Consider the following 57671-nt stretch of genomic DNA (forward strand, 5'->3'; position numbering starts at 1 on the left):
CTTGCGCCCGCTGATTTAAGAAAAGAAGGATCAGCATACGATCTACCTATTGCGTTATGTGTGTTAAAAGCATCCGGGCAAATTGTAACAGAGAAGCTCGAGCAATACATGGTAATGGGTGAGTTGGCTTTAGATGGTACCCTTCGCCCAATCAAAGGCGTTTTGCCCATTGCTATACAAGCCAGAAAAGAAGGCTTCAAAGGAATTATGCTGCCTAAAGACAATGCACGCGAAGCAGCCATTGTTAATAGTATTGATGTACTACCAGTTTCAACATTAGAAGAGGCGATCGATTTTTTTGAGGATCGCGTACAAATTACACCACTTGTAGTTGATACACGCGAAATATTTAACGCTGAACTCAACAACTACAATGCTGACTTTAAAGATGTGCAAGGTCAGGAAAATATAAAACGTGCCATGGAGATTGCTGCGGCTGGTGGGCATAACGTGATTATGATTGGCCCGCCCGGTGCAGGTAAAACCATGTTAGCAAAACGCATCTCAAGTATTTTACCACCGCTTTCTTTACATGAAGCACTCGAAACAACTAAAATACATTCTGTTGCTGGCCGTCTCGGTCGGGATGCATCCTTAATGACCACAAGACCTTTCAGGAGTCCGCACCACACTATTTCTGATGTGGCGCTTGTTGGGGGCGGAGGCAATCCGCAGCCTGGTGAAATATCTTTGGCACATAATGGTGTTTTGTTTTTAGACGAGTTGCCTGAGTTTAAGCGCACGGTGTTAGAAGTAATGCGTCAACCGATGGAGGAAAGACGCGTTACCATTTCGCGTGCTAAAATATCCCTCGATTATCCTGCTAACTTCATGTTAGTCGCTAGTATGAATCCTTGTCCGTGTGGCTACTACAACCATCCTGAAAAAGAATGTGTGTGTGGCCCCGGCATTGTGCAGCGTTACTTAAGTAAAATCAGTGGACCTTTGCTAGATCGAATTGATTTGCATGTAGAAGTAGTGCCAGTTGGTTTTGATGAAATGACAGCGCGCAGAAAAGCGGAAAGCAGCAGTGAAATTCGTGAACGTGTAATTAAAGCACGCGAAATACAAAGTAAACGTTTTGAAAAACAGACAGACGTATATTCCAATGCCATGATGCATTCTAACATGGTAAAAGAAGTTTGCGAGATTAATGAAGCAGGCCGCACATTACTGAAGACAGCCATGGAGCGTTTAGGATTAAGTGCACGCGCTTACGATCGCATTTTAAAAGTATCGCGCACCATTGCAGATCTTGCAGGCGCTGAAAATATTAAGACAGAACATTTGGCAGAAGCCATTCAGTACAGAAGTTTGGATAGAGAAGGTTGGGCGGGTTAAGTTGACAATTATGTAATTGACAATTGACAATGCTAGTATGCGTATACACCAAGTCAAGCTGCTAAACTATTAAGAATTATGCTTTAGTCTATTCGTTTCTCCTCAGTGTCTCTCTTGCATTGGCGAGTGCAAGGCAGAGGACGCTGAGGTTATCTGATTACCCTTATACCTTGAGAATACTACGCAAAGACAAACGATCACTTTCGCGAGAATATTTTTTTTACACCACTAATGACTCCAACCGTGATGAGTCCTACTACTAAACCTATTATAAATTCTTTAAGCATCAACGGCACCTGTGGGAAACTGTGATGTAAATAAACAAAGCTATGAACGAAAATTCCACCGGAAACAAGCAGTAGCGCAATAGTGCCCACAACGTTAAGCGATTTGATTACCCACGGCAGTGACTTCACTAACACATTGCCGAACATGAAAAATACGCCCTTGCCTTCCGATCGCTTAATGAGCCTGAAGCCCATGTCGTCCATCCTTATGATCAGCGCGACTAAACCATAGACACCAACGGTTGCGAGAATGGCCACTACAGAAACCGTGATAATTTGAATGACAAGTTTTTCTTCGAGCACTGTGCCCAGCGCGATGATTACTATTTCTACGGAAAGAATGAAGTCGGTGGTGATGGCAGATTTTACTTTAGCTTTCTCTGCATCACGGTTGTCATCTTTTGCCCGCTCAACTACCTGATGACCTTTTTTGGAGCGATGAAAAAGAAATTCTATAATCTTCTCGACTCCCTCAAACGCGAGATAGAGCCCGCCTAATACCAAAATGATTTTTATGACTACAGGAAAGAATGCCGTCAGAAGCAAGGCAACGGGAACAATGATGAGCTTGTTAATAAATGATCCTTTGGTAATCGCCCAAAGCACAGGCAACTCTCGCTTAGCTAGAAAGCCTGTAGCTTTTTCTGCGTTAACAGCCAGATCGTCACCCAAAATGCCGGCCGTTTTGCGCGTGGCAATTTTACTGGCAACAGCTACATCATCCATTAAAGCAGCTACGTCATCTAAAATTGCAAAAATACCAGAGGCCATATTTATTACTTAAAACAAAATCCGGGCAAAAATAGGTTAAAAGTTAAATAGATAAACGCTTTGGAAGAGTACAGGCATGCATCTTACAGAATTTATGAACTCAATAAAGACGATTGGGGATTTGGCACCGAGCGAAAGGAGCAGCTGCTAAAATGAATCAGTGCGAACACGACTAAAGGTAAAGCGCAGATATTTAGTTTTCTTGAAATATTCTTTTCGATAAATCTATCGCTTTTGTCAAATTCGATGTTCGTTCAATTCCCTCAAGAAGATAACTCCTAAAATCTTCAAGGTTAGGGTGTAATTTGTATAGTGTAAAATAGTAGAACAGAAAGATCCTTTCATCAGGATTGAGCTGCGAAAATGCAAACTGAAGATATTTTTTTCTACCTTCGTTTCTTTTCTCTTCACAAATCCACTTAATGAATTGAAACATGCTCGATGCAAAGGGGTCGGCACTGCTCCTTTTTCCTGAACTAAGTTTTGAGTACTCGTTTTCCAACGTAGTGGAACTATCTCGATTTAAAATCTCCACACATCCATTAATCAAGTATTGTGTTGTTGTAGGTTTAATTTCTGCGGCAATTTCCAAATTCAAATTTAGTAAGTTGAAAAAGGTATTGTCAAATCTCTGATATTTTAAAGTTTTATTCTGGAGCTTGAATTCATTCCTAGTTAGCTTTAGCTCCTCTTCCTGTTTTGTTAAGGCCATCCTAGCTATTCTAATATCTTCTCGCTGTTGTATGATTGTATAGACAAGACCAATTATTGTTATTCCAGAGAATAATGATGTAACAAATCCATACATATCACCAAATTGGCCCCGATCAGCTCCAATATCTTTGGAGTTTGAAAGAATTTGGTTAAGAATGAAAGGTGTTAGCAACCATAATCCCACGACTATGATTATTGTTAGAATTACTGCTTTTTTAGTTGACATATTCTGCACCGAGTTTTTTTTCTTTACGAATTTATACTTTTTTATGAATGCTTCGATCGTTAATCATTAAATAGCTATCTGTAACTTGCTCATATTTATGAAACGCACCATCCTTCTCTACAGCCTAGCCTTGGCCATTTTAATTCCTGTTGCAGTGGCTGCAGTTTAGTTTTATGGTTAAAGACTTAACCACTTAGTTTTACCTGGGGTGGTGGCCGTTATTTTTACTGCAGTGTATCTGGACGGGGTTCTAGACTTATTCCGATACAAATAGAGCTTTAAAACACAACAATTAAGCGAAGCAAATACCACCTTGTCAATCAATTTAAATTTTAAATCGGCATGAGAAACCAATTTCTTCTTTTTGTTTTACTGATTTTATTTCTTTCAAATTGTGACGAGCGTGTTGAAAAGAATGAAATCGATACAGATAAGAATATATTCACAAAATCAGTTGGCGGATTAATTTCTCCTGAAGTAGCTGAGCGCTGGGTTGAGCGGAAGAGGAGTCACACATCCGGTCGTGAGCAAAATTTCAATGTAACTGCAGATAAATTGAACGCTCTGCTTGATCAGGTGGATAACAAACTCGGAGTTATTCTTCATCATGCTCAAGGTCCAAATGGAGAACATCACTTGTTCATTACACCTGTCAAATCTGATTTACAATCCTGGACCAATGGTTCAGTGCTGGATGCAGCTACAAACGAATTCACTGATGCATCGCAGGCAAAGAATTGGGTTTTGGATTACAAAGAACAGCACCCCGGTGGCCCGTGGTCACATTTTTATGGAATTGATTTGTTTGATGAGATCAGGGCGATAGATGGCCTGAGCAGAGTTGATATAGTGCCCGGTGAAACTGAAGAAGGACAGTTGCCAATGCTATTATATGTATGGAAAGAAAGTTCAACATCAAACGGAAAACTCCAACAAGAAGCAAGTGTATTTGATCGCGGATATGTTTGTCCTACTGTATGCCCGCCAGCCGAAGAATAATTAATCAAACGTATGAGCGCTCAATTATTCGATAATATCTTTATACTGTCTGTGGTTTCAACGCTTGTTCCGCTGGTGGTTTTCTTTCTGCGTTGGAATCGTCAGTCAATACATTACAGGATAATAGTTGCGCTATTGGCCTTCTCGTTCATTTCAGATTTAACGATACGGTTCTGGTCTATCAATGATGTGCCTTCAAGTGTTCTGACAAATCTCTACACTGTCGTGGAGTTTATATTGATAAGCGTATTCTGCTATAAAATCCTTTTTCAAAACAAGGCAAGATTATTTCTATACTTTGGAAGTGTTATCTTCTTGGTCTCTTTAGTTGTACTTGGAGTTGTGAAGGGATTTCTGTTTCCGAATAACTACCTATGGTCGATCTCTTCATTTATACTAGGGACGTATTCAATTTTATATTTTTGTTTTATTCCGTTCATGATAATCGAGCGTTACTTCGACAAACATTTATTTAGCAACATTATCCTGACATCTTCTCTCTGTTTGTACTGCTTCGTGAGTATGATACTTTTTATTTTCATGGATTTCGTTTTCGCAAATCTCACTGCCGATCAGGCGAAAGGCTTTTGGAGTATTTATAACATCATTAACGTTTTAAAGAACGTGGGAATTACACTAGCATTTTTTCTGAGTGGCAAGCGGAATGTTTACATGACTTTTTCACAACTGGAGAAAATAGGCAGAGACCAAGACAAATAAAGAGAACTGACGAATCGATAGAAGCATCGCGACTTCTTAGCAAGCATCTTGGTGGATAAACGGGTGGCCATTGTGCCACCCATTTCGGCTCATATTGTGCCACGTGTCTCGGTGATATAGTGCCATAAAGAATACCAAGCAATAGCCAATCGCCTCATAAACTTTCTAATTTAGATGCTTGCTTCCTTCTAAGTCCCTCGTAATTTTAGTGCTTAATGAAACGCACCATCCTTCTCTACAGCCTGGCCCTGGCCATTCTACTTTTTCTGTTGCAGTGGCTGCAGTTTAGTTTCATGGTGAAGGACTTAACCATCGAGTTTTACCTGGGGGTAGTGGCGACTATTTTTACTGCAGTCGGCATCTGGACTGGGCTAAAATTAACGCGAACAAAAACGAAGGTGGTTGTTCAAACGGAATTCACCTTTAATGAAATAGAACTTAACCGACTGGGCATCAGCAAAAGAGAGCTTGAAGTATTAACACTGATGGCCCAGGGTTTATCGAACCAGGAAATAGCCGATAAACTATTTGTATCGCTGAATACCATTAAAACACATTCTTCTAATTTATTCCTCAAACTTGAAGTCAATCGCAGAACCCAGGCAATACAAAAGGCGAAAGCATTAAGCCTTATCCGATAATTTCAAATTTGAAATTTCAAATTTTGAATTGCCCTCCTCCAACTTTCAGGTGATTTCAGTAAGTTTATAGACAATCACCCTTTCGGGTGAAGGATAAAACAGCCTTTGTCGCTTTGTTTGAGGCATAAAACAAAATTTATGAAAAAGATAATTTTAATCAACGGACTCATTGCAGGCGCTCTGGTCTCTCTTATGTTGCTAATAACCCAATACATTTTCAGAGCCAACGACACCACCCTGGATTATGGCATGCTGATCGGCTTCAGCACCATGATCATTTCCTTATCCCTAATTTTTGTGGCTGTTAAAACTTACCGCGATCGTCATCAAAACGGTGTTATTACTTTCGGTAAGGCTTTTCAAATTGGAATTCTGCTAGCCGTAATAGCCTCATTTATGTACGCCACCACCTGGGAAATCTATTTTAACACAGCTGGTTCTGATTTTGTAGCATGGTATACTAAAGCGCAGATGGATAAACTGGTGCAGGAAGGCGCCAGCGAAGCAGAGCTGACCGAAATGAAAACCAGTCTGGACAGCATGGCTACAATTTATCAAAACCCGTTGATGCGATTTAGCATGACCTTAATGGAGATTTTTCCGGTAGGTTTGATTATTACCTTGATAAGTGCAGGCTTGCTCAGAAAAAAAGAAGTATTACCCGCATAATTGTTAAGCCATGCAATCAAAAGCTGCTACTGTTGATGAATACATCGTAAGTCTTCCTGACGATAGACGAAAAGCCATTGAAGCGTTGCGAAAAAAAATAAGAAAAAATTTACCAAAAGGTTTTGAGGAGGTGATGAGCTACGGTATGATCGGCTATGTGGTGCCGCATAAACTTTATCCATCAGGCTATCATTGCGATCCTAAACTGCCTTTACCTTTCATTAACATAGCTTCTCAGAAAAATTACATTTCCTTCTACCACATGGGCTTATACGAAGGGGAGTTGTTAGATTGGTTCAGAGATGAATGGAAAGAAGTCTCCATAAAGAAATTAGATATGGGTAAGTGTTGTATACGTTTTAAAAAGCCTGAAGATATTCCTGTGGACTTGCTTGGAGAGTTAGTTTCGAAAGTAACCCCAAAGCAATGGATTGAATATTATGAAAGACAGGTAAAAAGATAGTATGGAAAATGAAGTCACAGCTTTTTTAAAACCCCTGAAACATCCCTTGATAAAGGAGATAGAGGTTTTAAGAAAAATTATACTGAGCACAGATGCCGATATGGGCGAGAATATTAAATGGAACGGTCCTAATTTTCATCATAAAAGTGAGGATAGAATTTCTATACGCATTCATCCTGCTACACAGCTTCAGCTGATTCTGCACCGGGGTGCTAAGGTGTTAGCACAACCTAAGGGAAAATTGATAGAAGATAATTCTGGTATGCTGGTGTGGAAGGGGAACGATCGTGCTGTAATCACCTTTAAAGACATGAAAGAAATTAAGGCAAAGGAAATTGAGTTAAAAGCAATTGTTACTAAATGGTTGGCAGCTTCAGCTGCTGGCAAATAATAAATTACCAATGGAAACTAAAAAACATGTTCTCGGCATTGGCGGATTATTTTTCCGTTCTAAAGATCCTAAAGCCTTAAGTGAATGGTACCGTATTCACTTTGGTATTAATGATGCAACTAGCAATAGTCTATGGATAACGGAAGAGGGGCCAACAGTTTTTTCTCCCTTTAAGCAAGACACCGACTATTTTGGTAGTAAAGAACAAATGTTTATGATCAACTTTCGTGTGCAGGATTTAGATGGCTTGATGGAAAAGCTTGCTGAGGCCGGAGTTCGCATTGATGATAAGCGCATGAACGAAGCATATGGAAAATTTGCCTGGGTGTACGACTCTGAAGGAAACAAGTTAGAGTTATGGGAAGCCGTTTGATGATGTGCAGATTCGTTGATGTACTGATTGATAATTGAAGATTTACTAATTTAAAGATTAATCATCAGCACATCAACTCATTAATCATCAGCAAATTTAAAAACCTCTTTGTCTTCTGGCTTCAAACACAACCACCGCGGCAGCAGTCGATACATTCATTGAATCAATTTTGCCCAACATAGGAATGATAATGTTAGCATTAGCTTGCTTTACCCAGACATCAGTAAGGCCGGTAGCTTCAGTGCCCATCACTATGGCTGAAGGTTTTTGGTAATCAACGGTATGGTAAGGCTGGGAGGCTTGCAAGTAAGTGCAATAGATTTCAATGTTGTTTTTTCTAAGCCAGGCAATGGTTTCTTCAGAAGTGGCAGCTGCCACTTGTTTTGTAAACACACACCCTAAACTAGAGCGAATTACATTTGGGTTATAAAAATCAGTTTGTGTATCGCAAATGATAACGGCATCAACATTAGCAGCATCGGCAGTGCGAAGTATTGCCCCAAGGTTGCCTGGCTTTTCAACACCTTCTAAAATCAGTATCAAGGGATTTTTGCTGAGTTCAATCTGATCCAGTGCATGTACACGCATTTCGGCAACGGCAATCATACCGCCAGTACCCTCACGCACGGCAATTTTATCAAACACCTCTTTAGATACAGGAATCAGTAATTTTTCATCCTTTAATTGAGCAGGAATATCAGCGACATCAACAATCTCATCACAAAAAAACAAGTTGCCAATTTTATAACCGGCTTCTATTGCCATGCTGATTTCCTTTTTGCCCTCAATGATAAAAAGCTGCTGCTTTCTTCGCTCACGCGGTTTCTCCAGGGCAAGCAGGCTTTTGATTTTAGGGTTTTGAGTACTCGTTATCTTGAAATGCATGACTGGTTTAAAATTCAAAATTCAAAATTTAAAGTTAGAATGAACACTTATTCGTACTTTTATTTTGAATTTTAAATTTTGAATTTGAAACTGTTACACCCCGCTTCCTGGCAAGATTACCAACTCATTGATTCCGGAGAAGGAGAAAAGTTAGAGCGCTTTGGTAAATACACACTCATTCGCCCTGAACCACAGGCTATTTGGAAAAAAGTATTGAGCGATGATGAATGGCAGAAACTGGCACATGCACGTTTTGATCGCGAACAAAAGGATAAATTCCGTTTTAGCGATGACGTGAAAGGTGGTTGGCAACGAGGCAAGGACATGCCTGAAAGTTGGAATGTTTCCTATCCTCTGCCAGACAGAAGCATTACCCTCCGGTTAGCACTTACCAGTTTTGGTCACGTTGGCATTTTTCCTGAACAAGGAGAAAACTGGAACTTCATTTATAATACAGTAAAGTCCTGGAACACAGCTAACCCTCGCATATTAAACCTTTTTGCCTATACAGGCGCAGCCAGTGTAATGGCTAAAGCAGCAGGTGCCGATGTTACGCATGTAGATGCATCAAGGCCTGGTATAAATTGGGCTAATCAAAATATGCAATTGAACGATCTTGCAGACATTCGTTGGGTATATGAAGATGCACTCAAGTTTGTAAAGAGAGAAGTGAAACGCGGCAATAAATATAATGGAATCATTATGGATCCGCCTCCTTATGGACGCGGGCCCGATGGAGAAAAGTGGACTTTGCAAGAGAAGTTAGACGAGCTTGTGCAACAAGCCAGCGAACTACTTGAAAAGAAAAATGCTTTTTTCATCCTTAGTACTTATGCTGTTGGGCTTTCATCATTAGTGAGTGTAAATGTGGTAAAATCACATTTTAATGTAACACCAGAATTTGGCGAGTTCTTTTTAAAATCAAAGAACAACCGCGATTTACCAATGGGTACTTTTTTGAGATTTAATGTGTAGTTAAGCATCCACTATCTTGACTATTAATGATACAATATTATTTACAGTCATTACGTGTTTAATAGCTTAGATTCAAAGTTTAAGATTATGAATATGAAATACGAGAAAATCATCTATGGTCTAGGTACGTGCCTGATAGTAGGGGGTGCCATTCTTAAAGTGATGCATATACCATATGGAAATGCATTGCTTATGATGGGTTTTATAGGTACATCACTTTTTCAATCCTGGTTAATTACTCAGTTGAAGAATAAGGTTAATGAACTTGAACAAAAGCAGGAAAGTAGGGGATAATGCGCGACACAGCCAATACGCTTTTTACCCTAGCTGCGGATTTTATTCAGCACACCTCACGCTCTGTTTTTTTAACAGGTAAGGCAGGTACTGGTAAGACTACCTTTCTTCGCCATATTGCTTCTACCACTAAAAAGAGTTTGGCCATTGCCGCACCAACAGGAGTGGCCGCGATTAATGCTGGTGGCATGACACTCCACTCATTATTTCAATTGCCCTTTGGTGTTTACCTGCCGGGCTATCATACTGCCAATACTTCCGTTCAGATTACCAATAGAAATAATCTCTTCAAAAACCTTCACCTCAGCAAAACAAAAAGAGAAGTATTGCAGGAGATGGAACTACTGATCATTGATGAGATCAGCATGGTGCGTTGCGATATGCTGGATGCAGTAGACACTATTTTGAAAGTGGTAAGAAGAAGTCAGCAACCTTTTGGCGGTGTGCAATTATTATTTATCGGTGATTTGTATCAGCTCTCGCCCGTTGCCAAGCCTGATGAATGGGCCATTCTACAAGAGCATTACGAAAGCCCCTTCTTCTTTCATGCCAAGGTAATGGAGGAGGCAAAACCCCTCAACATAGAGTTAACAAAAATCTACCGACAAAACGAGCAGACCTTTATAGACCTGCTCAATAATATCAGGCAGGGTAAAGTGACCAATGATGATCTCAGCTTATTGGATTCACGCTTACAAAATCAAAAAATTGAAGGTGCCATCACACTAACAACACACAATCAAAAAGCAGATAGCATTAATGAATATGAATTAAGTAATCTTGAGGCCCAGGCCTATCGGTTTAAGGCAATAATAACCGGAGAGTTTTCCGACAGGAGCTATCCAACGGATGAGGTATTGGTATTGAAGAAGGGTGCACGTATCATGTTCATAAAAAATGATTCTGGAGAAGAGCGCAGGTACTACAATGGTAAAATGGCTACCATTACTTTTGTTGATGAAGACGCTGTTGAGGTGCAGTTTGATGATGGATTTACTTTTGACCTGACCAAAGAAACGTGGCGCAACATTCGTTATAAATACCAGGCAGAAGCCGATGAAATTGATGAAGAGGAGTTAGGCACATTTACACAATACCCAATACGATTAGCCTGGGCCATTACCATACATAAAAGTCAGGGGTTAACTTTTGAAAAAGCAATGATAGACGCGGGTAACTCATTTGCCCCCGGTCAGGTCTATGTTGCCTTAAGTCGTTGTACTTCTCTCGATGGTTTAATTTTACAAACACCCATTGCTTCAAAGCAGATCATGACTGATCCGCAGGTAATTCGCTACTCAAACAATTTAAAAACAGTTACTGAGCTAAACGAATTACTTGAAACGGAAAAAGCCATTCACACCAAATTGCAGATTGCACGCTCTTTTACTTTTTCAAAAATAAAAGATGCTATTTCGGAATGGGCTGCGGCAGTTGGAGAGCAAAAATCTCCTGACATCAATGCTATCGACCTAAGTGGAAAACTAATGGCCAAAGCCATCAACTTAGATGAACTCGCACTAAAAACAAGGGCTTGGTTAGAACGCAAGAGCGAAAATGTATCAAGTGTTGAGGCTGAGCAAGTCTTTGAACAGGGTCTTAAGAAATCGATTGAGCATTTTTACGAATTACTGCACAACGATTTTTATCTTCCTTTACTTTCACACGAAGAAAGTTTCAGGGCCAAGAAGAAAGTAAAGCAGAAGGTACAGGAAGTACAGCAGCTCCTCTCCATTGTGCGTTCTCATGCCCAACGTTTGTGTGGCATCTTTTTAGAAGATGAGATCATGTTTAACGGCAAACCAGATTATTACAAAACAGTAGCGCCATTGAAACCCTTGGCTAAAGGTGGTAGTGCTATTGAATCACGGATATTATTCGATAAAGGTATGTCGCTAGAAGAAATTGCAGAATCCAGGGGCTTAGTTTTGTCTACCATTCAAGGGCATATTGCGCAATACGTTAAGACAGGAGCTATAGCCATTGATAGACTGGTTAGCGCTGAAAAACTTGCTGTAATTGAAAAGACCTTTAAAGAAACAGACGAACCAACCTTTTCCAGTATAAAGGAAAAATTGGGTGATGACTACACTTACGGAGAGATTAGGATGGTTTTTAACCATTTGGAGTACTTAAACAAGGCTTAAGCGTATCCAGACAAATTTTCTTCGGAGGCTATTTTGATTTTATCGTTTCATTAGATTTTCAAAATCGCTCAGGCAAATCCATAACTTTCAGCTATCTTTGCGCCCTTAAATTCAAGCAAAGACCGTCCAAACTGGGGCGGAAGCAAACAATATGGAAGTAAATAAAATCAGGAACATTGCGATTATCGCACACGTTGACCACGGTAAAACTACCCTTGTTGACAAACTTCTCATGGCCGGTAAACTTTTTAAAGACCACGAGACCCCTGGCGAGCTAATCATGGACAGCAATGACCTGGAACGCGAGCGTGGTATTACAATTTTGGCGAAAAACGTTTCTGTTCGCTATAAAGATTATAAAATCAATGTAATTGATACACCGGGTCACTCTGACTTTGGTGGTGAAGTAGAGCGCGTATTGAACATGGCCGATGGTTGCTTACTATTGGTTGATGCTTTCGAAGGTCCAATGCCTCAAACACGTTTCGTATTGCAAAAGGCGCTTCAGATGGGTTTAAAGCCCATTGTTGTTGTTAATAAGGTTGATAAGAAAAACTGTACACCTGACGAAGTACATGAGCAGGTTTTCGAATTAATGTTCTCTTTAGATGCTACAGAAGAACAGTTAAACTTCCCTACTTTCTATGGTTCTGCCAAGAATGGTTGGATGAGTACAGACTGGAGAAAACCTACAGAAGATATTTCTCCTCTTATCGAAGGTGTTATCGAACACATTCCTGCACCTAAAGTTGATGAAGGTCTAACACAGTTAATGATCACTTCGCTTGAGTACTCGGCCTACATTGGTCGTGTAGCCATCGGACGTGTACAACGCGGTAGCATTAAGGCTGGTCAACCGATTGCCTTGGTGAAACGCGATGGTAAAATTGTGAAAACACGCGTAAAAGAAGTTTACGTATTCGAAGGTTTTGGTAAAGAAAAAGTAGAGCAGGTATCTGCCGGTGAAATTTGTGCGTTGGTTGGTATAGAAGGTTTTGAAATTGGTGATACGGTAACAGATGTTGAAAAACCTGAAGCTTTAAAAGCGATTTCTATTGATGAGCCTACTATGAGTATGCTCTTCACCATTAACAACTCACCTTTCTATGCTAAAGAAGGTAAGTTTGTTACATCACGCCACATTCGTGAGCGTTTGGAAAAAGAATTAGAGAAAAACCTGGCGCTTCGCTTAGGCGATACAGGTTCAGCAGATAGTTTCATGGTATTCGGACGAGGTGTACTACACTTGTCTGTATTGATTGAAACCATGCGCAGAGAGGGTTATGAATTACAGATCGGTCAGCCACAGGTTATCTTCCGTGAAATTGACGGTATGAAATGTGAGCCGGTTGAAGAATTAACTATCGACTTACCAGAAACAGTTGCAGGTAAGGCTATTGAAACAGTATCGCAGCGTAAAGGTGAAATGTTAAACATGGAACCAAAAGCGGATCGTATGATTTTAAAGTTCTTGATTCCTTCACGCGGTATCATGGGCTTGAGAAACTATTTGTTAAACGTAACAGCAGGTGAAGCGATTGTAACACACCGCTTTAAAGAATACCAACCTTACAAAGGTGAAATTCCTGGCCGTATCAATGGTTCATTAATTGTAATGGAACAAGGTGAGGCTATCGCATACAGCTTGCACAACCTACAGGATCGTGGTAAGTTCTTTATCAATGATGGTGAAGAAGTTTACGAAGGTCAGGTGATTGGTGAACACAGCCGTGCGGGTGACTTGGTAATTAACGTTACCAAAACCAAGAAACTTACTAACATGCGTGCTTCTGGTTCGGATGAGAAGATGAAAATAGCTCCTCCTTTGAAGCACACATTGGAAGAAGCTTTGGAATATATTCAAGGTGACGAATACGTAGAGGTAACACCTAAGTCAATCCGTATCCGTAAAATCTATTTAACTGAAAACGAGCGTAAGCGTTATAGCAAAGGTTAAAACTGTAGGATACACTACAGATAAAGCCTGAATTAATTAACGGCACTTAGAATTTTCAGAGCCTTATCATTTTTCAGTTTACTGACTGTAGAATGATTTGAGAGCACTGAGGATTCTAAGTGTTTTTAAATTCCCCTAATGTTAGAAAAGTAAACCCCTTCTCTTTACACCACGCAAGCCATTGGTCAAAAGAGTAAACCATAGCACGCCCTGTCTTTTTTCTGACAAAGCCGGGTAACCCAAAACGCGATTGATTCAGATCTGTGAATTCCCAGGGGTGGAAATATAAATTGAGGTAACGATCACTCCAGAGCACAATACAGCAAAACCATTTATAAATCATTAAAGGTAAGTTGTGGAATGACAACCAAAATAAAGGAAACCGAAGTGTTGGAGTCGCAGAAGCAGGAATCTCTAATAAACCATTGTGCATAAAAGCAGTACGCGGTTTAAAATAATTATTGTAGCGTCCTGGTAGATAAACCGGATTCAGGGATGAGTCATATCGATAGCCTGCAGCCACAATGGCGGCATCGCTTACAGGTTTCATGCGCGCCATTCTGAACCCGGAAATAGTTTGCCCGGAAATTTTCTCAAGCTCTTTTTTAGAGGAGACTAAATGCTCTTCCTTGAAATCTGAATGATAAAATCCGTGTGAAGCCAGCTCATGTCCTTCTTTATTAATTCTGTCGATGATTTCTGGAGCATTAGATGCAAATACAACTGTGCTGAAAAAGGTAGCATGTATTTGGTGCTTTTTTAATAAATCCAGGATAACGTGGCAGCCAACCCTGGAAATACTGATTTGATCGGAGAAAGGAATTGATTTTCCATACTCAAGGGGCATATCAAACTCTTCAATATCAAAGGAGAGAAAAACAGTCTTACCTTGTCTTGGTTTCATTAACAGTATTGCGAAGGTTAGGATGGTTCGATTCACGAATCAGGTAGAGTGGACGTTGCTTTACTTGTAATACCAATTTTCCGAGATATAACCCAATAATACCTAACATCAGAAGTTGCAATCCACCAAAGAAGATTATCGTCATAATAAGTGAGGTCCATCCATTTACTGCATTGCCTGTGAAATAACTAATAAGTGCGTAAGGCAAATAGGAAAGTGAAATGATAAAAAAAGCAATACCAAGATAAGCTGTAAGTAACAAAGGTTTTGTGCTGAATGAAGTAATTCCTCTGTAAGCAAATGAGATCATCTTGCCGAGACTGTATTTGCTTTCTCCAGCATGGCGCATCCCCGGAGAGTATTCGATAGAAGTTTGTCTGAAGCCCATCCATTTTACTAAACCGCGAATAAACAGATCTGTTTCACCAAATCGGTTAATAGCATCAACGGCTCTTCGATCCATCAATCTGAAATCTGCTGTGCCCTTCTCTAATTCAAGGTCAGAAAGAACTCTCATTAGCGAATAAAAAAAGGAAGAGCTTTTTCTCTTAAAGGAGGATGTGTTTTTATCATCCTTCCGGATAGTATAAACAATGTCGAATCCATTTTGCCACTTCTCAATTAACGTGGGAATTAATCCAGGAGGGTGCTGCAAATCAGCATCCATTGAAATAACGCAATCACCCTGAGCCATGTCTATCCCTGCCTTAAGTGCAAACTGATGGCCAAAATTTCTTGACAACTCTATGTAAAAAACGTCTGGATCGGCCTTAGCTATTCTTTGAATTTCAGAGAGTGATTGGTCGTTACTGCCATCATCCACAAAAATAATCTCATAGTTGAATCGTGCATTTATCAGAATATCATGAATGCGATTATAAAGTGGTTGAATATTCCTCCCCTCATTATATACAGGTATTACAATTGAAATTCTTCGAGTCATTTTTTAATTATTGATGACTTGTATTAGATAACGGGCTGTTTTCTTTAAAAGTAATTAGTTCCCACATTAGATATAACCAAACCAATATACAGGGTAGGGCTTTGAGTGCATATTGTAGAACAAAATCTCTTGCATATCTGGGAAACAAATCTGTGGGAGATAAACTCGTTAAAATAAATGTAAAAATAAAAAGACTCAGTACAATACTGTTAATTGGTTTTTTATGCAGTAGAAACCAAATGCATGCACCCGTAAATGCAATTATATAGGTTGAAGATTCTGTTCCTGTGCTAAATAAACAGACAAACAACATTACAGAGCTTAATAACAGTAATTGAAAATTTTGATTGGTGAATTGTTTGATCTTAAGGTAGGGTATTGCGAATAAACTTAGTCCCGGAATAAGAAAATACAAGGTGGGAATATCGAGAAAACCGGTAACTCTTCTTACAAACCCCATTATTGAAATATCTTGCCTTAAAGAGTAAATATTTAATTCATTTTTGGTAGTAAGTGAATTAAACCAGTCTTGATAAGATTGAATGATAAAGTCGGGACTTGCTAAAAACATTGGGGCTATTAAGCAAATCAATGCCCAAAAGACAGAAGATAACAAAAGCCTGCTTTTGTTTTTTGAGAAGAAGAAAAAAGCAAATCCTACTACGCTGTATAGCTTAATAAATGTGCCAGCCATAATTACTAAAGCGGCCCAGAATTCCTTCCCCTGGCTTATCCACACGTAGGCTAAAATAATGGTGGCTGCTATAACTGGATTAAACTGCGTATTTACATAGGATGTAAAAAGTTCGTTAGATATCAAAAGCAGCAAAATTACTTGTTGTGATTCCTTTAATGGAAGTTGTCTGATTGCGTAGTATAAAGTCAACCCTGTGAATGAGATCCATAAGATTACGCCTATAAGATCAGGCAGCATGGCAAAAGGAGCTATAATTATACTAAAGAAGGGGCCATAATGGTTAGAATCAAAATATAGGTTGGGGTATTCTAAATAGAGATTTTGCTCCGCCAGCGTATTCCAAAAAACATTCTTAAAGATTAAATAATTATTGTAGCCACCTCTTAAATGCTGTTTAACACCAGCGATAAAGGCAAGACAAAGCCATATAACTAATATTGATCTTGGCTTTCCTATTATTGATTTGAGCATAAGTAACCGAAAAATACTAAATAACCTTATGAGGCTGAAATTTTGTGTTTTCTCACTTCAATTAAAGGTTGAAAGTTATAAGAGTCTGATCGATTTAAACTAAGGATTAACTAGTTTAGTGTACTATTATTAATATTGAGTTAAACTATGTTAAGATAGTTTACAGCACATTCTCATTTTTAAGCATGGAGCGCATTAGAGTAATCAATATACAAGGCCATTCCATTATTGTGGTGGATTATGCTGGCTGCAAAGAAGATGAAATGTTAGCCCTGGCCGCCTTGGCGAAAGAGGCTGTTAAAGCTGATGGTACTCTAAAGCTGGTGATTTCGCGCTACAGTAATATGTATATCACGCCACGCTTTGTTCGTTTTTTTGAAAATGAAACCAACGAAGTAAAACCATTTTTAAAAAAGAATGCACTTATCGGTTTAAATGAACCCAAGAAAATAATAGTAAAAGCATTTAACTTCTTCATGGGCACCGATTTCAGGGCTTTCGATAGTGAAAAAGAGGCTCTTGAGTTTTTGGTCGATGCACCGATTGAGGAGGAGGCTAAAAGTATCTTTGATTAATAACAAGATCGATGCATTGATCATAGTCACTACAGAATACCTTGCTTGAGGTTTCTCGGTTAAGCTCGAAAATAACCCTTTCTTTTGCCTAAAATTTCGGATTGCGCTCCGGAAATACTGCTTATTTTTGCGGATGGCACAACAGATTCTCATTCTTGATTTTGGTTCACAATACACCCAGCTGATTGCCCGCAGGGTTCGCGAGCTTAATGTTTATTGTGAAATCCACCCATTTAATAAGGTTCCAGCCTTAACTCCTGATATTAAAGGTGTTATTTTGTCTGGCAGCCCCTGCTCAGTACGTCAGGAGAATGCGCCAACAGTTGATCTCAGCCTTTTCAGGGGCAAAGTACCCGTTCTAGGTGTTTGTTACGGTGCCCAACTGATGGCTCAGCAATTGGGTGGCAGCGTTACCCCTTCTAAAATCAGAGAATATGGTCGCGCTAAACTGAGCACTGTTGATCATCATAATGATTTATTAAAAGAAATCTCTCTTGATAGCCAGGTGTGGATGTCGCATGGCGACACAATAGAAGCAGTGCCTGATAATTTTGAGCTAATCGCCAGCACCTCATCTGTACGGGTAGCGGCTTTTCAGATAAAAAATGAAAAAACTTTCGGTATACAATTCCACCCTGAAGTAACACACTCAACCGAAGGCAAAAACTTACTAAGAAATTTCGTTGTTCATATCTGCAATAGTGCACAAGATTGGACACCAGATCAATTTATTGAAACTACCATAACTGATTTAAAACAAAAGTTGGGTAATGATCAGGTAGTAATGGCTCTCTCGGGCGGTGTAGACTCTACAGTTGCAGCTATTTTAGTGCATAAAGCAATTGGAAAAAATCTGCATTGCATTTTTGTGGATAATGGTTTGCTACGTAAAGATGAATTTACGCAGGTATTGGAATCATATAAAGGCATGGGGCTTAACATAAAAGGTGTTGATGCTAAAGATAAATTTTATACTGCCCTGAATGGCCTTACAGAGCCTGAGAGCAAACGCAAGGCTATCGGTAAAACCTTTATCGATGTATTTGATGAGGAATCTCATCAGATTAAAGATGTAAAATGGTTGGGACAAGGCACTATCTATCCTGATGTGATTGAATCTGCACCGGTAATGGGGCCATCACAAACGATTAAGTCACACCACAATGTGGGTGGCTTACCTGAAAAGATGAAACTTAAAATCGTTGAGCCACTGAATACTTTGTTTAAAGATGAAGTGCGACTTGTGGGTAAAACGTTAGGTATTGATCCAACTATTTTAGGGAGACATCCTTTCCCAGGACCAGGTTTGGGCATTCGTATATTAGGAGATATCAACGCGGAAAAAGTAAGTGTATTACAGGAAGTAGATGCTATCTTTATTGGCGGCTTGCGCAAACATGGTCTGTACGATAAAGTTTGGCAAGCTGGTGCAATGTTGCTGCCAATACAATCTGTAGGTGTAATGGGCGATGAAAGAACGTATGAACGTGTGGTGGCTTTACGCGCAGTGAGTTCCATTGACGGTATGACTGCCGATTGGGTTCATTTGCCTTACGAGTTCCTCGCAGAGATATCAAATGAAATTATTAATAAAGTAAAAGGGGTGAATCGTGTAGTATATGACATTAGCTCAAAACCACCGGCTACTATAGAGTGGGAATAAATCAATTGACAATGGATAATTAACAATGTACAATTGCTTATGACGAAAAGAGATTTGAGACTTTCAATTTTAGTGCTTTTTATAATTGTCAATTGTCAACTGTCAATTGACAATTCTGCATTTGCACAAGTGCAAGTGAACTACGAGCAAGACTATAAAAATGCCAAGCTCCTTTTTCAGGAAGGCAAGTACAATCTGGCTATGGAAAACTTCAAAAAAGTTATTCCCTACGACAAGGCCAACGATTATTCACAGTATGCATCATTTTATTATGCAGTAGCCGCTTTCAAACAACGATACTACAGTGTATCAAAAGATATGCTGAATCAGATAAAAATGTTGTATCCCAATTGGGAGAAAACAGAAGAGGTTAATTATTGGCTTGCACTAAACCTGCTTGAAACAGGTGACATTTTTCAAGGTGTAAAAATAATTAATGCATTAAAAGATAAAAAACTTCAGACTGAAGCAAATCGCGCCAAAGAAAATTATATCAACAAAATCACCGATGCAGAAACACTTAGGATGCTCGCGGAAGAACATCCCAAAGATCAGGTAATTGCTACATCGTTAGCATCAGTCTTATCTAAAAATATTGCCTCGTTAGCTGATCGCGAGGAACTTGAAAAGTTAATAGATGATTTTAACCTTGACCGTAATGCTTTTATTACAGAGGCGCCAAAATCATTCTTTAAAGATATCTACTCAGTGGCGCTTGTTTTTCCTTTTGTGGTTAACAGACTTGATCCAAGTCCTGCCAAAAAGCCAAATCAGTTTGTGCTGGATATGTATCAGGGTATTCTACTAGCGAAAGACACATTAGAAAAACAAGGAATAAAAATCAGCTTACGAGCATACGATACAGAACGCAGTCAGGAGAAATTGAAATTTATTTTGGAGAAAGATGAATTAAAAAATGCTGATTTAGTAATTGGGCCACTCTTGCGTGAAGACAATGCATTGATGCAGGAATTTTCAGCAACCAATAAAGTCAATACCTTTAATCCTTTGTCGAATGACTTCGATATGGTGAAGGGCAATCCCTTTGGATTTCTCTTTCAACCTTCTTACGAAGTGATAGGGCATAAAGCAGCAAAGTATTTAAGTACTGATGTAGAGCGCAGTAAAAAGAAGTGCCTGGTTTTTTACGGCTCCAATATGCGGGACTCAGTCTTGGCGTGGAACTTTATTGCGAAAGCTGAAGAAGCTGGTATTAAGATAATCTTAAAACAGGAAGTGTATAAAGAAGAATCAAACAAAATTACTGATGTACTCGCCACAGCTACAGAGTTTGACGAATGGAAAGCGCCCTCGCAATTTACTATTCCAAAAGATAGTATAGGAGCAATTTTTGTCGCTTCAGATGATCCTGTTATTTATACTAAAGTAGTGAGTGCTGTTGAAACGCGTAAAGACAATACTTTGATTATTGGAAGTGAAGTGTGGTTGGAAAATGGCTCCATAGCTTTGGCTAAATTTCAACGTATGAATATTGTTTTGCACGCACCAAACTATGTTTCGGCAAACAGTAAAGAATACGCTGACTTTAACCGTCAGTTTATCAAACGATTTGGTCGTACGCCATCAAGCCTTTCGCTTAACTACGCAAGAACTGGTTACGAAATGATGCTTATTCTCGGTCGCGGCCTTCATAAATATGGTGTTTACTTGCAGGATGGATTTAATAAGGAAGTACAAGAACCTTATATGATGACAGGCTTTGATTTCCGTTTCAGTAACTTTAATCAAACAGTTCCGTTTGTTAAATTTCAATACGGATCACTCGAAGTAATTGCTACATATTAATTGAGTATTCACAGGAAGTAAGCGTTACCTTTTTTTTAAGCAGCATGAATCGCGATACAAGTAAATCACTTTTTGATAGAGCAAAACAAGTTATACCCGGTGGTGTAAATTCACCTGTCCGGGCTTTTCGTGCAGTTGGTGGCAATCCGCTTTTTATGCAGCGAGCAAAAGGCGCTTATCTTTTTGATGAAGATGGAAACCGATTTATTGACATGATCAATTCATGGGGTCCAATGATTTTAGGGCATGCGAATGAAGTGGTTGAAGAGGCTGTAAAAAAAGCGTTAGAAGGATCACCTTCCTTTGGCGCACCAACAAGACGTGAAGTGGAAATGGCTGAGTTAGTCTGCTCATTAGTTCCTTCAATCGAACAGGTGCGCATGGTCAATTCCGGAACAGAGGCAACCATGGCCGCTATACGTGTTGCGCGAGGTTATACCGGTCGCGATAAAATCATTAAGATGGAAGGCTGCTACCATGGCCATGCAGATTCATTTCTAATTGCTGCTGGGAGTGGCGCAATGACTTTCGGTGTGCCTGATAGTCCGGGGGTAACAAAAGGTGTTGCTAACGATACACTTACGGCTCCTTTCAATAACCTTGCTGCTGTTGAAAAAATTTTAGATGAAAATAAAGATAATGTTGCTGCTCTTATTTTAGAGCCAGTAGTAGGTAACATGGGTTGTGTACTTCCTAATGAAAATTATTTACAAGGCTTGCGTAAACTTTGCACACAACATGGCGTTGTGTTAATTTTCGATGAAGTAATGACTGGTTTCCGTTTATCAATAGGTGGTGCTCAACAATTATTTGGTGTCGAGCCCGACATGACTACCCTTGGTAAAATTGTTGGAGGAGGTTTACCAGTTGGTGCCTATGGTGGAAGAAAAGAAATTATGAACTGTGTTTCACCTGCCGGGCCTGTATATCAGGCCGGAACTTTGTCAGGTAATCCTTTGGCAATGGCGGCTGGGAAAGCATTGCTTACTTATTTAAAGGAAAACCCTTCGGTATACATCAATATAAATCAGGCAGGAACAAGTTTGGCCGAGGGATTACGCGCTCAGATAAAAGAATTTGGCATTAAAGCATCTGTTAACCAGATTGGTTCAATGTTTACTTTATTCTTTACAGATGAGCATGTAGCAGATTATGATTCAGCTAAGAAAGCTGACACAACAGTGTTTGGAATTTATTTTCAGCATATGCTTGAGCAAGGTGTATACATGGCTCCTTCGCAATTCGAGGCTATGTTCATTTCGAATTGTATAGATAAAAACATAACGGGTGATATATTATCAGCTAGTTATAATGCTTTAAAAAGTATTTCTAAGTAGTATCAACTCAATATAAAAAGGTGAGCCAGCTTCGAGAAATATGGTCGTTTCGATTCCTCTCTGGAGTACTTGCTTTTTATTTATTGAATATTAGTATCGACCCACAGGATATTTCTGCTCCATGGCAAGAAGAAAATCTTTATGTTAATGAGATAGAATCTATTGTAGAGCTCATTGCAGAAGAGATTCTTAATTATAATGATGCTGTTCCGGAACATGAAGATGCTGATGGAGAAAAGAACGCTCATGTTAGTTTTTTTAAATTATTTTCTCCTTCAGTTTTTCTGTTTGCTATTTTTGAATTGAAAAACAAAATTAAATTACCTGATGTAAACTTCCCGAGCAGGTTAATTAAACAGAGCGCTGATGTTGCAGCGCCCCCACCACGAGCTTAGTTCTAACAAAGTATTGTCCTATGACCAATCGGTCACTATTACTTTATGTTATAACTATGAAATCGCCATTAAAATCCGTTACACCCAATGGTCTGATAATTCAGGTGATTCCATGTGTCCATGATTTAAGAAATGAATATTAACACATGAAAGCAAAATTTAGACGCAATCTTTTCTTTTTATTATTGTTAGCCCTACTCGCCATCTGGACTATCCTTCATGCGTGGTTGGCTGACTAACGAATATTTAAAGCATATGAAATATTTCTGCACACGCATATTCATGTGCGTATGCCTGTTTGTGTACGCATCAGATTTTTCAGACAGCACAAAAACATTAATAAACCAAAAGACAAAAATTGATCATGCCGAGCCTTTGTACATAGATTTGATTCGCGATCTCGGAGCCCGAAAAGGGGAACGTGAGTGGAATGTGGGCCTAGGAATGACAGATAAATTTGTTACGATAAATACATCGCACTGGTAGAGTATGAATGGGCAGTAGCTGACAGAATTGGACCTGAGATTGAGTTGCCATTTTTTATTTATTTACCAAATAAAACTGGAATGGAGTAAACCAGGCCTTCAGATCGGTTAGGGTCTATTAAAACTGCTGTGCAATGGACTTTTCTTGTCAAGCCAAAAGCAGGTTTATCCTTGGCGTTAGGAACTATTAATGAATTGCTTATTCAGGATTTTAATCGTTTAACAAAAGATCAACTCGTGGCAGGAAATGTCATTAATCCATTTTTGGTTGTAGCTAAACGCCTTGTCACAGATTGGCATTCACTTGTATATGCTGGGCCAAAGTTTTCTAATAATTTTAAAACACGTGATTGGCAAAATAGCATGGAGGTGAATACAAACTATCACTACGTGATACCAGACACAGAAAACTATGTAGGTATTGAGTTTAACAAAAGTTTCGGGAGGGGTGAGCTCGATATGGTGATAAGACCGCAAATGCGTCTTGTTATCCATGACTCATTAATGATTGGTATTGTTTCAGGTATACCTGTATCCAAAGAAAGCGAGAGATTGAGTTCGTTTTTAAGATTAATTTATGAACCCAGGCACAAAAAAATAATTAACCAACAAGATGAAGAGCCTGTACGCTCACTTGAATTATTTTAATTAAAGAGGGCGTACAGATTTGTTAATTAAATTCTGAAAGATAGACCAAGGTATATTCTTGTGGGGGATGGTTTGTTTAGCCCTAAATTAGTAGCCACATCAACTTTAACATTAGGGCTAATGTTGTAAATCAAACCACCATTTAATAAGTAGTTATTATCAGCAGATGTAAAGAAAGCAACGGTCTCTACATAAAAATCAAGTTCTCCAACCAAGGGCCCGCCTATCACTACAGTTTGAAAAAAACTAAGATCGTGACCGCCTGTGCCATCCGGAATAAAATCAATTTGCGGTTGTGCTCCAAGTCCTAACTTATCCGTTAATGTATAGGAGAAAGGAAATCCTACACCAAATTGAATGTTGTCATTAAATTCAAGGGCATTTCCAGGCTCAAAGGTTATATAAGGGATAGCACCGAAAGAAGTTTTCTTATCACCATCGTTGCCCCAGAAATTTCTCTTAAGCCTTACTGTTAATGCACCCGCGCCATCATCAATTTTTTTTCCTTCATTATCCTGATAAATATTAAAAAGTTCATAACCGAGATGTATATCCCAATTAGCAGTTAGGCCCATTTTATAAAGTCCGCTCCAAATATTAATTGTTCTGGGACTATTACCCTGAGTTTCTTTTACCCATTTTATAACATCTCCTTCAAATTGAAAATGACCTGCGTCAACTGTCTGTGCAGTTTCAGTAATATCAGGTCTGTCTAATGCAAAGTTTCGCATATTTTCGCGCGGCACGGGTTTAAATAAATTATACCCAGCTTGACTCTGTTGACTGTAAATCTGATGTGTAGAAAGGCATAGTATGATGATGGACAAAAGGTATTGTTTTTTCATGAATTAAAATTTTAGACAAATCTGAATTAATTTTTATATATAAATATTTGCTTGATTAATGATGTTTCAACAAAGATTGTTAATTGCAAATATAGGCTCGACTATTATTTAACCATCTATACCAAAAATCGCAACACACCAATTTAATAAAGTAAATTAGTGTATTAATTGATTATATCCGATAAAATAAATGACTAATTTAGATTCATCGTTGATTTGCAGCTTTGTACTTTTTTAAATTTCAATAATATGTTTGATCAATTTAAGTGAATTTTAAATGGATTTAATGTTTGTTTTTAGTTTAGTTCATATTGTATATCTTAACACTAACTAACCAACCCGCCCTCATATGAATTTTACGCAATCCCGAACCTTCAGGTATACTCTTACATTTGCCATTATTGGCATCGTTGTGTCGATACTAATTGCTTATGTACAACGAAATACCATTGCGGTATATGATCGCAACCTACCCTATATAAGTTTAGGCGATCACATTAAAAATAAGTCAACAAAGGCACATCTTTGGTTTGAGGAGTTAATGGCTGGCGATGAAACACTCGACTTTGAAAAAGATGTGCTATCGCTATTTAAATCTTCAAAGAAGATATTAGAAGGAGCTTATAATGCCGAGGAAACTGAGCTCGGTAAATTTGAAAGACTTGATGATGAGGAAACAGATGTGATATTAAAAGAAGCTATTGGTGATATTGAAAACTTGACTAACTCAGCCAAACAGCGTTATGATTTTAAAAAACAAGCACAGGCTAATGTTGAAACAGATAGTTTAGGGAATGTAATCGTGTCAGCGACAGGGGAGGCAGCAGGTGGTAAACTGGATCAGGAGTTCGATGCAGCATATGAAGAGTTTCAAGAAACGATGGATCGTTTAATCAATCATATTGGTCAACGTGTTGATAAAGATTCTGGGTTCCTTAACAGCTTGTCATGGATTACAATATTGTTCGTTATCGCAGCTTTTGTTTTTATCTGTACGCTTATTTATAGAATATGCTTTACAAACGAAAAGCTAATTGAGGAGAATAATACAAAACTATCGGAAGAAACTACACGAATGGAGGCAATAGCTGGCTTCATTGAAGGTGTGTCTTCAGGTAATTATAGTATTCAGTTAACAGGCATGAGTGAAACGGAAGGTCTTGGTGCCACGTTGGTTACCATGCGTAATAAGCTTAGTCAGAATGCAGAAACAGACAGAAGACGCAACTGGTCAACTACAGGTTTAGCGCAGGTTGGAGATATTTTGCGCGCTAGTAATACATCTACCGCAGAATTATATGATAATATCATTCGTTTTGTTGTAAAATATACTGATAGTAATCAGGGTGGATTATTCGTTTTTAATGAAGAAAACGAATCTGATCAATATTTGGAGTTGGTGGCTTGTTATGCTTTCGAGAGAAAGAAATACCTAACAAAAAAAGTAGGTATTGGCGAAGGTTTGGTAGGACAATGTTTTGTTGAAGGAGAAAGAATTTATTTGCTGGATGTGCCTGAAGAATACATTACTATAACCTCTGGTCTCGGTGGAGCAAATCCTTCTGCACTGTTATTAGTACCGATGAAAGTAAATGATAAACTTTACGGAGTCATTGAGATAGCTTCCTTTAAAAAATTTGAAGATTACGAAATTGAATTAGTGGAGAAATTGGCAGAGAGTATTGCTTCAACCATTGCCACTGTGCGCACCAATGAGAGCACAAGAGTACTGTTGGAGAAAACACAACAGCAAACAGAAGAAATGCGGGCACAAGAGGAGGAAATGCGTCAGAACATGGAAGAGCTTGAAGCTACGCAAGAAGAGATGCGCAGAAAGGAGAAACATTTACAAAATGTATTAGATGAAGAAAAAGCAAAAGCCAGTATTAGCGAGAAGAACAGAGAGGCCATCATGAATCTTACAAAAGATGAGGCGGTACAGTCTGGCAATTTTCGTAAAGCACTTGAAATCATAACTTCAACTATAACTAAAACAATAAGTGTTTCTCGATGCAGTATTTGGGCTTACCACAAATCAACACATTCTATTTTTAATGAAATGCTTCATAACACACAAACAGGGGAGTTTGAGTCGGGCTCGTCACTGAATGGAAAGGATTTCCCTGGATATTTTCGTGCTGTATTAAGTGAACAAATTATTGTGGCCAACAATGCTCATACTCATGAGGCTACGCGGGAATTCTCAGAGGTTTACCTGCGTCCACTGGGTATTGAATCTATGTTAGATGTTCCCTTTTTTGATGCAGGTAAAATTGCTGGGGTTATTTGCTGCGAGCATCAGTCTGAACAAAAACATTGGACTGAAGCCGACATCGAATTTTTAAAATCTTGCGCAGATATCGTGACAATTCTGTACAAGACTTATAAAACAAATGAATTGCTGCAACAAATAACCTCACAAGAAGAAGAACTTCGACAGAATACAGAGGAACTACAGGCGACACAAGAGCATATCGAGCAACAGCTTTCAGAAAGTAACCAACTGAAGGATCAACTCAAAACCAGGGAAAATGTATTTGCATTGACGACTATACTTTCTGAATCAGATCTTAAGGGAAGCATTACATATGCTAACAACAAGTTGTCGGAGGTGTCTAAATACACAAATGAGGAAATGATTGGCAAGGGGCACAATCTGTTTAGACATGAGGATATGCCTGCGGTACTCTTTAAATTGATGTGGGATACTATTAAAAGTGGCAAGACTTTCTCAGGTATTGTAAAAAATAAAGCAAAAGACGGTTCTCATTATTGGGTAGATGCCACCATTGTCCCAGTTAAAGATGAGAATGGAGTCACTTATAAATACATTGGTGCACGCTACCATATAACAGACGACTTTTTAGCAGAAAACCTGTATGAAAAGCAAGCAAAGCGCCTCAATTTACCAGCCCTCCCGAAAAAGGGCTGAAAACAGCGGTTACTTTATGGTGCATAGTCTGATTGTTAAACGGTAAATCACATATTCGTTTTCACCGATATTTCTTACCTTTACCATTCAAACTATGCGCACCATGAACAAAGCCATATGTACCGCAGTGCTTGCTTTACTTTTTGCAGCACCGGCTTTACTTTTTGCACAAGGCGAACGAAAGGATAAGCAGGCCGTAACCTTTGAAGAGATTTATGACGAGCCCTACTCTATCAACAAGCTTTTTGTTCATTTCCAACCCTTGTACGGAGAGCTATTCGCAACCAATGTAAATGCAGGTTATGGCATTGAAGCTTCTTATTATATGAAAGACAAGGCTGACTTTAAAGTAGCTTTGCGTAAAACGTATTCACAGCGTTTCTTCGATTTGTCAAGAGATTTGGCAGCCAATAACAGTAGTGTAGATAACGAAATTGAAGTATATAATTATTTCGAGTTTGGTGGCACCTACCACATCAAAGATTTCGAGAAAAGCTCTAAAACAAATATGACGCTCTACAAAAAGAGTTACGCTGGCAATAAGTGGGCTGCGCGTGTTCCCTTGCAGGCAGAAGTGCCCTGCAAAGTGCGCATTGTGTATGGGGCACGCCTAGGGGCTATCATATGGGATAGTTCGACAGACCTTGGCAGAGCATTAACCGCGCAAGACCTAACCAATGCAGATCTCACTAACATCAATACGGCAGATACGCAATATCCTACATTACCGTTAACCGAAACTGATCCTGAAACTAATCGTCAGCGAAATGTAAATCCCTTTACCAATATTGCATCTCAAGCCATTTACATTGGTGGTTCCTATACGTGGATTAGAAATATCGCAGTAAACTTCGACAAGTTTGAAGAAGGCATTGACGATTTAATATTAACTACCTACATCGATATCCTTTTCGCACCAGCTACAAGAGTAGACGATGTTATTTACACACACCGCGATATAAATGGAGCATTAATACCAGGCAGTACAAGTACATACTCTGTTAAAGCAGTAAGTACACAATCACTCGGTTTCAGAGCAGGGGTTGAAGGAAAATTCAATAGACAGCTAGGTTGGGCTTATGGTGGTGAAGTTGGTTACCGTCCAAGCTTGGTGGGCAGAGGCTTCTTTGCACTGTTAAAAATAAGCTTCCCGGTATTTGGAACGCAACTCGACTATAAAGTAGAGTCCTTCGGTAAATAATAACATGATCTGCGATTTATTACTCACCAATATTAAAGGTTTGGTGCAAGTACGCAATGCCGACTTTACCCGTGCATCAGGTAAAAGTATGGCGGAATTACCTGTACTTACTGATGCTTTTTTATCTATACATCAAAGCAAAATAATTTCTTTTGGATCAATGTCTTCAATGCCAGCCAACTTAAAAAGTTTGCAGACTATTGATTGTAACGGTCGTTTTGTATTTCCCTCTTTCGTTGATTCACACACACACTTGGTTTTTGCAGCAAGTCGCGAGGAAGAATTTGTGATGAAAATAAATGGCGCGACCTATCAAGATATTGCAGCAGCTGGTGGCGGTATTTTAAACTCAGCCAGGAAACTACAGACGCTTGCAGAAGATGAACTCCTCGAGCGGTCGTTACCAAGAGCTTGGGAAATTATACAATCAGGAACTGGTGCTGTTGAAATTAAAAGTGGGTATGGTCTTACTGTTAAAGATGAGATAAAAATGTTACGTGTGGCAAAACGTATAGCACAACACACTCCTTTAACAGTTAAAACAACTTTTTTGGGTGCGCATGCTGTGCCTGCAAACATCACAAAAGAGGCTTACATACAAACCATTATTCAAGAAATGATACCGGCTGTAGCCGAAGAAAAACTGGCCAACTACATCGATGTTTTTTGCGAACAAGGTTTTTTTACACCTGATGAAACAGAAAAAATTGTAGAGGCTGGAAAGGCTTTTGGTATGAAGCCTCGTCTACACGCCAATCAATTGTATAATTCAGGTGGCGTGCAAGTAGGTGTTAAAACAGGAGCCCTCAGTGTGGATCATTTAGAAAACATAGGTCCCGAAGAAATTGAAGCCTTGAAAAAAAGTGCTGTAATGCCTACTGCCTTGCCGGGGGCTGCTTTCTTTTTGAATCTTCCCTTTCCACTGGGCAGGGCTATGATTGAAGCAGGGCTGCCTTTAGCCATTGCATCGGACTACAACCCTGGTAGTGCCCCAAGTGGTAACATGTCCTTAATGATGGCCTTGGCTTGTATCAAAATGAAACTTACGCCTGAGGAGGCCATTAATGCAGCAACCATCAATACCGCAGATGCCTTAGAATTAAGTGCAACACATGGTAGCATTACAGCAGGAAAGCAAGCAAACATCTTTATTACCAAACCTATACCTTCCTATGCCTTTTTACCCTATGCATTTGGTAGCCAATTGGTAGATAAAGTAATTTTAAATGGAAAAGTGGTCTCTGAAATGTAATAAATCAAGGTCGTTTACTTAAGCTCCCCTGATCCTCTCCTAAGGAGAGGGAAGGGTGAGGCCAAATAAAAAGTAAGCTTAAGTAAACGGCATTGAGTATTTAATGGCCTTTTAGCATATTATTTCTCTATTTTTCCGCAAATATCTCATACATGTCAATTAGCGAAAAAGTAAAATCAGTTATTCGAGATGTGCCCGATTTTCCCAAACCAGGTATTTTGTTTAAAGACATCACTCCTGTTTTAGCCAACACAAGCCTCGTGCACGAAATAGTACAGGAATTGGTTAAAGATTTTAAATCTGGCGGCTATGATGCCATTATCGGGATAGAATCCAGAGGATTTATTTTCGGGTCATTATTGGCTTACGAACTTGAAATTCCCTTTATACCTGTACGTAAAGCAGGAAAATTGCCATTTCATACCATATCTGAGTCTTACAACCTTGAATACGGTAAAGCTACTATAGAAATACATCAGGATGCCCTTAAACCAGGTAGTCGCGTATTGATTCATGACGATTTATTAGCGACAGGGGGCACTGCAGCTGCAGCAGCTCGTTTGGTGCATAAGTTGGGTGCAGAGACAGCAGCTTTCTCTTTCTTGATTAATCTTTCTTTCTTAAAAGGCGATAATATCCTTTTTGATGAATTTGGCGTTAAACCGAATTATTTAATAAGTTATTAACCCTTCGGGGATTTCTTTGTTTAAGTATTAATGGAGCGTTCTGTTCATATACCCATATTCCCACTTCGTATTCTACCTCTCCCGGCAGAACTGGTTCCTTTGCACATTTTTGAGCCAAGGTATAAACAGCTTTTGCAGGATGTAGAGTCGCGCGATATACGCTTTGGCATTTATTTCGATCATCCGCTTAATGACCTTAGAATTGGTTCTTTAATGCGGCTGGAGACGGTCACCAAGCGTTATCCCAATGGAGAGCTTGATATCATTGTTAAGTGTGAAGATATTTTCTTTTTACACGAGCAAAAAAGAACCTATCCTGGAAAATTGTATCCTGGGGGAGAAGTGGAGCATTGGGAAGTTAACTTAAGCACCTTCCCTGATGAAGATTTGTACCTTCAATACAATACTTATCGAATGATGCGGGGAATTGCTAGTCAGATAAGAAGCTGCTCAATATTTGAAATAGCAAATGAACTCAGCCTGGACTTCGCAGATCGTTATAAATTCGTAACCCTGCAAGAAGACAAACAGCAAAGATTTTTAAAAAATAAAGTATCCTACCACTTGCAACTACTCGAACACGAAGAAAAGAGTAAGGATGTTTTTCATTTGAATTAGACCAGCCCAGCGCTGTTCAAAATTTCATTTAGCTCCTACAATAGATAGTTTTATTCAAGACTGATTTTTATCTTGATAAAGTAACTAAATCTCGTTAACTTTTTTACAAACATGTAAGTTTTGAATTTTCTTATTATTTTCAGGTGCAGGAGTCTAAAAATCAATTAAATATTGCGTTAAATACTTATTCATTAAAAGCAATCTTAACAATGAGATATTATTTCTATTTGATATTTATTTTAATGTCATGCTCAACATCAGGACAAGAAACAAACAAAATCAGTGAAAGCAGCCTTACTGATGACGAAATAACAAAAAGATATTTAGAAAAAGGTGCATGGACTTTAAGATATTTTTCACCAGAATATCAGTCATATCTTGATTCTGCAATACATGAAAATCCAAATATTGCATACTACTACCAACAAAAGGCTATGCCTTATTTCAAATTAGGAAAATATGAAGTGGGGCTTAAAATTCTAGAAAAAGCAGTTGAACTTGATCCTAAGAGTTATATTGATTACAAGGCGTTTATACAATGTATCTTTCAAAAAAATTATCAAAATGCTTTAGAGAGCTTTATCACCGCAAAGAAAATAAAGGGAGTCAATGGATACGTCATGGATCATTCTTATGATTTTTATATTGGTCTGTGCTACTTGCAGCTGAATGAATTTGAAAAGGCAGTTAAATATTTTGAAGCAAGTATTAGCGAAATGCTTAAATCTAATAGTGAGAGTTGGGTACATCACTTGGATCTACTTTATGCAGGTATCGCTTTTCAAGAATTAAATAATCATGAAATGGCGATTAAGTACTTTGATAGGGCATTAAAGAAATATCCCAATTTCTCAGATGTAAAATATTACAAGTCAATATCACTGTTTAGACTAGGCTTATTAGAGGTTGCGGATGAATTATTAAATTCATGTGAATTGGATTTTAAAAGGGGTTTCACTATAAATGAAGACAATGCCATTTACGAAAAGTATCCCTATCAAATAAAACAATTTTATATTGATATGCTTAGATTAACTAAAAGATAATATCAGTCCTTAGCTATCTTCTGATTTATTTAGATAATGTACTGAAAAATGGTAGGTGACTTTTTTTTAATCCCTTTGCTATAAGAAATCATTCTGGTCATTTATGACTTAAAAAACTCACAGTTAAGCGTTTATGATTTTTATATAGTATCGAATTCGAAGAATAAAAAAGTTTAGTGAAATACATTCCACTAAAATTCTTAAAATGTTATTCAACTAATTGATTTCCAAATACTTTTTCACTAACCCACCAACCATTTTTCAGTAATATGCCTTTATTTAAATTTAATACATCTAATCATCTGGATGATAGATTTTTCTTAAAGCTATAAAATATTCTTTCAGCTAGGGTCAAATCTTCTGTGATAATCTCAGCAGTTGCGAGCATCCCATCCTTTAAGGTAATGTCCTTAACCTTGCTATTTCTCAAATTTTCCCTCAATGATACCGTTGCATAGAAAAAATCTTTATTCGATTTACTGAATTCTGCAATGGAAGAAATTGAACCTTCCATTGTTCCGAATTCTTCATACGGATAACCATGCAGTTTAATTATTACTCTTTGTCCTATTTGTACTTTTCCAAAATTATTTTGAGGGATATTAATTTCACCGAAAAAAGAACTTGAAGAAGGACCTACATAAAATACCTCGGAATTGATAGTCAAGTATTGGCTTTCCTGAAGTATTCCTGAAAAGTGTATAATTCCATTTGACGGAGAGACTAACAAAAATTCTTTTCTCCATGCCACAATAGAACTCACTAAAGAATTCAGAGATTGTTTAAATTTTTCAGTGTCCTCAAAAAGATTTCTTTCTAAGTCTAATAACTCACCTTGTTTTTTAAGTATCAATGAATTGTTATTTATTATAAGCATTTCCAAATTTTTCAAAGGTATCTTTTTTGCTAATGACTTACTCTCTTCCCTATCAATATCCATAGATGTAATCACCTTCTCATTGTATAATTTTTGATTAATCAAAAATTCATTAGATGCGAGTTCAGAATCACGTTTGAATAGTTGCCCCTGTTCTTCAAGAGTTCGCTTCATTTTATTCAATTCATTTAAATCCGCTAACAAAATATTTCGTTGTGACTCATAAAACTTGTCACTATATAGAAGAATCACTTTGGTATAGTGTTGTTGAAATTCCTGATATAGCATTTGAATTTCACCCAATGATTTAAAATCAGCAAGTCTATTTTCACTGAATTTATTAAATTCATTTCTAAAAAATAACTCGCTAATAACACTCAATTCTTTCTCAAGATCCAAGATTTCTTGGTGATTAGCTGAACTCTCAACCCAGCCAAGTATTTGTCCTTTTAAAACGACTTCAGACTCCTTTACAAATAATTTTTCTAGTCTTCCGTTGGATCTAACAATTACGGGCTTGATACTAACTTTAGATGTAAGTCTAAAATCAGATTTTACAATTGTAGGATATTGTATTAGTATAGTTAGGGCTGAAATTAAAATAAATATTGCTGCAATAACATAAGTGCCAATGCGAATTATCACACGAGGCATTTTCTCTAGATAATCTCTTACTGCCTCACTTCTATTATCTGATTCAAACTCTTCCATTTAGTTTCCTAATTCTAATTGATTTTTCACTAAAGCGTAGTAATATCCTCTTTTTAAAACCAATTCTTCATGATTTCCTGTTTCAACTATTTCCCCTCTATTTAGAACAATTATCTTATCTGCTTTTTTTACAGTGCTCAATCTGTGTGCAATGACCACAACTGTTCTTTTTTGAAAATACGATTCTAGATTATTCATAATCACAGCTTCATTCGTAGCGTCAAGGGCACTAGTTGCTTCATCAAAAAGTAAAAAATCGGGATTTTTATAGACAGCGCGAGCTATTAAAATCCTCTGCTTCTGACCACCGCTTATCCCCACTCCACTAGAACCAATTCTCGTATTATAACCCATTGGAAGATTTTCTATAAAATCTCCCAAATTAGCAATTTGAATTGCTAATTTGAGCTTTTGATAATCTATAACTCCGTTTGAATCTGATTCACTAATATTTCTAGAAATAGAATCCGAGAAAATATAGCCATCTTGCATAACAACACCACAATTACTTCTCCAAAATTTTGAGCCAAAATTTTTCAAGTTATTACTTGAAATGAAAATATTGCCTAAAGTTGGTTCGTAAAATTTTAAAAGAAGTTTTAAGAGTGTGGTCTTACCGCTTCCACTAGAACCAACGATTGCCGTAACTTTGCTTGCTGGTATAGTGAAACTAATATTTTTCAACACTAATTCAGAGGCAGTGCTTCCGTATCGAAAACTAACGCTATCGAACTCAATTGATTTGTCATTAGGCAATTCGCTAATTGTTTCCTCATTGGGTTCCTCATTCTTTTTTTCATGTATTTCCTTTAGCCGCGCAATGCTCAGTCGGGCATCTTGATAACTGCGAACAAAAAAAATAAAATTGTTTATCGGGACATTCATTTGACCGATTATATATTGAACAGATAGCATTCCCCCAAATGTTAGTTGACCGTCAATCACACTTTTAGCAGCTATAAAACTTATAACAATGTTCTTTATTTCATTAATAAAACGACCACCCTCATTTTGTGATTGCGAGAGGGCTAAACTTTTAATGTTTAACTTAAAAAGTCTTGCTTGAATTGCTTCCCACTCCCATCGTCTCCTTTTTTCTGATCCATTCAATTTAATCTCCTGCATTCCGTTAATGAGTTGAATAGTGCTACTTTGATTCCCGGAAGCTTGGTCAAAATATCTATAGTCTATAAGCTCTCTTTTTTTCATGAATAATAATACCCATATAATATAAATTAATGACCCAATAAAAAATATTAAAAAAAGTGAAAGATTAAAGTACCATAGAATACCAGCAAAAATTATAAAAGGAAAAAGAGAAAAGATCGTATCTAAAGTAGCAGCAGATAAAAACGCTTGTATACGATTATGGTCCTGAATTCGCTGAAGGAGATCTCCATTATTTTTAGAATCGAAAAATGAAACTGGTAGATTCATTAATTTTATCAAGAAATCTGATAACATCCTTAAATTCATTCTGCTTGTGATGTGAAGCAACAGCCAGCTTCGAATCACGCTAATAGATGTTTGAGACAAAAACAATATCAGCTGTGCTATAAGCATCAAATAGATAAAATTTACATTTTTGGTATTAATGCCTGTATCTACTATTTGCTGAGTTATAAATGGAAACGTTAGTTGAAGTAAACTCCCAACCATTAACCCTATTACTATAGGGGTGCTATAATTTTTGAATGGCCGAAAATACTTTGTAATAAAATTAGGCAGTGCTCTATCTGTTTCTATCCTATCCTCTTGTTGATCGAAAAGTGGCGTGGTTTCTAATAATAGTAAAATACCCTCTGAATTTTCGTTTGGTTTTTTTTCTGGAATCCAACCTTGAATAAATTCACTTACCGAGTATGATATTAAGCCGTGGGCTGGATCAGCAATAAGGATTTTCTTTTCAGTCGCTTCATAAATAACTACAAAATGTCTTTGGCGCCAGTGTGCAATACATGGGAGCGGAATTTTTTCGACCAAATCATTATAAGTGGTATTTAAAGCTAAGGTGCTAAAACCGATTTTCTCAGCAGCATCTGACAATCCCCCAAGCGAACTTCCATCCCTAGCGAGATTACATATACTCCGCAGATAACCAATATCAAAATAGCGTCCATAATATTTACTAATCATTTGTAGACATGTTGGTCCACAGTCCATTTGATCCAATTGCCTAAAAAAAGGAAGCTTTTTTTTCATATTAAAATGGGAACTTACTTAATCAATGAATCCTTAAGGTCATTTAATAAACCAAAGTTTTTTTGTCCTTTAAGCGGCCAAGAAGTATAAATTTTATCAACCTTTAATTTTTCTTTTAGAATCAAATCATAAACAGACTTGCCTCGTTGACCAGAAAATGGAGTTTTTTGATTCATTGGGAAGGACATTAAATCACCAACAAAAAGAATTTTTTCGTTCGGGAAATAATAGACCAGATACTCCTTTGTGTGTTCTGTATCACCAACTTCATACACAATAGATTCATTAAATGAGTCGGAATATTTTCTATGACTCCCTTGTGGAATAATTTCATATTTTATATCTGGTTTGTTTGAAATGTATTCATAAGAATTTGATAAGGAATGGGTATTGCTAAAAATATTTGAAAAATAGTCTACATTTCCTGTTGTCGTGATTACATTAATTTCATTAAACCATCTTAGTCCTCCTGCATGATCGGGATGGTGATGACTGACAAAGATATTCTTTAGCTTTTTATTAGGATTTATATCTTGTAGTTCAGAAATTATTGCTTGATGAGTTTCAAATCCTTTTGGTAATTCATAAATGTCAAAATGGAGCTTATTCTCAGCTATAATTACCTTATTGTTTAGAGTATTAAGTTTAAGTAGGTACAGATTTTTCCCAATCTTTTCTCTTGAAACACCTGATGGTTTATGCTGTACTAATGTATCCAACCTAAACTCAGAATCTAATTCGCTGATTAGATTATTTTTTGCAGGATAAACTTTAAAATCAGAAATTGATAATCTTTTTTCGATTTGCCCATACTCTTTATCAATTCTTTCAGATGGCACCCATAAATTTTCAAGTTGATGATATCCATGGAATTCAGTGGTAACAATATAATCTCCATATAAGTCGCTATATTTTAGTTCATCAATCTTAGTAAGCAGGAATTTTGAGTCAAGAGAAATTTTAAAATGATTGCCACTTTTGTCGTTAAATGAAACAACTTTTAATGTATCTGAACTAAAGCATAATGACAACGTATTCCTATGCTCATAAGCAAATTTTAGAAATTTTGAAGGTAAAGATTTTTGAACTTGATTAATCAATTGATCTCTACTCTGTTTACCCAATTTTTGTTTGTCGGCCTGAAAATAATCTTTAACGATAACACTATCACTTTTGTAAAAAGTCAAATTTCGATAAGTGTTTCCATACATGACAATTTCTTTGCTTGAAAAAACACACTGTTCATTTTCATAAAAGAAATTAGCTTCGTTAATACCAAACTCCCGTCTCTCATAAGGAATTGTATAATGGCCTAGATTAAACATTATACCATTGGCCTTAAATGAAACAGGAACACTTATAGATTTGTGCCCCCCATAGGTATCAATTGACTTCATCAAAATGCCCAAGGCGTCTTGATAGTTTCCATAATGATCAAACCCATTTTGGCATTTTACTGAAGACGGTATAACAAAAAAAAGTATACCTATCACTACTAATTGTATATTTTTCATTTTAAATAGTTTCAAATTTACTAATAGGATTAAGCTGATTAAAGAAATCATAACTAAACACATATGGAGATCCTTCAAAATTCATAAGAATCAGTTTGTCATTATATTTATCATTAATATAGTCGTATCCATCTTTAAATTTTTTAATAAATTTCAACCCCTCACTCGTAAATATTTGATCATTGTCCAGTGATTTGAGATCACTGCCGAATTTTTTTGTGTAGAATCCTATTCTACCAATAATCTCGTGTCTTTGCTTAACATCGAATTGGAAGCCGCTTAATGCTTTGTCTAAAAAGAATAGAATCGTTGTATAAGTAAATAGACCGTGAAAAGCCCCATAAATTGTTCGGCCTTCTCTTTTTTCCGAAATAAATTCTCTGAGAAATGTTTCTTTTGGAACTTTTAAATATTCCGTAGTCTGTAATGTAAGTGCATTGAATACAACATGGCCACATTGGTGGGCGAGGTCGTCAATAAAAAAGACTTCATCATGTGCCAGGCCCTCTGTATTTATGAATGCTGTACCATGGTAGGAAATCGCAGCCATAGAATAAATATTTGGGCTGCTCATAATTGAAATTTCACGGACTGTATTGATTAGTAGTTCGGTAAACTCAGGGGATATTTTTTTCATCATCACGAACGCATTCTCAATGTGATTAAGGTGGCGTGTTAGAGTGTGGTCAGCAGATTCATTAAATCTTACCATTTCACCATCTAATGATAACTGTGAAATTAGAAATGAGTGATGCTTACAAAGGCGTATTGAAGTTCCATTTATAAATGAATCTGTAGTCAATTTTGAAATCTGATCTTTTATTCTTAATTCTTTGCTATTAAAATCCCACACTATCTTCACTTGTTGAGAAGGCTCACTATGCAAGTAGCCAATATTCGGTAAATTAATAAACCCAAATTGATCAGAGCGTGCTTCAAACTCCTTTGGTCTTAAAGATGGCTCTATGTAACCAAAAACGGATTGTTCCAATGTTGATGTTGTAAGATTTTTACTTTCTGCTAAAAAAAAATAGAATAGGGTTGGCTCAAGAAATGCTAAATCATTGTCATAGGCTAATTTATCAAACAATAGAGGATTTTGCTTATAGAAAAGTACCCTAATAGTATCTGCAAGTTCAGCTTGATTATTAAAAACCAAATTTTTATCTATTTCAAAGTTCAGAAGTTTCATTTTGTTTTAAATCGAAGTTGATGTGTATATGGATGAGGCTTTATGCGTTATTGAATTTATATTTCTGATGGCCTCTAAGATTTGGCACATTTTGATAAAAAAAGGGCTGCCATTTGTTGACAGCCCAATGGACTTATTCAAAGTATGAATTAAATCCCTTTGATTAATGAGGGTGACAGGTTGTTGGAGTAGTTGGAGTTGTTATGATAACCGTTCCTTTTGGTAAAAGCTGATGACAATCAGCTAGTTCGCCTCCTTTAATGGCTTCGATGTTTGCGACAAAATTCGAAGAATCAACTTTTGCCTTTAAGTCTGCAAGACTCATTTTTTTGTTTTCCATAACTGCACTTGAGTTAATTTTTAAAAATTGATGATACCCAAGAACCATTGTTAGATTACTTATCGTCATCAAAGTAAACTTCTAAAAAAAAGTTTGCTTCACAAAATTTTTGTGGGAAAACTATTTACTTTTACCGTTAACCAAATATAAATTGTTTAAACTGAACGAAAATTAAAAGAACTTCTCATTTGATTTATTGAACCTATGCACCCTATCCTTAAAGACCCTGCCGATGTAATTTTTAATACAACAGTTTTAACTGTGGAACACCTAATTGAGAAATTGGATGTTAAAGTTACCAAAATGACTATAAGGAATGAATTATTTGATTGTGCAAGCTATCCTGTCATACCATTGGATTATTTATGCAAAATGCTTGAAGGATGGGGGATTTCAAGCATTGTTCTAAAAGCTAACATAGAAATTTTGAAATCTGTAAATCTGCCAGCAATAGCTTATTTACCAGGTAATCTTGAAGGTTTAGGAGTATTTATTGTAGTTGTCGGAATAAGTGATGACTTTGTATCATATTATTTAGCTGGTTCTGGAGTTCAAACTGAGTCATTAAAAGAGTTTGAAGAGCGCTGGACAGAGGGGGTTTTAGTTCCTTTAGAGGTTTCTTTAAATCAATCTGGTGAGGAGTTGTACCTTGAGAATAAAGAAATCGAAAATAGTCTAAAAAATATCTATAAAGGCTCAGTAAGAATTATTGACAATTTTATATCAAATGAAGATTGTGATTTTATAATTGACTATTGTGATTCGAACGAATTATTTGCTAGGAGTAAAGTTGACATAGCAAATGGACAAGATGATATTGTACATCCAGTAAGAACTAGTTATAGTGCATTAATTGAAGATAGAAATATCTCAGCACTAAATAATTTGTATTCTAAGGTTTCTCAATTTACTGGGTCATTAGTAAATAATATTGAGAATATTCAATGCGTTAGATATGGCCCTGGTGAACAATTTGGAGTTCACTTTGATAGTGATATAACAAACAGAAGATTATATACACTTTTAATTTACCTTAATGACAACTACCAAGCGGGAGAAACATATTTTCCTGAAATAGATCTTAAGATTACCCCAAAAAAAGGTCGTTGCTTGATGTTTAGAAATGTTGATGAAAGCTATAATAAAATATTACATTCAGTTCACTCTGGTCTCCCAACAACAAGCGGGGTGAAGTATGCCTGCAATATCTGGGTCAGATACCCTAAACCTTAGGATTACCATATTTTTTTCATTCAAAGTTTTGGATGTGTAATTTTATTAGTATACCGATCAATATTAACAAACAAAAGCCACGAGCAGTTTTAACTACCCGTGGCTTTTAAAATTGTTACTAACTTTTATTTACCTTCTGCCTTCGCTTTTGCTTTAGCAAAATCACCCGCCTTAATAATGTTAATCATTTCAGGCTTTAAGTGTTTCTTCATGGCAGCATTAATCTGCTCAGGTGTTAAGTCTGCTACTTTCTTTTCGTAGGCTTCATCCCATGCCATGTTACGACCAATGAATAAGTAGTTGTTTAATGTTCCGGCTAAACCACCATCTTGCGAGCGCGATACTGTTCTGGATTGTAACCAACCAGATTTAGCAGCAGCGATCTCCTCAGCAGTAAAACCTTCAGTAATTACTTTCTGAATTTCTTCTTTGAAAGCCGCTTCAAGCTTCTCTACATTTTCAGGAGCATAAATAGCATACGCAAAGAAGCTGCCTACCGGATCTAAAGAACCTGCACTAAATTGTGAACCTACGCCATAGCTAAGTCCGTCTTTTTGACGAATGCGTGTAGCTAATCTTGAATTTAAGAAACCACCACCTAACATATAATTACCTAACACTAAAGCAGGGTAGTCTGCATTGTCATCGCGCATCTCAAAGCTGTAGTTGGCTACAAAAAATGCATTCGCTTTGTCGGGTGCTTCTATAGATTCATTGATAGTCTTTACAGGCATCGCTTTATTTGTAATGCGAGTATACGGCATGCTGCTTTTCCAATCACCAAATAGTGTTGTAGAAAGTGCCTTGATTTCATTTGCATCAAAATCACCAACTATAGACATGGTGGCATTGTTAGCCCCAAAGAAATCTTTATAAAACTTCTTTACTTCATCAAGCTTTAGTGCTTTAAGTGAAGCAATAGACTCATCAAAGCTTTCTGTATATCGTGTGTCCCCCTTAGGGTACGGGGAAGTGTGTTGTTGAATTCTGTTAAAAGCAATGGCTTGCGGTTCGCTTCGTTGCGACTCAATACCAGCAATCTCTTCACTAATAGATTTCTCAAACTCATCCGCTGGGAAAGCAGGATCACGTAAAACTTCTCTTACAAGTTTTAATGTTTCTACTAGGTTAGGACGCGTTGTGGTGATAATCACAAAAGCCTGTGAAGCACCACCACCAATAAACACATTGGCTTTCAACCTGTCAAACTCATCTTTAATTTGTTGGCGACTTAATTTGGATGTTCCCTTGTTCAACATACTGGCTGCATAGCGGCCGGCAGTAGATTTGTTTTGCAATGATTTCTCATCACCAAAACGAAGCGTCATTCTTACTTCAACAGCCTCACCTCTTGTTTTTTTACTAAGCATGGCAAGCTTCATCCCGTTAGCCAGATCAGCACGTGCTGTTCTTGATTCAATATTAGCTGGAGACGGATCAAAGGCTTCGCCAGCGGCTACAGCCTGATTACCTTTATAATCTTTCACCATTGCTTCAACATCAGGTATACCTGGTATTTCAGCACGCTCAGGTTTTTCTGTAGGCACAAATACACCAACTGTGCGGTTATCAGGCTTAAGGTATTGCTGTGCCACACGCTGAACATCTTCTGGTGTAACTGCTTTAATGCGATCACGGTTTATAAACAGCAAACGCCAATCACCCATACCAATATAGGTACTCAATTGTAAGCAGATTGATTGAGAAGAATTAAATGATAGTTCTATTTGCTTCAACACTTCGTTCTTTGCTCTTTCAATATCTTCTTTGGTGGGAGCCGTTTTGGTGAAGTTATCCATTACACCTAGCATGGTGTTTTTAGCATCATCGAGAGACTTTTCTTTTAAGACTTCAGCATAAGTGAAAAGTAAAGTAGGTTCCTTAAATGCAAATGCAAATGCACCTGCACTACTTGCCTTCTTGGTATCTACTAATTCTTTGTAAAGCCTTCCTGATGGCGCACTACCTAACACACGGGTTAAAATAGTAATAGCAGCATAATCAGCATGCGAACCTGCAGGAACGTGGTAAGCACCTATGGCTACTTGTACGTCACCAACTCTTTTTAATACAACCGAACGTTCACCGTCTTGTGTTGGGTCAAGTGTATAAAGTTTTGGTAATTCACGTTCTGGTTTGGGAATAACACCAAAATACTGGTTGATTAATTCAAGTGTTTTTGTCTCATCAATTTTTCCTGCTACAGCTAATACTGCATTATCAGGCTGATAATATCTTTTGTAAAATGCTTGCAATCTATCGATAGGAACATTTTCTAAGTCTGCTTTTGATCCAATGGTGGATTTACCGTAGTTATGCCACAGATATGCTGTAGATGTAACACGCTCTAAAAGCACACTAAAGGGATCATTCTCGCCTGATTCGAACTCATTTCTCACAACTGTCATTTCACTATCCAAATCCTTTTTAGCAATGTAGGAGTTAACCATGCGGTCAGCTTCTAAATCTAAAGCCCACTTTAAATTTTCTTCAGTGGCATTAAAAGTCTCGAAATAATTGGTGCGATCAACCCAGGTTGTTCCGTTAGGGCTTGCACCATGCTCAGTTAATTCTTGAGGAATGTTTGGATGTTTAGGTGTTCCTTTAAACACTAAATGTTCCAACAAGTGAGCCATACCTGTTTCACCATAGTTTTCGTGCTTGGAACCAACCATATAAGTAATGTTTACTGTAATAGTCTGCTTCGATTGGTCAGGAAACAGAAGCACACGAAGTCCGTTGGCTAATCTATATTCAGTGATTCCCTCAACCGAAGTAAACTTTACAGGAGGCGCCAGTGCTGGTTTTGCCTGTTCAACTGGTGTTGGAGTTGTTTTAGCACTACTTGCTTTTTCTTTTCCCTTCTTTTGTGCCAGAAGAGGCATGGTTGCTATCATTATGATTAGCAACGAATTCATTAATAATCTTTTCATGGATTGATTTTAGTTTTAACGAGATGTTGAAGATAGTTTATAAGCAGTATTAATACAAGCATTTACTAACGCAATTTGAGGGATTCAGCTTTTAGCAATAAAGTATGAACGTTTAATTACAAGGAGAATAAGAGATTTAACCCATAAAATTTCATAGACTCAAAAGTTTAATTCATCTAACCCAGATCGGATTAGATGTTAATAGACCTTAAGATTTCTTTAACTATTCTTAACATGGATATTGCAACTATCGCATGTTGCTACGCGTCTTCAAGTCATAATAAATAAAGACGCATGAAAAAGACCTTCTCAATTTTCGTCATGCTCACAATTGTGAGTAGTGTTGTGCTTGCCGGTGGGATTGATAATCCAAAAGCTTCATCTAAAATTGCTATTATGCAAAAAGATGCAGATCATATTCAGTTGTTTTATAAAAATACAAAAGTTACAACCATTGAAGTGTCAATTTATGATACAGAAAATAAACTACTCTTTACCGAGGTAATTCGTAAGTCAGATGGTTTTATCAGGCCCTACGATTTATCGGCCATGAAGAAAGGTGAGTATACCGTTGTGGTGAATGATGGCACTGAAGAGTTTGTAGAAAAAATAAACACCAGTAATCGTAAAGTACTCTTACTATCAAATGTAATTTCGATGAAAAAGAAGGACTCGTTTTTACTGACAGTAGCAGATGAAAAAGCGAAACGTTTTACAGTCAGAATTACAGATCAAAACGATCGAGTATTGTATGAACAAGAGGAAAGCTTAAACAAGCAGTATAGCAAAATTTATAATTTTGCTAATAATACGGAAGGTCTAAAGTTTTTAGTGACAACCGATCAAGGTGCATCAACCCTGATTAGCGCAAAATAAGCATATTAATAATGCCTGCCTTAAACAAAAAGGCAGGCATTATTTGCTTTTTAAATCAACGGAACTTTTGTTTTATCTTTGCACAGCAATATGCAAAGACTCCTGCTTTTATATTTAATCTTCTCGTGCTCGTTGGTTTTAGCCCAGGTATCTCCGCTAAAGGATTTTGCCAAAGCAAGAATGGCTGAAGACAGCACACTCTACATGCTGGGGATAAAAAAAGTCCAGACCGAAAATATTCCCAGTATTCTTTTCGATAGTATTAAGCAACAGAAATGGTTGCTTGTCATGGATGATGCTGATCATTTTTCTTATCGCGCTCCATTGAATGATGGCGCAGCCAAAACATCAGGCGCTTTTAACTTGGTAAACCCACTTGGCTCTTTTCAGTTATCAGGTAAAGGCATTAATTGTGGCGTATGGGATGATGGCCTGGTAAAAGATCATATTGAATTTGGAAACAGAATTCTTTCAAAAGAAGGAAACGATTTTGAATCTCACGCAACACATGTAACGGGTACTATATTAGCAGCAGGTGTTAATCCATTGGCCAGAGGCATGGCTCCTCAGGCAAGCGCCTTCACTTATTATTTTAATAATGATATTTCGGAAATGAGTGTTGCGGCAAATAATGACAAACCATTACTTTTCTCCAATCATTCTTATGGAGCAGTAACAGGCTGGTCGTTGCGTAATGGGACTTGGACATGGTTTGGCGATCCGGAAATCAGTATTGATGAAGATTATCGCCATGGTTTCTATGGTCAGCGAACAAAAAATATTGATGCTTTGGCATATCTGTCACCATACTACACTATTGTTTGGGCTGCCGGTAATGATCGCTTCGACACCGGTAGTGGTACACAGCCAGCAGATTGTAACAGAGGGACTGGTTATGATTGTATTATCTCAGATGCTGTAGGTAAAAATATTATTACGGTAGGGGCAGTACAAAAAGTTGCAAACTACACTTCGCCTGCCAGTGTCGTGATGAGCCACTTCAGCAGTTGGGGGCCTACTGATGACGGAAGAATAAAACCTGATCTGGTTGCTGCCGGCATGGATGTTTTCTCTACAAATGCCAATGGTACTAATGGCTATGAATTTTCAACAGGTACTTCAATGGCCACTCCAGGTGTAACCGGCTCATTAATATTGTTACAAGAACTTTATGCAAAATTAAATGCTGGAAAATTTATGAAGGCCGCTACCTTGAAAGCACTTGCAATTCATACAGCAAAAGAGGCAGGACCAAAACCTGGTCCCGACTATCAATTTGGATGGGGATTAATAGATGTAAAAGCAGGAGCCGATTTTTTAATCGCAGAAAACTATATTGATAAGTTGCTGGTTGAAGAAAGATTATTGAATAATGCTAACTATGAATTAACGATTCAACCACAAGTAAATAAAAAGATTAGTATAACACTCAGCTGGACTGACCCTGAAGGAACTCCCGTGAGTGCTTCACTCGATCCGCTTGATAGAATGCTGGTGAACGACCTTGACGTAAGACTTATCGATGAGGATGGACTTATTACTCTGCCCTGGTCATTAAATCCAAGTGTACCACAAGCACAGGCGATTCAGGCAGATAACAGTAGGGATAACGTTGAAAAAATTGAATTATCTAATCCTTTAAATAAAAGCTATAAGATTCTGGTTCGCCACAAAGGAGAACTCAGACACGGCCATCAGGATTTTTCATTAGTGGTTTCATATGAATCACAAGGCACAAACTCAAAAACTTTTTATTGGATCGGTAATACCGGCAATTGGCAAGATGCAAGCAATTGGTCATTTGCATCTTCGGGTAGTGCTGCCAATCAATTGCCTACGGGTAACGATGTAATAATCATTGACGAACTATCATTGAACAAGGAAGACACAATACGCTTAACAGACAATGCGAGTGTCGGTCAGATAAAATGGCTATGTAATAAAAAGACTTTTTTAGATTTAAAAAGTAACACCCTTGCCATCAGCAAAGCATTAACACTTGCTTCGGATAGTGCAAAAGTTATTGGTGCTGGAATTCTAAGCTTCTCAACAAGTCAGCAGGGTGTTATTCATTTTACTGATTCTGATTTGAATGATACTGATCTTTCTTTTCAGTCAGGCAACTGGTCTGTTGATGGTTTTTTTAAAGCTGGCCATGTAGAAATCAACAATGGTTCCCACCAATGGGCTATGCTAAAATCAGATATTACGAGTCTGACTGCAGCTAACACGACTACTTTGGATATATCGAATGTTGAGTTGACAATCAGTGAAGCGCTGAGTCTTGCATCAACAATTACCTTTAAGGCAGATAACGCTATACTTCTGATTTCTGATAATGATGTTCAATTGTCATTAGGCAGTAATAATTTCAATGGAGAAATTAGAATAACAGGAGGAAATATTTTGCTAAGTGGCGAAGGAAGAATAACACAGTTAACATGCACAAGTAGCTTAACAACTAACGGATCACCTGAATTTGAGACGCTACATTTACTTGATGGTGCCCAATGGACGCTGGCAGATGGTACTGAACAACAGCTTCATACTTTAGCGGTAAACACAACAACATTACTCCCTTGTCTGATTAAGAGCGAAGGTGGAGCTACTATCAATTTCGTAGAACATAAAATACTTTGTGTTGACAACTTGAATGTTAGCAACGTAAGCGCTACAGGTTTAGGGATTATAAATGTTGGTACTTCAGGCCAGATTGAAAATGCTGCTAATTGGCTCACACTACCTTGCGAACAGGTATTGTTTGCAGATTTCGAAGCCAACTTTGCATGTGTTAATGGATTGACAAGCTTTACCGATACTTCCTTAGGCAATCCAAATACATGGGAATGGACATTCTCAGATCCATTAAATAATACAAGAGATTCAAACATGCAGAATCCTATTCTTTCTTTTGAATCTGTAGGCTCAGTAAGTATTGGCCTTACAGTGACAAAAGATCAGCAAAGTCATACCTTCTCACGTACTATTGCTATCAATGATAATCCCTTGCCAGAAAATGATATTCTTTTGAGTCCTTCAGGATCGCTCATCAGTTTATTAATGACAAATAACTACCACTGGTATCTAAACAGAGAAATCATTGAAAATGCATTTGCCCGTGAACTTACCGACAATCAACAACCTGGATTGTATGAGGTTTTAATATCTAATGGGACGTGTAATCGGTTGTCATCTCCTTATCTGGTTTCGGCAATCAATGAAGACTCACCATCTTCTCATCTCTACCCAAATCCAGCAAACGAATATTTTTCTTTTAAAACTGAAGCTTTATTACCGCAGACCGCCTATTTGTACAATAACCTCGGTCTGTTATTAAAATCGGTTGACATAACTATGCCGGTATTGGTAAAAGACCTGCCAAATGGACTTTACTTTGTCAAAGTTGTTCATACTACTGGCTCAATCACCCTCGAAAAATTGATAATATCACATCAATAGGTTCAACGATGGGAAACCACTGGCGAATGAATCGTATATTTGCAGTATGGTGTATGTAAGTCGCAAAGAGCATTTTAATGCCGCGCATAAACTCTATAATCCAGCCTGGTCGAAGGAAAAAAATGAAGAAGTTTTTGGCCCTTGTGCTAACGCCAATTGGCATGGGCACAATTTTGAGTTAATTGTAACAGTCAAGGGCAAGCCCGATCCCGATACTGGCTTTGTGGTCGACCTAAAAAAACTTAGTGTCTTGATCCGGAAGGAAATTGTAGACAAAGTGGATCATAAAAACCTGAATGTAGATGTGGATTTTATGACTAACAAACTAGCCAGTACTGAGAATCTTGTTATTGAGTTTTGGAAAATATTGTCACCCAAACTTTCGTCTATTACAAAGTATGGTCAACTACATAGTATTAAACTGTACGAGACACCTCGCAATTACGTTGAATACTTTGGTGAGTAAATCTCCATGCTAAAATCTAATCTTCAAGCCAAGTGAAATATTATATAGTAGCCGGTGAACGTTCAGGAGATTTACATGGAAGTAATCTGATCAAGGCTATTAAGCAGCATGATGCTGAGGCAACCTTCAAAGGTTTTGGTGGCGATTACATGCAGGAATCCGGACTTGATTTGTCAGTCCACTATAAGGATATGGCCTTTATGGGCTTTATTGAATTCCTCACTAACCTACACACCATTGCTAATTATATTAAACAGTGTAAAACAGAAATCACAACTTGGAAACCGGATGTAGTTATCTTAATTGATTATGCAGGCTTTAACAGAAGGATTGGTAAATTCTGCAAGGACAACGGTATCACAGTTTATTATTATATCTCACCAAAAGTTTGGGCATGGCGGCAGGGTAGGGCTTGGTCTTTGAAAGCAAGCATCGATAAAATGTTTGTTATTCTTCCCTTCGAGAAAGCATTCTTTAAGCGTAAAGTAGATTGGGATGTAGACTACGTAGGTAATCCTGTTTTAGATGCCGTCAAAGATTTTAAGCCATCCGAAGATTTTAAAAAGAAATACCAATGGCCTGCCGACAAAAAACTTATCGCACTCTTACCTGGCAGTCGTGCGCAGGAGTTGAAATACATCATTCCTGTAATGGCTGATGTGGTAAAAATGAATCCAACGTTTCATTTTGCGGTAGCCACTGTTTCAAATTTGGATCGCAAATCATACAAAGCTTTCGAAGAATTCTCAAACGTAACTTTTGTTGAAGAAGCAACCTATGATTTACTCAGCTATGCCAAAGCCGCTATTGTTACCTCAGGCACAGCAACATTAGAAACAACATTATTTAATGTGCCTCAAATTGTAGTGTATAAAACAAGCACATTCAATTATTTTATTGCCAAGCGTGTAATCCAAGTCCCCTTCATTTCCCTGGTAAACCTGATAGCAGACCGCGAAGTGGTAAAAGAGATGATACAAGAGCTGTGTACACCACAAACGGTATCTGCCGAACTTGCACAGTTAATGATTGATACAGAAAGAAGACGATTTGTATTAGCAGGAAACGAAGAGGTATATAAAATACTCGATATAGGCTCAGCCTCTTCCAATGCGGGAAGATTAATGGTGAAGTATTTAACGGAGAAAACTAATTAAGCAACCTTGAGTTTGCTGTATTGTGAACCATTGAATTTCTCTTCAGCATAAGCGCGTGTAATCACCAATCTGTCTGTTGTTTTTTCAGAAGGAAGATCAAACATTGCATCATTGATGATGGCTTCGCAGATACTGCGTAAACCGCGTGCACCCAATTTAAATTCAGCAGCCTTTTCAACGATAAAGTCAAGAGCGCCATCTTTAAATTCAAGCTCAATGCTTTCCATCTCAAACAACTTACTGTATTGCTTGATCAGCGCATTTTTAGGTTCAGATAGAATTTTCTTCAATGCATCTTTATCCAAAGGATTTAGATAAGAAACAACGGGTAAGCGTCCAATTAATTCAGGAATTAAACCAAAGCTTTTTAAATCCTGAGCAGAAATAAATTGTAAAAGATTTTTCTCTACATCAGCCGGGTGTAAGCCATCAACATTGGTAACAAAGCCTAGCGGCCTTGTATTTAATCTACCTGCAATAAATCTGTCAATACCTTCAAACGCACCACCACAGATAAATAAAATGTTTTCTGTGTTAACGGTAATCATTTTCTGATCAGGGTGTTTTCTTCCACCCTGCGGGGGAACGTTCACGGAAGTACCTTCTAATAATTTAAGCAATGCCTGTTGTACACCTTCACCACTTACATCGCGTGTAATTGAAGGGTTATCAGATTTACGGGCAATCTTATCTATTTCATCAATATAAACAATGCCACGTTCAGCAGCCTCTACGTTGTAATCAGCAGCCTGTAATAAACGTGTTAAAATGCTTTCCACATCTTCACCAACATAACCGGCTTCAGTTAATACAGTAGCATCTGCAATACAAAAAGGAACTTGTAAAAGTTTAGCCAACGTACGTGCCAAATAGGTTTTACCGGTACCGGTTTCACCGGCCATGATAATGTTAGACTTTTCAATGGTTACATCGCTCTCAACTTTGCGTTGCATCAAGCGCTTGTAGTGATTGTAGACAGCAACGGAAAGTACTTTTTTGGCCTCATCTTGTCCGATTACATATTCATCAAGGTATTTCTTAATGTCGCGGGGTTTAATCAGCTTAAAGTTGGGTGCAGTGCCAGATTCAACTTTACTCTTTTTCTCTTCCTGAAGAATTTGCGTGGCTTGTGTTACACACTTGTCACAAATATGGGCGTGTATGCCTGATATCATCAGGTCTACATCTTTCTTATTTCTCCCGCAAAACGAACAAGTTACCTCTGCCATTATTATTTTATTGATGTGAAAATTTGTTGATGTGCCAATGGGCTGCCAGCTCGCAAAGATACCAATTAATCAGCTTATTAGCACATCAACCAATCACCGAATTACTTCTTCCTTTCAAGCACTTCATCGATCATTCCGTACTCTTTTGCCTCACTGGCACGCATCCAATAGTCTCTGTCGCTGTCTCTTTCAATGGTTGCGTAGTCTTTACCCGAATGGTTGGCTAAGATTTTATAAAGGTCTTCACGGATTTCAATTGTTTGTTTTAACGAAATTTCCATATCCTTTAAAGTTCCTTGCGCACCAGATGAAGGTTGGTGAATCATGATGCGGGAGTGGGGAAGTGCAGCGCGCTTTTTATTTGCACCAGCGGCCAGTAATACTGCTGCCATAGATGCCGCCAATCCAGTACAGGTTGTGGCTACATCCGGATTGATGTATTGCATGGTGTCATAAATGCCTAGTCCGGCATATACCTGCCCACCCGGGCTGTTAATGTACATAATGATGTCTTTCTTTGGATCGGCCGATTCCAGAAACAAAAGCTGAGCCTGAATAAGGTTAGCAATTTGGTCATCAACACCCATGCCTAAAAAGATAATACGATCAGAAATTAATCGGGTAAAAACGTCAATAGCGCGGAAGTTACCGGGGCGTTCCTCGATAACGTATTGAGTCATATTCTCAATTTTCTGAGCATAACTATCAACTGTGTTGCCGCTCATACCCATGTGATGCACGGCATACTTTCTGAATTCATTGTTGTTTTGCATAAAAAAGTGTTTGTTTAAACTATATCGATGATCACGGTCTTGTTCCGTAACCGCTTGGGGTGCAGAAACAAGTCCGGCATGAATTTCTACTAAACCATTGTAAATAAAAAATGGTTTTGATTGGAATAAATTTCCTACCAAAACCATAGTCGTAAAATCTTAAACTTTATTCTCGAAACTAGTCAATCTTTTAACTATTCTCTGTCCTGACTTCCAGCCTCTAGCCTCGAACTTCTAACCTCTAATGCGTATGCTCTTCAACCACCTTTTTAAACTCGTCTACGCTAACCTTCTTCTCATCAACCTTGATGGTTTCGCGTATCAGCTTCATAATCTTATCGTTACGTAGCTGGCTGTAAAGGTTCATAAAGTTTTTGCCGTTTTCGTTCTGTAGGTAATTGTCAGCAATGGCATCCAGGCGGTCTCCCAATTGCTCTGCAATAGCCGGGCCTCCAAATTGAGAAATAATCATTTCTTTAGCGCGACCTTTCACCTCGTTACCATCAACAACTATTTTATGGTCTTCAGCAATTTTATTGCGCACCAAATCCCAGACAATACTGCGTTTGTATTGATCAAACTCCTTTTCAATCATCTCCTCAGTAACCTTGCCCTCGCTGGTTGCTTGCAGCCATTTCTTTAAAAAGGCTTCTGGCAGATTGATACTGGTGTTTTTAATGTAGTAATCTTCAATGTGGTGCTCTAAGAAATGTTGTGTTTCGCGCTTGTAGTTTTCACCAACAGTTTCTTTAATCTTATTGATGAATTCTTCTTCGTCTTTAACGGTATCCTTACCGAACACGCGATCAAATAATTCCTGATTTACTTCAGCGGGCTCTGTGCGACTGATTGTATTAATTTTCAATACAAAAGTCCCCTTCATTTTTTTTGCCTCATCTTCACTAACACCTAATAAATTGGCCGTTAAAGATAAGTCATCAAAAATCTTTGTGATATCGAACTCTACTTCGTCCTCTTTCTTCAAACCAACAAAAGTCTTTTGTTCTTTTTTAACAACTTTATCGGTAGCAATAAAACCATATTCGCGTTTAAACTCCCCGTCCTTCTCACGTAAATCACCATACACGTTATCGCCAATAGCAGAAGTTTCAGGGTACTCCACTTTGCCAAAACGCTTACGCAAATCTTCAAGTGTGTCATCAACTATCTTCTTGTCCAGTTCAATAGGGTAAGATTTAACCTTCACCTTATCCGACAACTCGTATTTAAAGTCTTCAACAATTCCAATTTCATATTCGAATTCGAAATCTTTCTGGTTATCCCAATCAATCAGGCGGCTTTTCTCCAAATTAGGAAGCGGCTCACCTAAAATCTTTAAGTTTTGCTCTTTTATATAGTCGTTAAGCTTATGCGAAAGAATATGATTAATTTCTTCAACCAAAATTGACTTACCAAACATTTTCTTCACAACACCTGCCGGCACTTTACCAGGGCGGAAACCCTTAATACTTGCCTTTTTGGCGTAATCTCCAAGCTTCTTTTCTACCTGCATCTGATAATCAGCTTCTCCAAGCTTAATGTTAATGCTACCTTCTGTGCCTTTCTTTTTGTTGAGTGTGATTTCCATTTTTCTTTATTGCTTATAAAGTAAGAACCCTCAATACCCGTTTTTTCTTGCGGGCATTAAGGGTTCGGTTGTGCGCATGGAGGGACTCGAACCCCCACGCCTTGCGGCACCAGATCCTAAGTCTGGCACGGCTACCAATTACGCCACATGCGCATTTTTTAAATGATGCTGATTTTCAGCTTGTTTAGAGCCTCAACACCCCCAATGGCTGGAATTGGGAGCGCAAATGTAGAAATTATTACGAAATTAGAAATGTGATAGCGAAAATATATCATATAAAAGATCATAATTGTCCGCCAAAAATTTGGGAGCTTTAAGTAACCACTTGATTTTCTTGGTTCTACTATCTCTATAAAGAAGGCAAAGACAGGTTTAATAAAAAGACTTAACTAAATGACATTGAACTAAAAAATATTAAAAAGCTCTTGATGAGTCTTCTTAAATTAGAAAATGAGGTAGTATATTGAAGCGAAGAGTCAATTTTTAGATCGTTCCCGATTAATGGTGGCAATAGACGTAGAAAAGGAGAAGAAAGAGATAATCAATCATTACCGCAAACTGCTGCGAAAAGCCAAGCCGGTTTTAAAAGATAGTGATGCCAAACTCATTAAAAAAGCATTCACAATAGCAGCGGAGGCGCATAAAGATATGCGCAGAAAATCTGGCGAACCTTACATTTTACACCCGCTGGCTGTCGCTGAAATATGCGTTGAAGAAATAGGCCTTGGCACCACCTCAATACTCGCAGCTCTCATGCACGATGTGGTAGAGGATAGCGATATGGAACTGGCCGATATTGAAAAAATATTCGGAAAAAAAGTAGCGCGCATTATCGATGGCCTCACAAAAATCGCTGGTGTTTTTGAATACGGAACTTCTCAACAGGCTGAAAACTTCCGGAAAATGCTCTTTACACTTTCTGAAGACGTACGTGTAATCTTGATCAAGCTTGCAGATCGGTTACATAACATGCGTACACTCGAAAGCATGCCGCGTAACAAGCAGCTGAAAATTTCCTCCGAGACAATCTACCTCTATGCACCGCTGGCACACCGTTTAGGGCTCAATGCCATTAAAACTGAGCTCGAAGACCTTTACCTGCGCTTTACCGATCGCCCGATTTACAACTCCATTGCCTCTAAAATTGACGACACCCGGGCGACTCGGAATAAATTTATAAAAGGTTTCATGCAGCCTATTGTAGAAGAGCTTAATAAACAAAACATTCGCTGCGAAGTAAAAGGTAGACCCAAATCCATCTATAGCATTTGGAACAAAATGAAGCGCCAGAACATACCCTTTGAAGAAGTGTATGACTTGTTTGCCATCCGTGTCATCATCGATGCACCCCAGGAACAAGAAAAAGCACTTTGCTGGCAAGTATATTCTATCGTTACCGACTTTTACACCCCAAATCCTGATCGCCTGCGAGATTGGATCAGTACGCCTAAATCAAACGGATATGAATCGCTGCACACTACCGTAATGGCTAAAAATGGTCAGTGGGTGGAGGTGCAGATCCGAACAGAGCGCATGGATGATATTGCCGAGAAAGGTTATGCCGCCCATTGGAAGTATAAAGAATCTAGCGGCATTAATGAATCTAACCTCGAAAAATGGTTGGCGCGCGTTCGCGATACCCTTGAACATAACGACCATACAGCACTCGACTTCGTTGACGATTTCAGAGGTAATCTTTTTACTGAAGAAGTGTTTGCCTTTACACCCAAAGGAGAACTAAAAACCTTGCCTTCTGGTGCAACAGCTCTCGACTTTGCCTATGAAATACATAGCCAGATTGGCTCGAAATGTATTGGTGCAAAAATCAATAATAGGCTCGTACCAATTAGCCATGTTTTAAAAAATGGCGATCAAGTTGAAATCCTTACCTCATCTAAGCAAAAACCAAACGAAGACTGGCTTCGGTTCGTAGTTAGCTCAAAGGCCAAAGGGCACATTAAAGATTCGCTCAAAGAAGAGAAAAAACAATCCGCACACGAAGGCAAAGAAATTATCATGCGTAAGCTTAAGCAGCTTAAGGTCGAGGCATCGCAAGATACCCTCGAGCACATGCGCGAATACTTCAATGCTAAAACACACTTTGATTTGTACTATCGTGTCGGGCGAAACATTATAGGAACTGCTGATATCAAGCGCTTTACAGAGTTTAAGCCTACTTCGCCCTTCAGGGCTAAACCTCCTGCACAGCTTACAGATGCCAAGCTGATTGAAAAGGAAATAACAGCGCTTAAAAACAGATACGAAGACATGCTCTTGATAGGCGAGGATATGGATGTTGTGGATTATAAGCTCGCAAAATGCTGCACACCCATTCCGGGCGATGAAGTATTTGGTTTTGTCACTGTTAATGAGGGTATTAAAATACATAGGACCAACTGCCCTAACTCAGCAGAACTCATGGCCAATCATGGCAACCGAGTGGTTAAAGCCAAGTGGACATCCCAACATGAGGTTGCTTTCCTAACCGGACTAAAAATTAAGGGCACAGACAGAGTAGGGCTTATTAATGGGGTTACAAAAGTTATCTCAGAAGAGCTAAAAGTAAACATGAGCTCCATGTCAATACATACCGATACCGGCATATTTGAAGGCGAAATCATGTTGTACGTAAATGACACCAGACATTTAGAACATCTCATCGCTAAACTAGAGCAAGTCGAAGGTGTTGTAAAAGTCAGCCGTTTCGACTCCAAAGAAACTGAACCCAGAGAGCTATAACCACTCTTTAGTTCAAACTCAGCCCCCATTTGAACCTAATGCCTACATTTCTAGCGGCTCGTAGCTAGTGGCTAAAATCAATCTATTTAGTTGACTCTATCTCCACACATCCGAAGCAAACGAAAGTTTTACAGTTAATACCACACGCATATTTCTGAATCTTCAAATTGTCATTACATTTGCCACCTCTTATGGCGCTAAATCCAAAGATTTACGAGGAAGTAAAGAAAATTTTCACAGCGTATGTGGAAAACAAAGAGCTTCGCAAGACGCCCGAGCGCTACGCCATACTCGAGGAAATCTATACACGCGATGGACATTTCGATGTAGAATCTCTCTACATCAGCATGAAAAACAAAAACTATCGTGTAAGCAGAGCCACTGTTTATAACACCCTCGATTTATTAGTAGAGTGCGACTTGGTTAGTAAGCATCAGTTCGGCCAAAACCTTGCCCAATACGAGAAGTCATATGGTTACAAACAACACGATCACCTCATTTGTACCGACTGCCATAAGGTTATAGAATTTTGTGATCCACGCATACAAAATATTCAAAATACAGTACAAGATTTATTACAGTTCCAGGTCATGCATCATTCTTTAATTTTATATGCAGCCTGCAAAAAAGAGAACTGCGAAAACCGAAAAGTATCATGATTAATTTTACACATACTGAGCAAAACAATTTATTAACACTTAATCTTTCTGGCGACCTAATTGGCGAAACAGGCGGCACTGCCATACTTGAAGTAGCCAACGAATCAATTGCAAATGGAATTAAAAAGTGCCTGGTCGATATTTCAGACCTACGCTACATCAATAGCAGCGGCATAGGTGTATTAATAACACTACTGACAAAATTCAGAAACAAAAGTGGCGAATTGTATTTGATGAAGCCCTCCGACAGCGTTCAAAAGTTGTTGGTGATCACAAAATTGAACGCAATTTTTACCATCATTCAATCAGAAGCAGAAATTAAATAATTTCTTTAGTCTTTGTTTAATCAATGACGAGAAGGTTTATAGTAGATTCAATAGTATTAATTTAAATTCCCTAACTCCCCTTTCAGAAGGTGAGGGTTGGGGGTGAGGCAAATGACAAAAGTAGATGTTCTTTTAGGTCTCCAATGGGGCGATGAAGGTAAAGGTAAAATCGTTGATGTTCTAGCGCCTAAATACGATGTAGTCGCGCGTTTTCAAGGTGGCCCAAACGCAGGGCACACCCTCGAGTTCGATGGCAAAAAGCATGTATTGCATCAAATACCCTCAGGTATTTTTCGCGAAAAAACCAAAAACATCATTGGTAATGGTGTCGTACTAGATCCTATTGTCCTTAAAAGAGAAATTGAAGGTGTTACCGCCAAGTTCAACCTCAACCTAAAAGAGAATTTATACATCTCCAAAAAGGCGCAACTTATTATCCCTACCCACCGACTGTTAGATCAAGCCTACGAAACAGCCAAAGGCGTAGATAAAATAGGGTCTACCCTAAAAGGCATCGGCCCCACCTATCAAGATAAGATCGGACGACAGGGTCTCAGAGTAGGCGATATACTTTCCGATAAATTCAAAGAAAAATTTAAAAAGCTCTCTGACATACACTTTGCCATCCTTAAAGAACATGTCATCGAATATAACTGGCAAGAACTTGAAGCCAGCTTCTTCGAGGCAGTTGAGTTCATAAAACAATTCAAGCTTATCGAAAGCGAATATGTTATCAACAACGAGCTCAACGCTGGCAAAACAATCCTCGCAGAAGGCGCACAGGGCTCCCTGCTCGACATTGATTTCGGCTCTTATCCTTTCGTAACAAGTTCCAACACCGTTTCAGCAGGCGCATGTACAGGCTTAGGCGTGGCGCCAAGCAGAATAGGCGAAGTCTACGGTATCTTCAAAGCGTATAGCACCCGCGTTGGTAGCGGCCCCTTTCCTACAGAATTATTAGATCAAGAGGGCGAAAGCATGCGTAAAGAAGGCAACGAGTTTGGCTCCACCACCGGTCGCCCAAGGCGTTGTGGCTGGAT

General features: G+C 38.2%; 49 protein-coding genes, 1 tRNA gene and 1 pseudogene (2 of these 51 running past the window's edge). 34 read left to right on the forward strand and 17 right to left on the reverse strand.

The features are described 5' to 3' along the window. Positions 1-1341: the 3' portion of a YifB family Mg chelatase-like AAA ATPase gene (locus SanaruYs_RS15430; protein ID WP_127123480.1), read on the forward strand. The gene continues 198 nt to the left of window position 1, outside the view; 1341 of the gene's 1539 nt are visible here — the last part of the coding sequence; its start codon lies beyond the left edge, outside the window; it ends in the stop codon at positions 1339-1341. Positions 1342-1538: 197 nt separating this feature from the next. Here the strand turns inward: SanaruYs_RS15430 and SanaruYs_RS15435 are convergent, their stop codons facing one another. Then, the gene (locus SanaruYs_RS15435; RefSeq protein ID WP_127123481.1) at positions 1539-2399 is read right to left on the reverse strand and encodes a DUF808 domain-containing protein; all 861 of its coding nucleotides are present in this window, start codon (positions 2397-2399) and stop codon (positions 1539-1541) included. A 193-nt stretch (positions 2400-2592) separates the two neighbouring features. After that, positions 2593-3339, reverse strand: a complete 747-nt coding sequence (locus SanaruYs_RS15440) for a hypothetical protein (RefSeq protein WP_127123482.1) — start codon at positions 3337-3339, stop codon at positions 2593-2595. 342 nt (positions 3340-3681) lie between these two features. Here SanaruYs_RS15440 and SanaruYs_RS15445 point away from each other — a divergent pair, with 342 nt between their 5' ends. From SanaruYs_RS15445 to SanaruYs_RS15475, 7 genes are all read left to right on the forward strand, one after another. After that, complete coding sequence (locus tag SanaruYs_RS15445) at positions 3682-4338, forward strand: hypothetical protein (RefSeq protein ID WP_127123483.1); 657 nt, start codon at positions 3682-3684, stop codon at positions 4336-4338. 12 nt (positions 4339-4350) lie between these two features. Beyond that, positions 4351-5058 (forward strand): hypothetical protein, encoded by a 708-nt coding sequence (locus SanaruYs_RS15450; protein WP_127123484.1) that lies wholly within the window; start codon positions 4351-4353, stop codon positions 5056-5058. Positions 5059-5273: 215 nt separating this feature from the next. Beyond that, on the forward strand, positions 5274-5699 hold the full coding sequence (locus SanaruYs_RS20470; RefSeq protein WP_127123485.1) for a response regulator transcription factor: 426 nt from the start codon (positions 5274-5276) through the stop codon (positions 5697-5699). A gap of 138 nt (positions 5700-5837) precedes the next feature. After that, positions 5838-6368, forward strand: a complete 531-nt coding sequence (locus tag SanaruYs_RS15460) for a DUF4199 domain-containing protein (protein WP_127123486.1) — start codon at positions 5838-5840, stop codon at positions 6366-6368. Between the two features lie 10 nt (positions 6369-6378). After that, positions 6379-6831 (forward strand): DUF1801 domain-containing protein, encoded by a 453-nt coding sequence (locus SanaruYs_RS15465; RefSeq protein ID WP_127123487.1) that lies wholly within the window; start codon positions 6379-6381, stop codon positions 6829-6831. A gap of 1 nt (position 6832) precedes the next feature. Further along, the gene (locus SanaruYs_RS15470; RefSeq protein WP_127123488.1) at positions 6833-7222 is read left to right on the forward strand and encodes a DUF1801 domain-containing protein; all 390 of its coding nucleotides are present in this window, start codon (positions 6833-6835) and stop codon (positions 7220-7222) included. A gap of 10 nt (positions 7223-7232) precedes the next feature. Next, on the forward strand, positions 7233-7595 hold the full coding sequence (locus SanaruYs_RS15475; protein WP_127123489.1) for a VOC family protein: 363 nt from the start codon (positions 7233-7235) through the stop codon (positions 7593-7595). Between the two features lie 96 nt (positions 7596-7691). On the opposite strand, the gene SanaruYs_RS15480 is transcribed toward SanaruYs_RS15475, so the two are convergent. After that, positions 7692-8480, reverse strand: a complete 789-nt coding sequence (locus tag SanaruYs_RS15480; RefSeq protein WP_127123490.1) for a TrmH family RNA methyltransferase — start codon at positions 8478-8480, stop codon at positions 7692-7694. 84 nt (positions 8481-8564) lie between these two features. On the opposite strand from SanaruYs_RS15480, the gene SanaruYs_RS15485 reads away from it, so the two are divergent. From SanaruYs_RS15485 to typA, 4 genes are all read left to right on the forward strand, one after another. Further along, complete coding sequence (locus SanaruYs_RS15485; protein ID WP_127123541.1) at positions 8565-9455, forward strand: class I SAM-dependent methyltransferase; 891 nt, start codon at positions 8565-8567, stop codon at positions 9453-9455. Between the two features lie 93 nt (positions 9456-9548). Further along, positions 9549-9749, forward strand: a complete 201-nt coding sequence (locus SanaruYs_RS15490; protein ID WP_127123491.1) for a GldL-related protein — start codon at positions 9549-9551, stop codon at positions 9747-9749. Beyond that, positions 9749-11896, forward strand: a complete 2148-nt coding sequence (locus SanaruYs_RS20420; protein ID WP_127123492.1) for a helix-turn-helix domain-containing protein — start codon at positions 9749-9751, stop codon at positions 11894-11896. Before SanaruYs_RS15490 ends, SanaruYs_RS20420 begins: the two co-directional genes overlap by 1 nt. A gap of 151 nt (positions 11897-12047) precedes the next feature. Next, positions 12048-13853 carry a translational GTPase TypA gene (gene typA / locus SanaruYs_RS15500; protein ID WP_127123493.1) on the forward strand — a complete coding sequence of 602 codons (1806 nt, stop codon included), beginning with the start codon at positions 12048-12050 and terminating at the stop codon, positions 13851-13853. 115 nt (positions 13854-13968) lie between these two features. On the opposite strand, the gene SanaruYs_RS15505 is transcribed toward typA, so the two are convergent. From SanaruYs_RS15505 to SanaruYs_RS15515, 3 genes are read right to left on the reverse strand one after another with little or no spacing between them, the layout of a single operon-like run. Then, on the reverse strand, positions 13969-14757 hold the full coding sequence (locus SanaruYs_RS15505) for a polysaccharide deacetylase family protein (protein WP_127123494.1): 789 nt from the start codon (positions 14755-14757) through the stop codon (positions 13969-13971). Then, a complete protein-coding gene (locus SanaruYs_RS15510; RefSeq protein WP_127123495.1) occupies positions 14738-15700 on the reverse strand; it encodes a glycosyltransferase family 2 protein in 963 nt (320 codons plus the stop codon). The genes SanaruYs_RS15505 and SanaruYs_RS15510 overlap by 20 nt, the downstream gene beginning before the upstream one ends. A 7-nt stretch (positions 15701-15707) precedes the next feature. After that, positions 15708-16868: a glycosyltransferase family 87 protein gene (locus tag SanaruYs_RS15515; RefSeq protein ID WP_127123496.1), complete on the reverse strand. Its 1161-nt coding sequence runs from the start codon at positions 16866-16868 to the stop codon at positions 15708-15710. 185 nt (positions 16869-17053) lie between these two features. Here SanaruYs_RS15515 and SanaruYs_RS15520 point away from each other — a divergent pair, with 185 nt between their 5' ends. The 7 genes and pseudogenes from SanaruYs_RS15520 (at position 17054) to SanaruYs_RS15545 (ending at position 23777) form a co-directional block, all read left to right on the forward strand. Beyond that, on the forward strand, positions 17054-17443 hold the full coding sequence (locus tag SanaruYs_RS15520; protein ID WP_127123497.1) for a hypothetical protein: 390 nt from the start codon (positions 17054-17056) through the stop codon (positions 17441-17443). A 133-nt stretch (positions 17444-17576) separates the two neighbouring features. Further along, positions 17577-19106, forward strand: a complete 1530-nt coding sequence (gene guaA, locus SanaruYs_RS15525; RefSeq protein WP_127123498.1) for a glutamine-hydrolyzing GMP synthase — start codon at positions 17577-17579, stop codon at positions 19104-19106. A 39-nt stretch (positions 19107-19145) separates the two neighbouring features. Then, entirely contained in the window at positions 19146-20912 is a 1767-nt protein-coding gene (locus SanaruYs_RS15530) for an ABC transporter substrate-binding protein (protein WP_127123499.1), read from the forward strand. Between the two features lie 44 nt (positions 20913-20956). Further along, positions 20957-22249, forward strand: coding sequence for a glutamate-1-semialdehyde 2,1-aminomutase (gene hemL, locus SanaruYs_RS15535; RefSeq protein ID WP_127123500.1), 1293 nt, complete (start codon positions 20957-20959; stop codon positions 22247-22249). Between the two features lie 20 nt (positions 22250-22269). Next, positions 22270-22644, forward strand: coding sequence for a hypothetical protein (locus tag SanaruYs_RS15540; protein WP_127123501.1), 375 nt, complete (start codon positions 22270-22272; stop codon positions 22642-22644). Between the two features lie 282 nt (positions 22645-22926). Then, on the forward strand, positions 22927-23130 hold the full coding sequence (locus SanaruYs_RS20550; protein ID WP_502697146.1) for a hypothetical protein: 204 nt from the start codon (positions 22927-22929) through the stop codon (positions 23128-23130). 26 nt (positions 23131-23156) lie between these two features. Beyond that, positions 23157-23777: pseudogene (locus SanaruYs_RS15545) on the forward strand (HAEPLYID family protein). 26 nt (positions 23778-23803) lie between these two features. On the opposite strand, the gene SanaruYs_RS15550 reads toward SanaruYs_RS15545, so the two are convergent. Continuing rightward, positions 23804-24622 carry a transporter gene (locus tag SanaruYs_RS15550; RefSeq protein ID WP_127123503.1) on the reverse strand — a complete coding sequence of 273 codons (819 nt, stop codon included), beginning with the start codon at positions 24620-24622 and terminating at the stop codon, positions 23804-23806. 349 nt (positions 24623-24971) lie between these two features. On the opposite strand from SanaruYs_RS15550, the gene SanaruYs_RS15555 reads away from it, so the two are divergent. The 6 genes from SanaruYs_RS15555 to SanaruYs_RS15580 all read left to right on the forward strand — a co-directional run bounded on the left by SanaruYs_RS15555 (position 24972) and on the right by SanaruYs_RS15580 (position 32357). Further along, complete coding sequence (locus tag SanaruYs_RS15555) at positions 24972-27554, forward strand: GAF and PAS domain-containing protein (protein WP_127123504.1); 2583 nt, start codon at positions 24972-24974, stop codon at positions 27552-27554. Positions 27555-27657: 103 nt separating this feature from the next. Beyond that, positions 27658-28755 (forward strand): hypothetical protein, encoded by a 1098-nt coding sequence (locus SanaruYs_RS15560; RefSeq protein WP_127123505.1) that lies wholly within the window; start codon positions 27658-27660, stop codon positions 28753-28755. A 4-nt stretch (positions 28756-28759) separates the two neighbouring features. After that, positions 28760-30007 (forward strand): imidazolonepropionase, encoded by a 1248-nt coding sequence (gene hutI, locus SanaruYs_RS15565; RefSeq protein ID WP_127123506.1) that lies wholly within the window; start codon positions 28760-28762, stop codon positions 30005-30007. Positions 30008-30159: 152 nt separating this feature from the next. Beyond that, positions 30160-30693, forward strand: a complete 534-nt coding sequence (locus SanaruYs_RS15570) for an adenine phosphoribosyltransferase (protein WP_127123507.1) — start codon at positions 30160-30162, stop codon at positions 30691-30693. 30 nt (positions 30694-30723) lie between these two features. Next, on the forward strand, positions 30724-31311 hold the full coding sequence (locus SanaruYs_RS15575; RefSeq protein WP_127123508.1) for a hypothetical protein: 588 nt from the start codon (positions 30724-30726) through the stop codon (positions 31309-31311). Positions 31312-31520: 209 nt separating this feature from the next. Beyond that, complete coding sequence (locus SanaruYs_RS15580; RefSeq protein WP_218022449.1) at positions 31521-32357, forward strand: tetratricopeptide repeat protein; 837 nt, start codon at positions 31521-31523, stop codon at positions 32355-32357. Positions 32358-32655: 298 nt separating this feature from the next. On the opposite strand, the gene SanaruYs_RS15585 is transcribed toward SanaruYs_RS15580, so the two are convergent. The 5 genes from SanaruYs_RS15585 to SanaruYs_RS20140 all read right to left on the reverse strand — a co-directional run bounded on the left by SanaruYs_RS15585 (position 32656) and on the right by SanaruYs_RS20140 (position 39193). Further along, on the reverse strand, positions 32656-33945 hold the full coding sequence (locus SanaruYs_RS15585; RefSeq protein ID WP_127123509.1) for a beta-barrel domain-containing protein: 1290 nt from the start codon (positions 33943-33945) through the stop codon (positions 32656-32658). Next, the gene (locus SanaruYs_RS15590; protein WP_127123510.1) at positions 33946-36147 is read right to left on the reverse strand and encodes a peptidase domain-containing ABC transporter; all 2202 of its coding nucleotides are present in this window, start codon (positions 36145-36147) and stop codon (positions 33946-33948) included. It abuts the gene before it with no gap. Between the two features lie 14 nt (positions 36148-36161). After that, positions 36162-37661: an MBL fold metallo-hydrolase gene (locus SanaruYs_RS15595; RefSeq protein ID WP_160118689.1), complete on the reverse strand. Its 1500-nt coding sequence runs from the start codon at positions 37659-37661 to the stop codon at positions 36162-36164. Between the two features lies 1 nt (position 37662). Then, positions 37663-38853, reverse strand: coding sequence for a hypothetical protein (locus SanaruYs_RS15600; RefSeq protein WP_127123512.1), 1191 nt, complete (start codon positions 38851-38853; stop codon positions 37663-37665). Positions 38854-39016: 163 nt separating this feature from the next. Next, positions 39017-39193, reverse strand: a complete 177-nt coding sequence (locus SanaruYs_RS20140) for a hypothetical protein (RefSeq protein WP_160118690.1) — start codon at positions 39191-39193, stop codon at positions 39017-39019. Positions 39194-39397: 204 nt separating this feature from the next. Here SanaruYs_RS20140 and SanaruYs_RS15605 point away from each other — a divergent pair, with 204 nt between their 5' ends. After that, on the forward strand, positions 39398-40426 hold the full coding sequence (locus SanaruYs_RS15605; protein ID WP_127123513.1) for a prolyl hydroxylase family protein: 1029 nt from the start codon (positions 39398-39400) through the stop codon (positions 40424-40426). 125 nt (positions 40427-40551) lie between these two features. On the opposite strand, the gene SanaruYs_RS15610 is transcribed toward SanaruYs_RS15605, so the two are convergent. Continuing rightward, on the reverse strand, positions 40552-43359 hold the full coding sequence (locus SanaruYs_RS15610; protein WP_127123514.1) for a M16 family metallopeptidase: 2808 nt from the start codon (positions 43357-43359) through the stop codon (positions 40552-40554). 294 nt (positions 43360-43653) lie between these two features. Here SanaruYs_RS15610 and SanaruYs_RS15615 point away from each other — a divergent pair, with 294 nt between their 5' ends. The 4 genes from SanaruYs_RS15615 (at position 43654) to lpxB (ending at position 49317) form a co-directional block, all read left to right on the forward strand. Continuing rightward, the gene (locus SanaruYs_RS15615; RefSeq protein ID WP_127123515.1) at positions 43654-44235 is read left to right on the forward strand and encodes a T9SS type A sorting domain-containing protein; all 582 of its coding nucleotides are present in this window, start codon (positions 43654-43656) and stop codon (positions 44233-44235) included. 90 nt (positions 44236-44325) lie between these two features. Then, the gene (locus SanaruYs_RS15620) at positions 44326-47694 is read left to right on the forward strand and encodes a S8 family serine peptidase (RefSeq protein WP_127123516.1); all 3369 of its coding nucleotides are present in this window, start codon (positions 44326-44328) and stop codon (positions 47692-47694) included. A gap of 46 nt (positions 47695-47740) precedes the next feature. After that, positions 47741-48160, forward strand: a complete 420-nt coding sequence (locus tag SanaruYs_RS15625) for a 6-pyruvoyl trahydropterin synthase family protein (protein WP_127123517.1) — start codon at positions 47741-47743, stop codon at positions 48158-48160. A 32-nt stretch (positions 48161-48192) separates the two neighbouring features. Then, positions 48193-49317 (forward strand): lipid-A-disaccharide synthase, encoded by a 1125-nt coding sequence (gene lpxB / locus SanaruYs_RS15630; protein WP_127123518.1) that lies wholly within the window; start codon positions 48193-48195, stop codon positions 49315-49317. On the opposite strand, the gene clpX is transcribed toward lpxB, so the two are convergent. The 4 genes from clpX to SanaruYs_RS15650 form a co-directional block, all read right to left on the reverse strand. Further along, positions 49314-50546 (reverse strand): ATP-dependent Clp protease ATP-binding subunit ClpX, encoded by a 1233-nt coding sequence (gene clpX, locus SanaruYs_RS15635; protein WP_127123519.1) that lies wholly within the window; start codon positions 50544-50546, stop codon positions 49314-49316. The genes lpxB and clpX overlap by 4 nt on opposite strands. Positions 50547-50647: 101 nt before the next feature. After that, a complete protein-coding gene (locus tag SanaruYs_RS15640) occupies positions 50648-51319 on the reverse strand; it encodes a ClpP family protease (RefSeq protein ID WP_127123543.1) in 672 nt (223 codons plus the stop codon). A 241-nt stretch (positions 51320-51560) separates the two neighbouring features. Then, complete coding sequence (tig, locus tag SanaruYs_RS15645; RefSeq protein WP_127123520.1) at positions 51561-52907, reverse strand: trigger factor; 1347 nt, start codon at positions 52905-52907, stop codon at positions 51561-51563. Between the two features lie 71 nt (positions 52908-52978). Further along, positions 52979-53060 (reverse strand) — tRNA-Leu (locus SanaruYs_RS15650). A 348-nt stretch (positions 53061-53408) separates the two neighbouring features. Here SanaruYs_RS15650 and SanaruYs_RS15655 point away from each other — a divergent pair. The 4 genes from SanaruYs_RS15655 to SanaruYs_RS15670 form a co-directional block, all read left to right on the forward strand. Then, positions 53409-55646 (forward strand): RelA/SpoT family protein, encoded by a 2238-nt coding sequence (locus SanaruYs_RS15655; RefSeq protein WP_127123521.1) that lies wholly within the window; start codon positions 53409-53411, stop codon positions 55644-55646. Positions 55647-55837: 191 nt separating this feature from the next. Next, positions 55838-56305: a Fur family transcriptional regulator gene (locus SanaruYs_RS15660; RefSeq protein WP_127123522.1), complete on the forward strand. Its 468-nt coding sequence runs from the start codon at positions 55838-55840 to the stop codon at positions 56303-56305. Next, positions 56302-56631 carry an STAS domain-containing protein gene (locus SanaruYs_RS15665; RefSeq protein ID WP_127123523.1) on the forward strand — a complete coding sequence of 110 codons (330 nt, stop codon included), beginning with the start codon at positions 56302-56304 and terminating at the stop codon, positions 56629-56631. The genes SanaruYs_RS15660 and SanaruYs_RS15665 overlap by 4 nt, the downstream gene beginning before the upstream one ends. 111 nt (positions 56632-56742) lie before the next feature. Beyond that, positions 56743-57671: the 5' portion of an adenylosuccinate synthase gene (locus tag SanaruYs_RS15670; RefSeq protein ID WP_127123524.1), read on the forward strand. The gene runs 343 nt beyond the window's last position; only the first 929 of its 1272 coding nucleotides appear in the window; it begins with the start codon at positions 56743-56745; its stop codon lies beyond the right edge, outside the window.

Source organism: Chryseotalea sanaruensis, from assembly GCF_003990915.1.
Lineage (GTDB): Bacteria > Bacteroidota > Bacteroidia > Cytophagales > Cyclobacteriaceae > Chryseotalea > Chryseotalea sanaruensis.

Bases quoted from the DNA above. Each gene is read 5' to 3' on its own strand.
- SanaruYs_RS15435 (WP_127123481.1), bottom strand. From the start codon at position 2,399: ATGGCCTCTGGTATTTTTGCAATTTTAGATGACGTAGCTGCTTTAATG.
- SanaruYs_RS15440 (WP_127123482.1), bottom strand. From the start codon at position 3,339: ATGTCAACTAAAAAAGCAGTAATTCTAACAATAATCATAGTCGTGGGA.
- SanaruYs_RS15445 (WP_127123483.1), top strand. From the start codon at position 3,682: ATGAGAAACCAATTTCTTCTTTTTGTTTTACTGATTTTATTTCTTTCA.
- SanaruYs_RS15450 (WP_127123484.1), top strand. From the start codon at position 4,351: ATGAGCGCTCAATTATTCGATAATATCTTTATACTGTCTGTGGTTTCA.
- SanaruYs_RS20470 (WP_127123485.1), top strand. From the start codon at position 5,274: ATGAAACGCACCATCCTTCTCTACAGCCTGGCCCTGGCCATTCTACTT.
- SanaruYs_RS15460 (WP_127123486.1), top strand. From the start codon at position 5,838: ATGAAAAAGATAATTTTAATCAACGGACTCATTGCAGGCGCTCTGGTC.
- SanaruYs_RS15465 (WP_127123487.1), top strand. From the start codon at position 6,379: ATGCAATCAAAAGCTGCTACTGTTGATGAATACATCGTAAGTCTTCCT.
- SanaruYs_RS15470 (WP_127123488.1), top strand. From the start codon at position 6,833: ATGGAAAATGAAGTCACAGCTTTTTTAAAACCCCTGAAACATCCCTTG.
- SanaruYs_RS15475 (WP_127123489.1), top strand. From the start codon at position 7,233: ATGGAAACTAAAAAACATGTTCTCGGCATTGGCGGATTATTTTTCCGT.
- SanaruYs_RS15480 (WP_127123490.1), bottom strand. From the start codon at position 8,480: ATGCATTTCAAGATAACGAGTACTCAAAACCCTAAAATCAAAAGCCTG.
- SanaruYs_RS15490 (WP_127123491.1), top strand. From the start codon at position 9,549: ATGAAATACGAGAAAATCATCTATGGTCTAGGTACGTGCCTGATAGTA.
- SanaruYs_RS20420 (WP_127123492.1), top strand. From the start codon at position 9,749: ATGCGCGACACAGCCAATACGCTTTTTACCCTAGCTGCGGATTTTATT.
- typA (WP_127123493.1), top strand. From the start codon at position 12,048: ATGGAAGTAAATAAAATCAGGAACATTGCGATTATCGCACACGTTGAC.
- SanaruYs_RS15505 (WP_127123494.1), bottom strand. From the start codon at position 14,757: ATGAAACCAAGACAAGGTAAGACTGTTTTTCTCTCCTTTGATATTGAA.
- SanaruYs_RS15510 (WP_127123495.1), bottom strand. From the start codon at position 15,700: ATGACTCGAAGAATTTCAATTGTAATACCTGTATATAATGAGGGGAGG.
- SanaruYs_RS15515 (WP_127123496.1), bottom strand. From the start codon at position 16,868: ATGCTCAAATCAATAATAGGAAAGCCAAGATCAATATTAGTTATATGG.
- SanaruYs_RS15520 (WP_127123497.1), top strand. From the start codon at position 17,054: ATGGAGCGCATTAGAGTAATCAATATACAAGGCCATTCCATTATTGTG.
- guaA (WP_127123498.1), top strand. From the start codon at position 17,577: ATGGCACAACAGATTCTCATTCTTGATTTTGGTTCACAATACACCCAG.
- SanaruYs_RS15530 (WP_127123499.1), top strand. From the start codon at position 19,146: ATGACGAAAAGAGATTTGAGACTTTCAATTTTAGTGCTTTTTATAATT.
- hemL (WP_127123500.1), top strand. From the start codon at position 20,957: ATGAATCGCGATACAAGTAAATCACTTTTTGATAGAGCAAAACAAGTT.
- SanaruYs_RS20550 (WP_502697146.1), top strand. From the start codon at position 22,927: ATGTGCGTATGCCTGTTTGTGTACGCATCAGATTTTTCAGACAGCACA.
- SanaruYs_RS15550 (WP_127123503.1), bottom strand. From the start codon at position 24,622: ATGAAAAAACAATACCTTTTGTCCATCATCATACTATGCCTTTCTACA.
- SanaruYs_RS15555 (WP_127123504.1), top strand. From the start codon at position 24,972: ATGAATTTTACGCAATCCCGAACCTTCAGGTATACTCTTACATTTGCC.
- SanaruYs_RS15560 (WP_127123505.1), top strand. From the start codon at position 27,658: ATGAACAAAGCCATATGTACCGCAGTGCTTGCTTTACTTTTTGCAGCA.
- hutI (WP_127123506.1), top strand. From the start codon at position 28,760: ATGATCTGCGATTTATTACTCACCAATATTAAAGGTTTGGTGCAAGTA.
- SanaruYs_RS15570 (WP_127123507.1), top strand. From the start codon at position 30,160: ATGTCAATTAGCGAAAAAGTAAAATCAGTTATTCGAGATGTGCCCGAT.
- SanaruYs_RS15575 (WP_127123508.1), top strand. From the start codon at position 30,724: ATGGAGCGTTCTGTTCATATACCCATATTCCCACTTCGTATTCTACCT.
- SanaruYs_RS15580 (WP_218022449.1), top strand. From the start codon at position 31,521: ATGAGATATTATTTCTATTTGATATTTATTTTAATGTCATGCTCAACA.
- SanaruYs_RS15585 (WP_127123509.1), bottom strand. From the start codon at position 33,945: ATGGAAGAGTTTGAATCAGATAATAGAAGTGAGGCAGTAAGAGATTAT.
- SanaruYs_RS15590 (WP_127123510.1), bottom strand. From the start codon at position 36,147: ATGAAAAAAAAGCTTCCTTTTTTTAGGCAATTGGATCAAATGGACTGT.
- SanaruYs_RS15595 (WP_160118689.1), bottom strand. From the start codon at position 37,661: ATGAAAAATATACAATTAGTAGTGATAGGTATACTTTTTTTTGTTATA.
- SanaruYs_RS15600 (WP_127123512.1), bottom strand. From the start codon at position 38,853: ATGAAACTTCTGAACTTTGAAATAGATAAAAATTTGGTTTTTAATAAT.
- SanaruYs_RS20140 (WP_160118690.1), bottom strand. From the start codon at position 39,193: ATGGAAAACAAAAAAATGAGTCTTGCAGACTTAAAGGCAAAAGTTGAT.
- SanaruYs_RS15605 (WP_127123513.1), top strand. From the start codon at position 39,398: ATGCACCCTATCCTTAAAGACCCTGCCGATGTAATTTTTAATACAACA.
- SanaruYs_RS15610 (WP_127123514.1), bottom strand. From the start codon at position 43,359: ATGAAAAGATTATTAATGAATTCGTTGCTAATCATAATGATAGCAACC.
- SanaruYs_RS15615 (WP_127123515.1), top strand. From the start codon at position 43,654: ATGAAAAAGACCTTCTCAATTTTCGTCATGCTCACAATTGTGAGTAGT.
- SanaruYs_RS15620 (WP_127123516.1), top strand. From the start codon at position 44,326: ATGCAAAGACTCCTGCTTTTATATTTAATCTTCTCGTGCTCGTTGGTT.
- SanaruYs_RS15625 (WP_127123517.1), top strand. From the start codon at position 47,741: ATGGTGTATGTAAGTCGCAAAGAGCATTTTAATGCCGCGCATAAACTC.
- clpX (WP_127123519.1), bottom strand. From the start codon at position 50,546: ATGGCAGAGGTAACTTGTTCGTTTTGCGGGAGAAATAAGAAAGATGTA.
- SanaruYs_RS15640 (WP_127123543.1), bottom strand. From the start codon at position 51,319: ATGCAAAACAACAATGAATTCAGAAAGTATGCCGTGCATCACATGGGT.
- tig (WP_127123520.1), bottom strand. From the start codon at position 52,907: ATGGAAATCACACTCAACAAAAAGAAAGGCACAGAAGGTAGCATTAAC.
- SanaruYs_RS15655 (WP_127123521.1), top strand. From the start codon at position 53,409: ATGGTGGCAATAGACGTAGAAAAGGAGAAGAAAGAGATAATCAATCAT.
- SanaruYs_RS15660 (WP_127123522.1), top strand. From the start codon at position 55,838: ATGGCGCTAAATCCAAAGATTTACGAGGAAGTAAAGAAAATTTTCACA.
- SanaruYs_RS15665 (WP_127123523.1), top strand. From the start codon at position 56,302: ATGATTAATTTTACACATACTGAGCAAAACAATTTATTAACACTTAAT.